The organism is uncultured Maribacter sp. (genome assembly GCF_947500985.1).
In the GTDB taxonomy this organism is placed as follows: Bacteria; Bacteroidota; Bacteroidia; order Flavobacteriales; family Flavobacteriaceae; genus Maribacter.
In genome coordinates this window covers 288357-346027 of sequence record NZ_CANMTX010000001.1, presented here as the reverse complement: position 1 = coordinate 346027, position 57671 = coordinate 288357, and the positions used below count along the sequence as shown (strand labels likewise).

The window sequence follows — 57671 nt, the reverse complement described above, 5'->3', positions numbered from 1 at the left end:
CATGTGTGCCATACGCCTTAGCTAGGTATTTGTCGTTATCGATTAACTGTACTTGATAGTGGTAAACTTCTGTGTTATCTGTGATATAATGATCCTCGGTTTTAGTTGTTAAAAACCCAACAGCCAATTCGTTATTTACTTTGTACTGATACATAGAGTTATAGATGTGCCAGGTGCCACCATTGAATTCATCCCAAGAAAAGATCTTTAGTTTATCATCTTTTGAAGATATGATTCTCATGTGTTCAGCTAGCGAATCATATTTAACATTCAAAAAAGATTCCTTTCTAAGTGTTTTAGCCAATGTGTTTTGAAACCGTATTAAAATGCTATCTTTAGCTTCCCCATAAGTGGCGCCGTAATCATGCCTATTATCCTTAAACTTTTTATAAATGGAAGTCAAATGATTATCTATGGAACCTGCATCAATAGATTGTTGAGAATGTATGGTAGTACTACATCTTATTAATATAATAAAACTGAGTATAAAATATGATTTGTTCATTTTTTGAGAACGGCTAATTGTTCTGCTATATTAAGCAAAAATTAAAACATTGGGTAAACTGTTAGTTAAGACAAGTAACCCTTTTAAGAATATGTTTGTGCAAGAGTTACTTGTTATTATTTAGTATAAACTCAATAATTTTATTAAAACTTTCGAATCTTTGGCAACATGGTTTCGTTCTTTTCTTGGTAGTCTTCCATATTAGAAAGAATTGTATTCAAGAGTACGAGCACATCTTCCATATATGGACCTTTGTTTACCATTACACATTCTGAATTTAGCGCCGTAACCACATCTGTAATTTCTGATCGTGACGGGAGTCCGTTTTTAGCGAGATTCTCTAAAACTTGTGTTGCCCAAATTACAGGTACATGAGCTGATCCGCATATAGATAAAACTTCATGTTGCACTTGTCCGATATCTTGCCAACCAGTTTCGACGGCAAGATCACCACGTGCAATCATTACCCCAACATTTCTTATTTGCATAGCTTCTTGCAGTATTTCCTCAAGATTATCAAAAGCAAATTTTGTTTCTATTTTCAATATGACTCCAAGAGTATTAAATACACCCAGTCTTCTAAATTCTGTTAGCAGCTCGGTCACATCTTTTTTAGAGTTGACAAAAGAGAAATTGACAATATCTGCATGCTTGGCAACAAACTCAAGATCTTCTATGTCTTTAGGGGTGAGTCCGCCAGTTCCCAAATTAGTATTGGGGAAATTCATGCCTTTTTCTGCCTTTAATTTAGCACCCTTTTCTATAGCTCTAGTGATTAGGACTTCAAAATTTTCATTGGATACAGATTGTATAGTACCTTCAATTTTACCATCATCGAACAATACTAAATCGCCTTGGTTCACTTTTTCAAATATTCCGGAAAATTGACAAGGAATATGGGCTTTCTCAATAATCTCTCCTGTCTCATTTACGATAGCAGAACTCCCTAAAATGCTCTCTTTTGTTACAACTAGAACATCATCTTTATGAAGTATTACTGCCTTTTGAATTTCTGGTAAAGTTCCAATTATTCCTTCTTTATTCCATTTCGTATGCTTAATAAGCATTCCACTTTTAAATATAATACGCTTTTTAGACCTTACTATAATTCCGTTTTCAGAAAAACTAACCACCTTAAGCTTTCTAGATTTATTTTTAGCGTTAAATAGGCTAAGCGTATCATCTATAGTAAGTTGCTCTAACAAGTTGCCTTTAATGGGTATGGCATTCGCCGGTATGATATTAGCAGTAGCAGAAATCAATTCAATATCAACTGGTTTTATAACATAACCCTCATCATCTTTCTCGGGTTTAAATTTCACAATTCTGCCCCCTGGTTTAACGTTGCCAGTTCTAATTTTAGGTCCGGCCAAATCCATCGCTATTTTAACTGATGTCTTAAGTTTCTCAGAAGCTTCTTTTATATTTTCTATAATTGCTAGCCAAACCTCAGGTGTATCATGCGCACAATTAATTCTCGCGCAGTTCATACCGTTTTCAATCATTGTGGTTACGAATTCTTTGTCAGACGCAGCATGAGAAGGCATGGTAACCATTATACGTACTCTACGACCCATTGAAGGAGAACCCAAAAGTGCTTCTGTATTAGACTTTAAAAGTGCTTTACTTTTTTTAGTTGATAATTCTACCTTCTTGAAATCTGTTGGTTTACCATCTTTTAAACGGTATAATAGATATAGTACTTTTACCAAACTATCTTCTACATGACCTTGAGCATTCGCAAAACGCGTCATACCTAAATCACCTAATTTTCTTTGACTTACCCTAAAATCTGATTTTCTAAATCTTTTATAATGGACAAGATTTACAGCACTCATTTTATGGAGTGGATGCGTCTTTTTTAAAGTATGAGCTGTTTTTTTTTCCTCTTTTTTAATTTTACGCAATACAGCTTCTACTTCTTTAATGAGGCTATTTATTTTTTTATGATTGATATTCATGGTGCTATTATGAAACGATTGACTTTGTGGGGAAGGTATTGAAGACTACTTTTTTAAAATATGACAACTGTCATTTAAAATTCTATATATTTCAGAATAGACGGATAATCTATTGGATAAAGAAACGCTATTATTCACTTAACTTTCTCAATACAGTTCCGCTTAAGGCATTCACTACAATAGAACTTACCTCTTCCCCTACTTCATTTAAATAAGGTGTGTCTAAATCTACTTGAATGGTGCCGGAATCACTAGCGTTGACGAAAACCAAGGCACGAGAAAATTCTCTTTGGTAGAGTCCGTTTTCTAGTTGCGTATAGTTGCCAGTGGCTTCACCAAAATTCCAATTGTATTCATCCCTCCAAAGTGATGGGTCATTATAAGCATCGGTAATTTCTTGTTCAGAAAAATAAGTATTACCGTTGTTTACTAACCAATAGCTAGCAAAAGCATAAAAAAAACCCTGATTATCGGTAATGGAGGTATGTGGTTGCACTAAGGTAATTTTATCTACCAATTCATTAACTACTACCTCATTGATTTGAGGAATATAACCTTCAGAATAGTCAGAAAGGTAATTTCCATTACCGAAAACAAGCCACCATTCATCTAAGGCACCATCAAGTTGTTGCATATAGTCTTCCCAAATCCCTGGGTGTAATCTTGTATCGGTTATATTGGCTATCCCTATTTTATTATCCGTCTTTAATCTAGAATTTATTGTAGTCAGCATAGACTTATATGCAAATTGAAACTCGGCATCGGTTTCATAATTTTTAGGAAAGACATTTTCGTGGTAGGTATCTAGCGTGTAAATAGCATTGTCCATTAGCACTCCGTCCCAGCCATTGGCAACAAGTTCATCACCAACTTGATCTGCCCAAAATTGTTGATATTCAATATTGCCAATATCCATTTGCCAATGATCGGCATAGCCTGTGTATTCTAATCTATTATCATTTTCATCAACTAAAAACCACTCTGGGTGGTTGGTGTTTGCATATTGATAACCAACACCAGTGGGTATATATTCATCGTCAACCTCATTCTCAACGGCATAACTTCTTGTTGATGTAAGATCTTTATAAACTAACATTTTTAAATCAGGATTTACGGCCTTAAATTTTTGCACGTACTCATGAAATAAGGCATTCATGACAATGATATCTCGTCGCGGTGCTTCGGTTTCTATTGTTGCGTCTGGTATTTCTTCGTGATGCAGATACAACCAAAATAGTTTAGTTTGGTTGACTATTGTATCCGTTAAAATTTCTTCCAATTCTTGTACATCTTCGTCTATATCTAAAGTAGAAGGTTCATTTACATCCAGTTCATTTTCAACATCATTTTTATCACTGCTACATCCATAGGTAAATGTTAAAATTACTATTAAAACTAATCTGAAAACAACTTTTTTCATTCTACATTTTTAAGACCTTAAAGATCGGAAAATAAAACTCAAATTACAGAAAACCATTGTTTTAACAACTATATCCATATTTCTAAACGTACATAACATAACCCCAAAATTAAAACGCTATGCGAAAATTGAAGACTTACCTATGGTTGTTAAGCCTTAGTTGTGCCATAATTGGCTGTACTAATGAAGAAGCTGTTTTACCAGTAAATGACAGTAGTGACGCTGAAACAGAAACAGCAGAAGAAACAGTTGAAGAAGCGGAAGAAACGGAGCCGGCAATTGATGAAAATTTAACATCAGTAGACGTAGCAACAACACTCGTTGCAAACGACCTTGAACCACACCCTATGCAAGATATTACAAAACCAGATTATTTAGAAACTATAGTAGATCCGTCTTTTGGAACTATTATTCGTAGAATTTCAAATGCTGGAACTGGCGGAGTTATTAAACCTATGTATAATACTATACAAGCTTGGAACGCCGATGAAAGTAGAATAATCTTGTATGATCAAACTAATGGAGTACATCAATTGTTAGATGGAATGAGTTATGAATTTATTCGAAATCTTGATGATGTGCGCCCAGATGATTTAGAACAATTATTTTGGGATTTTAACGACCCTGATATTTTATATTTTTTAGACTCCGTAACAGATGAGTTCATTAAGTACTCCGTGTCTTCTGGGAATAAAGAGGTACTGGTGAATCTAAAAGAACTTACTAATTGTACGGGAAGCATTAGTATGGGTAATGATGTACAAATGATGTCTTGGGATTCTGATGTTATTGGATTTCGATGCGATAATAGCGAGACGTACTTCTATAGATTTTCAACTGAAGAACTTGTAACCTTCAATCTAGATGATGTAAACTATACAGCAGCTATGCCAGCACCTAGTGGAAGCTTGTTTTATCATAATGTATCCTCGTATGATGCAGACGGTAATTTTAAAGCAAGACTAAATAAGAGTAAACCAGAACATTCATGTTTAGGTAAAATGGTAGACGGTACCGATACCGATTTTTCTGTTAGTTTTGATGCAGGACCAAATGGTGGATGCCAAGGAAATATCATTGCTTATGATTTAAATACAGGTGATTGTCTACCTGTTATTTCGGAAGGTTTAGGATATGCATATCCAAAAACGGGAACCCATATTTCTGCAGTGGCACATAAAAATCCGGGATGGATTGCTGCATCCATGATTGGTTTTGAAGGAGATGGTCAGGCATTGTTAGATCAAGAACTGGTAATTGCTCGTGTTGAGCCAGGTAATGTTCAAGTATACAGAATATGACATCATAGAGCAGATGAAGACGAATTTGACTATTGGGGAGAACCGCATGCCGTTATTAGTCCCACAGGTACACGAGTACTTTTTGGTTCTGACTGGAGCGGTAGCGAAGACGGTACATCAGTAGAGTCATATGTAGTAGAGCTGCCTTCTTTTAATCCTTAGGTACTGAATACTTAGTGAGATGTTGTCTCGTTCTAGAATAGAAACTAAAAAAGGCGTATTCATTAGAATACGCCTTTTTTAATATCATTTAATTTATTACTTCAACAACGCTAAGATGCCTTGCAATTCAGTAAGGTTTAGATTAGAACTGTTATCAGTATCTAAAACATCAAAATTTTCAGAAACTTCACCAATAGCTTCAGTTGAGCTTATAGCCTCGTCATTGTTAGTATCTAAAAGACTAAATAGACTTGCTACTTGTTGAACTGTAGAGTTTGAGCTTAAAGAACCTAATAATGAAGCTGCATCAGATACCTTAGAGGTATCCACATTTTTTACACTATTACAGCTAGTTACTGTAGCTACTAGAATGAATGTTGCAATTACTTTTTTCATGGTTATGTGTTTTAATTTAAGAGCAAAAGTACTCCTAACGTTTTGTTATTAAAAAGATTATATACAAATAAGCTATATAAACCTATTAACCGCCTTTATTCATAGATGAAAACATGGGGCGATTTTAGAGCGTGTTTTCAAGTATAGCCAAAACCATTTGGGCTGAATTTACGGCAGCTATTTCAACAAATTTATAATAATCTGTATGAGCGTTGGTATTTGCATTATCGCTACAGCTACGTATTACAATATAAGGTAGATCCAACATTGTGCAAATCTGAGCTACTGCCGCTCCTTCCATTTCAGTTGCAAGCGCATTAAAATTAGAGTATAAAGCTTTAGCCTTCATAGCATCGCTTACAAATGTATCACCAGTAGCAATTGTCCCTACATAGAATTTAGGCACTCTACCTTTAAATGCTTTTAGTTGAATAGTATTGGAGACTATTTTACTAGTATTAAGTAATGTGCTATTTACAGAAAGAAATAAAGGATTTTTAGTATTTTTAATAAGATTTCGTGTTGGCCATGTTATAAATTTATCATCCTGTAATTGCCCAAAATCATATTGAACCAAACTATCGGCAATAACAATATCACCTGGTTGTATATCTGGGTGCAATCCGCCTGCGACACCAGTAAAAATTAGCGCATTAAGTTTAAAATGTGTAGTAAGTATTGCAGTACTGTATGCCGCATTTACCTTTCCAATACCAGCCTTTAATAGAACAACTTCCTTATTTTTAAGTTTACCGGTATAGAATATAATTCCGTTTTTCTCTATTTCTTCTTTGTTTTCTAATTGCCCCTTTAGAAGTTCTATTTCCTCGTCCATTGCACCCATAATTGCAATACGTTGGGCTTTTACTCCGCATAAAGCAAATAGCATTAGAAAAATTAGATAGTGTCTTATAGCCATAGGTAAAGAATTGATAATGCATTTATAATTAATAACACTGGGTTTATTTCCGATTTCTTGCCAACAAAGAGCTTGAGAAAGGTATATGTTAGAAAACCAAAAATGATTCCTGTGGTTATGCTGTACGTTAATGGCATTAGTATCATGGTAAAGAAAACCGGAATAGCTTCATCTGCCGTATTCCAATCAATTTTAGTTAACGGTTTCATCATAAAAGAACCTACTAAAACCAATGCAATAGAACTGGCTATACTTGGAACTATGGATAACAATGGAGAGAAGAATAGAAACGGTAAGAAAAGAATGCCAGCAGTAATTGCTGTAAGTCCCGTTTTACCACCTTCTAGAATACCAACAGCAGATTCTATATATGCAGTACCTGAGCTCGTGCCTACCAAACCTGAAAATATGGTGGTAATCGCGTCGACCATTAAAGATTTTTTTAGATTTTTTGGGTTTCCGTCTTCATCTTTATAGCCAGATGCTTCTGATAAACCTACGAATGTAGAAAGACTATCGAATAAATCTGTAAAGGCAAATACAAAGATTACTGGTAAAAATGCATATTTGATAGATCCTAATAAGTCAGCTTTGAATAATAAGCTGAAGTCTGGCATCGAGAAAACTCCTGAGTAATTAACAATAGTAGGGATACCATAATTTACAAGAGAGGCGTCTCCCCACCATCTACCAATTGGCCAGGCAAGGATAGTAGTTAATAGTATACCTATAATCATAGCTCCCGTAACCCTTTTAGCTATTAATATGGCAGTAATGAGTAGTCCTACTAAAAAAGTAAGACACATAGGCTCTTTAAGTGAACCCAGACCAACTAAGGTAGCTTTGTCATCAATAATAAAACCTGCATTTTGGAAACCTATAAAAGAAATAAAAAGTCCAATACCGGCGGCAATAGCAAATCTTAGGGAGTGTGGTATGGCAAGTACAATTTTATCCCTGACTTTAAGAACGCTTAATATTAGAAATAAAATACCTGCCCAGAAAACGGCACCTAAGGCAGCTTGATAACTTAAACCTAAGCCTAATACGGCGGTATAGGTAAAAAAAGCATTTAAACCCATGCCTGGTGCAATAATAAAGGGATTCTTTGCATATAACCCCATCATAATACTACCAAAGGCACAAACAAGAACCGTTGAGGTTACCGCTGCAGAAAAGGGCATACCGGAAGCAGAAAGAATTGATGGATTTACAATAATGATATAAAATGTTGCTAAAAATGAACTAATACCTGCCAGTATTTCAGTTCGTATAAACGTACTTCTATCTTCCATGAAAATTAAAATAGTAAGAAAAGAAGCATTTTACACGTATTGTAGACGGAATCTTAGAACATTTTTCGAATCATCATTTATAACTATATATTTTAGGGATTAAAGCTATTAGTGAGTCGATAATTATTGATTTTAAAACGTACAACAGTCTATTTAACCTATGTCAGCCTTAAACCAAATATCAAGAGATGTTTCTGCTGGTCTATCATTTTGCTGTGATGGTCCACCTTGAGATCCGCCGCGACCACCGCCGCCTTGACCTCCACCAGGACCGCCCTGACCTCCTCTGCCACCACCTCCACCGCCTTGACCACCACCGCCAAAACTGATGTTTGAATCTTTATCTTTAGATTCTTTTTCCCTTTTAGGTGTTACGATGCCAATGGATAGTTTAGAGAAGTTAGCATCGCTAATTTCCTGTTTCGGGATAATTAGTTCGTATTGAAGTTCTTTGCTGTCTTCATCATAATTATAAGTAATGGAAACCCCAAGCTTGTTTAAGTCCAAATGAAACTCTTGTACCAAATCTAGATTGGTAAATTCAGCTTTTTTTGGCATTTCGGAGACCAACTTAACTAAATCAGGTCCTCTTCTTTCATCTTGGTCTAACTTTTCTCTATTCACATTTTCTCTATCGTTTCTATTTGGGCGTTCAGGAGGTGCAATGTTAATTGGATATTGTACCGAGACATTCTTTTTTCGCTTGCCCTTAACATCAAAATACACATAAAAGCCTTTATGTAGCATAGTAAGCATTGTTGCTTGGTCTACTGTACTTAATTGTACGTGAACATTTTCGTCAGCAATAAAACTGCTGTAAGTGATGTTGTCTTCTGTATTTTGCGCCTGGCTTGTTGCTAGTGCTAAGAGCAATACTAGTTGAATATATAATCTCATAATTTAAGTGCTATTTGCTTTAATGGTCTTCAAACCTAAGGCTTATTAAGAAACCATAATTTTAATTTAAGCGAATGGTAGCTATTTTTTAGCGAAAGTACTCTTGTATTCAATAGTACCTAAACGTGGACCCAATTTTGTACCAGTTTAAAAAATGAATGAACACAATTATGAGTACAACAAAAAGAGCCCCTATATTTCTAAAGGAGCTCTTTCTTACCAATCAATTAAACCAAAAAAACTATATTTTTATAGACCTAGAGCCGTTATTGCTTCATCATCTTTGGTAAATGCATATGCTCGCCAAGGTCTACTGTAATTTGTAAATCTCCATAATAAGTCACCATCACTGTTCACTTCCCATATGGCGCCTGTACCTTCTGCAATTAGTGTATTCCCATTACTCATTCGCACACCACTACCTAGTCCGTTACTATATAGATCCGAATCTGTGAACTCCCAAATAAGTTCAGGCTCATTATCTTGACCAGCTATTAATTCATAAGGCGGACTCAATTGATATTCAGCTACTGCAGACTGATTATCATATTTGTTGTTTACGAATAGCAACATTCTATTGTCATCGAATAAGTTTGGATAGTGTACTCTATTTAAGGAGACCTCACCAATATTATCGTACGCTAACGGATTTCCAAAACGGTATACTAAATCTCCACCAAGGTTATAATTACCACCAGCATTAGACGCAGCTTCTTCTGTTGAGGTACTATGATCAATTACCCATACCTCACTGTAAAAGTTAACGGTCATATAAAGCAAATCATTTTCTTCGTCTAATGTAATACCGTTTACATGGGTGATATCACCATCAGATTGGTCGTTATTGTAGTTGATATCAATCAGGTTTGGAACATCTGCCACTACCCCAAAGTTCTCTTTACTTTCATCAAAATCTTGTACGATATGATCTGTAACATGCCATTCCCAAACCACTTCTTGAGTTAAAGGGTTCATTTCTATAATAGCATCCGGATAAATATCAAAATTTCCAGAAAATCCCATTTCGGCAGCATCATCTTGACTAACCTGTTCCCAAATAGGGAAAATGATATTTCCGTTAGAAAGGTAATTTACATCATGGTGCGATATATAGGTGTCGCTAGAATAATCAACATTCCAAGCAATGGTTTGATCTGCGTTGATTTTTCTAAAACTACCACCATAACCACCATAGGTTATTTGTGGATTATCTACCTTAATTGTAGCTAATAAACTACCATCGCTAAGTAGTTCGGCATCATTACCTAGTTGATCTCCATCAAAGTCCCAGTCGTACAATGTATTACCATCGTGGTCAATTAAAAACACACCATCATCTGGCGCAACTGCTAGTATATAGGAATTGGAATCTACGGTACTACTAGCTTCTTCTATTTCATCGCTGTCGGTTGTTGTTGTAGTATCTTCCGAAAGGGTTAAATCGTCGTTATCATCGCTACAAGAGGTTAATAATAGCATTGATACGCAAACTGAGGTAAAACCTACTTTTAAAACTGATTTTCTCATACTTCTTATATTTAAGATTAGGTAATTTTTGGGTATTCTACTTTTGTCCATAGTTAAGCAACACGATAAATATAGAATTACCATTCATACAGTATATCCGCATTCAGTGTAAAAGGAGTATGGTTAAGTAAATGGATGGTTTTACTTGGTAAGCGAATTACGATTTGTTTAAAAAAATCATCTAAACGCCTATTTCATCAGTAATTTGCCTTAATTAATACAGTAAAAAAAACAATATCTTTGAAAGTGAAATCAGCAATTAAAACTCGTTAAAAGCAATGACATCTAAATCTCATATAGTAGTAAACGGACACACGCATGTGCTTTATAAAGAAAATGCATTGTCTAAAGAAGAACTCATTGTCAAAAGTGAGGCCTTTTATAAACATTTAGATGAAAGAAGATCCGTTAGAGAGTATGAAGATACACCTGTACCGAAAGAAGTAATTGAAACTTTAATAAAAACGGCTTCTACGGCCCCGTCAGGTGCACATAAACAACCTTGGACCTTCTGTGTCGTGTCTAACCCTTTACTAAAAACAAAAATCAGAGAGGCTGCCGAAGCAGAAGAAAAGGAAAGTTATGAAAGTAGAATGAGCGACCGTTGGTTAAAGGATCTTGAGCCGATGGGTACAAATATGTATAAGCCCTTTTTAGAAGATGCACCTTGGCTTATTATCGTTTTTAAGAAAGTACATGATTTAGATAATGATGGTAAAAAAGTAAATAATTACTACGTTAATGAATCTGTAGGTATTGCCGCAGGTATGTTAATAACTGCTATACACAATGCGGGATTGGTTACGCTAACACATACTCCGAGTCCGATGAACTTTCTATCAAAGTTATTGGGGCGACCAAGTAATGAACGGGCCTTTTTATTACTACCGGTAGGCTACCCAAAGACACCAACATATGTGCCAGATATTGAAAGAAAACCAATAGAAGCTATTTCAGAGTTCTATGAGTAATACTTTAAGTAATGATACTTTAAATCCTATCTAATAATATTTTAGATAGGATTTTTTATTAGCATATTAGAAGGTAAGGATATTAATTCTAATATTTTAGGTAGATGGTTTAATATTCTGATTTACTCTAAATAAATTCTGTGGGTCATAGCTACTCTTAATTTTAACCAGTCTCTCATAATTGTGTTTGTAACTAGCTTTAACACGCTCTTGACCTTCATTCATCATGAAATTTGAATATGCCCCACCGGCAGAATACGGGTGCAGTGCTTCTTGATAAGCTTTGCACCAATTTGTAATCTCTTCTGCTTTGTTAGGATCAGGCGATACACCAATAAACACTCCTGCATATTTCGAATCTCTATATGCCCACGGCGTATCTTCGGCACCTACTCTACTCGCTGCCCCTGTAATAGGGTACAAATGCATTTGTGATAGAGGTGTAGGTATTTTTGAACCATATTTTAAATGTTCCGCTCTAATTTCAGGCGTTAAGTCATTGAAAAAGTCTGCACGCCAGTACCACTTTAGCCCTGAGGGTAATAATCCGTCAAACATACCTTGTAAGCTTGGGTAAGGCATTTCGCCAACATGGGCAAAAACAGGATTCAAATCTAAAACCGGTTTAAATGTATCTGCAAACTTCTTTGGGTCACCTGTATAGCACCAAACTATGGCACAGAATTTTTTGTTATGCAAATCGGCAGGAAAAGGAGATTCGGGTATTATCATTGTAGCGATGAATCCGTTGAGGTCTTCAGATGCCTCATGAATGAAAGTATCATACCATTCCATTATTTCTTCTACCCTTTCTATTGGCCATAAGGTGGGACCTCCAGTAATCATTTTTATAGGATGTGCTTGAAAGCTAAAAGAAGTAACCACTCCGAAATTACCGCCACCACCTCTTATGGCCCAAAACAAATCTTGATTCTTAGAAGCGTTAACGGTTACAAAAGATCCATTTGCTAGAACCATTTCAGCTTCAATCAGGTTATCTATGGTAAGACCGTACTTACGAGATAAGTAACCAACACCACCGCCAAGGGTTAATCCACCAACACCGGTACTAGAAACCATTCCTGAAGGTATTGCCAATCCAAACTCATGAGTAGCAATGTCAACTTCGCTCCAAATATTGCCACCGCCAACCTTTACTGTGTTATTAATAGTATTTACATCAACAAATTTTATACCTGATAGGTCAATTACTAAGCCATCATTGCAAAGCCCTAGACCTGCACCGTTATGACCACCACCTCTAATTGCTATTAACAAATTATTCTCGCGACCAAAATTAACGGCAGCAACAACATCATCTGTATTTTTACAAAAAACGAATAAACCAGGGCGTTTATCAATCATTGCATTATATATTTTTCGAACATCGTCATAATCAGAATCTGATGGCAAAACAATACTGCCTTTTATTGTTTTTTCAAAAGCTTTTATGGAATCTATTGATATTTCAGCAACTGTTTTTTTCATTTGTAAATATTTAAATGTAAACTTTAATTAAGTGTATTTAATAAACTGATAATAAATTATATTAATAATATATAATAGATGATAATTTATACCTACTATTATAGATGAAGTACTAGTTAATTTATATCTGATGTCAAAGGCGAATGATGCTCATGTACCATCTGCCATTCATTACCTGTATCAACGAATAACAAGGTTATTTGGTCATTTACAACAACTAAGTCATCACCAAATTTTAAGTGAAAATCTGAATGAAAAGTTAGATTAGCGACATCACCATATACTGCTATTTTTAAATCTTGTGCATCAAATTTTATCACTTCGGTAACCGACCCAAAGGTGTTACGTTCATAAGTTTCATTTGCTTCTCCTCCATTTCTTGGTTGTCCATTTTTGAATTCGGTAAACTTAGGACTGTATGCATGAAAAGAAATCAGCTTGTCCATATCACCATCTTTTATGCTTTGGGCAATGGCTCCAAAAGTTTCCATTACTTCTTGTTGTTTCTCAGGAAACTCTTCAACCACTAAGTCTATCGGAATTTCTTTTACGTTATCATCATCTGAACAAGACATAGTAAATGCCCCAAGAATGATGATTATTGTTATTGTAGTTTTCATAAAATCATTTTTAATATTTATACTGATTAGTATAATACACTTCTGTAGTGTTTATATTTGCCTATAAAATGGGAGATTTTATTTACAACTTAGTTTAACGGAGCGTGATGTTCGTGCACCATTTTCCAACCGTTTATTGTCTTTACAAACAATAATGTTATTTGGTCATTTACGACAACTACCTCTTCGCCAAATTTTAATTCAAAATCTGAGTGAAAGGTTAAATTCGCCACGTCACCATATACGGCAATCTTTAAATCTTGGGCATCGAATTTTACAACTTCGGTTACAGCACCGAAAACAGTGCGTTCATGTTCTTCATTTGCAGCATCACCATTTCTTGGTTGACCATTTTTAAATTCTGTAAACTTAGGTCCGTACGCATGATAAGATATGAGCTTGTCCATATCACCATCTTTAATACTTTGTGCAATAGCACCAAACGTTTCTAGTACTTCTTGCTTTGCTTCTGGAAATTCTTCGTTGATTAAATCGATTTTTGCATCATGCGATTTAGTTTCTGCCGAAAATCCTGTTAGTAAAACTCCAGAAATCATCAATACAATTAGTGTCAATTTTGTCTTCATAATTAAAATATTTATTTGGTTCTCAACAAAAGTAGAATGGATTAACATGAAGGGATGCTACATTTAGACCAAATAAAAGTAATTTTAGACCAGAAAAAATTTGTATTTAACTAATTGATTAACAGGTGTTTATTTTTAGTACGTAAAATTTGATGGTTGAATACCATATCTTATTAAGAAGCATTTAGAAAAATAAGCAGGACTATTAAACCCTGTTTGATATGCAATCTCTGAAATGTTGGCATCTTGCTTTCTTAACAATGTTAAAGCTTTATCTAAACGATAATCTCTTAAAAAGGTGTTAGGAGATTGTCCGACTAAATTCATCATCGTTCTATATAGTTTTGATTTGCTGTATCCTAAACGCTCTTCAAAATCATTTACCGTGGTAGAAGAATGTGACCAAATTTTCTCTGTAATAGTCATTAAGGACATTAGAAATTCTTCATCTTTAGTTCCAACAACAATTATCGAGTCGCTTTGAATAGGTTTATTTTGATTTTCGCTTTCATAGAGGTTATTAACAGCTGTTGTTATCGAAAAATTACCTTTAGATATATCACTCAAAAAATCTGATGTCTTGATAGTGTCTTCGAAGATTTCGTCTTTATTGGTTACCGGTATGCCAGCACTCATGCCAATTTTAAACTCAAGATCAGGGGTGACAATAGTATTGTGGCTTTGAATAATTTCTGTGGAGCAATGAATACCGTCACTAACTGAGGCAAAGGACACTAGAAACGAATTTGATTCATGACGAACCAAACCACCATTATATTTGGTTATTAATGTTTTTATGGCGGTAGTATACCCTCTAATTGCTGCTTGAAGTGTGGTAATATCTTTAGTTCGTAAGCTTTTGTTTTTGATTTTAAGAATCATTAAAGTTCTAAATGCGGGGTCGTTTACGATGTTAAGACTATCGTCTTTAGATTTTTCGGGATCTTCAATCCGACCAAGAAATGATTCTACAATGGTGTCGTTAACTTCAATTATTCGAGTTGGTACGGCACCATGCGCATTTTCATGTAGTTTGATAAGAGCTTCTTTACTTGGAGCTTCAATTAAACAAAAAGCAGTTTTTCTAATCTCATCACACCAATATGTGAGTCCGCGGCAACCATATTCATGTTCAATATCTAAATCGGCCTTGTGCATCTCTGCAACATGCGCAGCAGTTACACCGTCTGGTAGTTCATGTAAATCTAGAAATAGTGGCATCCTTTTTATTTTGGGTGACCATACATAGTTCAATTAACAAGAACGGTATGTAACATTCTGGCTATTTGGTATGTAAATATTCTATTTAAGGGGGAGAATTTGAAATTACGTAATATTCTATGAAGTTAAAGCAATGGAAACCAGAAAAGTAAAATTTTATTTATTTTCATATTCTAACAATAATCATCATGTTTCCCTCCTTTTAATATAAACTTATCTAGAAAGTTCTAATAGTTAAAACGGGTTTCTTATTTCTTCATCATACCTTCTAAAGCGTCAGGGGTTCTTGGTAAATCACTACTTAAAACTTCACAACCATCTTCAGTAATAAGAATCATATCTTCAGTAAATACTGAAATGTTTTCATCATGATTATAGTACCAAGGCTCTACAGTAAAAACCATACCTGGTTTTAGGGCTGCAGAGGATAGGTTTGGATCTCCGGTCGAAAGCCCTAAATGATGACCAAAAAACAAGCCAACTTGCATATATTTTTTTGCATCATCAGGAATAATACTATTAGTTAGTGTCTGTACATCTTTAAATGTGATTCCGGGTTTAAGAAATTTAATTATCTCATCTGCTATTTTGGTTTCCATGACAAGAATCTCTTTCTGTCTATCGGTAAATTTACCAGATACGGGAAAGGTTCTACCAATATCACTAACATACTGCTCATATTCACAACCGACATCAAAAATAACTAAGTCTCCATTTTCCATAACTCTATTTCTACGGTTATAGTGCGTTGCTAATATTCTCCAAGGCCAATGAGAATTTGGTCCTGATTTAATTATGGAACCAAAAGCTAGTCGTTGAGAACCGTTAATTTTAAAGTCACCTTCTAAAATACCTTCCAGGTACCGCTCATCTACACCAGGTTTAATCATTTTAGCAGATTGCTTAATACCTTCTACCGTTATATTAGCAGCCTTGCGAATAATTTCAATTTCAACTTCAGATTTAATCATACGTACATTGGCAACTGCATCGTACATATTTTCATGTTTCAATTTGGGATGTTTTTTAATCAAGGCCTGTAACAGAACTTGAACAGGAGAATGAGTAGCTATGTAGGCATCAGATGCATACGTAATGTCACCTTGCCGTCCACTATTAATTAAAATGGTGCTTTCCTTTTTACTTTCAGCATCCATCAGAAGGGTAAAGTCGTCAATAGATGCAAGAGTTACTCCGGTTTTTTCTGTAATATTCTTATCATTGAATAAAGGTCTACCTGGAAAATCATTTATACGAGAGCCATTTTCAAATCGTAAATCTCGTTCTGGGGTGTATATAGTTACTGATTTCTTAGAGAAAAGGCTGTACGTAAAATACGTAACAAGTCTCAAAATGAAATGTTGAAAGCATATTTGTAGACCAAAACTATTTATATATTAAAAAAGCCGACTTATTTAGTCGGCTTTTTTTATACTGTAAGGTGTAGTTAACAATAACTATTACTAGTGATTGCTATAATTATTTTTTCTTTTTCGGTTCCTCTGATTTAATATGTAAACTAGCATTTTGAGCTAGGTAATTCGCTAATATTTTCTCCACTAATTCTTCTTTAGTCAAGTGATGAAAAATGGTTCTTACCTTAGTTTTGAATTCTTCAGATACCTCGCGGTTAGGCTTGGTTTTAAAGATTTTTTTAGCCCAAAGCAATGTGTTGTTCTCTTCTATACTCTGTGCATCTGCCTTTTGGTATTTTGAAAAAGAAATACCTAATTCTTTTTCAAAATCAAATACTTCTGCAACTTCTTCTTTTTGTAGAATGGTTAATGAAAGTCCCTTCGCCCCTGCTCTGGCGGTTCTTCCGCTACGGTGAACATAGGCATCGTATGTATCAGGTAAATGATAATTAACTACGTAACCCAATTCTTTAACATCTAAGCCACGAGAAGCTAAATCCGTCGCTACAAGAATATTGATATGCCCATCTCTAAACTGACCCATTATACGATCACGAATTCCTTGAGATAAACTACCGTGCAAGGCACCCGAGGAAAATTTATTTATAGCTAAGTTTTTCGCCAGCTTATTGACTGCCGCTTTCGTTTTACAGAAAATGATACCGCGCTGACCTTCTTTTGTATTCAAAAAATGCATGAGCACATCTAACTTTTCAATAGGCTCTACCACCATATATTTATGATCGATACCTTGATGACCAAGTGTAGACATATCTGCTTCAACATGTACTACATGTTTAGACATGTAATTTTGAACCAACTGTTTAATTGCGCCAAACATGGTAGCAGTGAATAATAAAGTACGGCGAGATTTTGGAATGCCTTCAATTATAGTATCTAAATCTTCTTTTAGGGCAGTTACCATTTCATCGGCTTCGTCTAAAATTAAGTACTTTAATTTTTTAATGTCTATAGCCTCGCGTTTTACCAAATCAACTAAACGACCAGGCGTAGCTACTACAATATGAGTATCCTCTTTTAAGCGTTCTATTTGAGGTTTTATAGGTATACCACCGCATACTGAAGCAATAGATATCGCCGGACTATGTTTGGCATATGAAATTAGGTTGGCGTGTATTTGTTGTGCCAATTCTCTTGTTGGCGCTAAAATAACAGCTTGTACTGCTGTATTTTCTGTATTGATTAATTGAAGTAATGGTAAGCCAAACGCAGCTGTTTTTCCAGTTCCTGTTTTTGCTAATGCAACAAGGTCATCTTTTTTATTTAGGACAACAGGAATACATTTTTTCTGTATATCTGTAGGTACAGAAATTTGTAATTCCTTTAAACTCTGTTGAATTTCAATATTGATTCCTAAATCCGAAAATTGGCTTGACATAAAATAATTTTCGGCAAAGATAGGTACAGTTATTCAGGGAGTAACAACAATCTGTTTATAAGTGATGTAGATTCTAGATAATGATCCATTTAATCTACCCAACCCCACGGAGCTTCTGGTTCTTCAATCGGCTTAGTAATATCCATTACAACTTTAAAGACACGATCGGTTCCTAATCTTCTTAAATTATAAGTAAAAGTAGAATCGTTAACGGTAATCCACCAGACATTTGTAGCGGCACCGGGTATCATTCTTTGAGTGTCAACATCCGCAGGGAAAAACTGAATATCTTCTTTACCAGCATTGCTTGCGGTACCACCGTAAAAATTAACATCATCTTCTGTACCATCCTCGTGGCGATGATCATGTTTTAAACTGATGATATCTTGGTTCTTTGTTAAAACCCATGTTCTAGATTTATCGTCACCAACATAAAACGGGATCTTAATTTCGTTATCGCTACATGCTCTAACATGCATAACAAGTTTTTTGCCGCCAAAACTTTCATCTTCTTCAGGTAATGCTAAACTACCTTCGTATGCCTTACTGCAATGAGATTTTAAGTTGTTCCAAAATACTTCAGAAGGGCTAGTTTCTTGAGCTATAAGTGGTACTGCAAATAAAAAAGTAATGATGTAAAGATGTTGTTTTAGTGTCATGGTGCAGGGTTATCTAGTTTTTCAAAAATAGGTAAAAGGATTTATAAACTATACAACGATCGCAAAGCTGAGTATTCAACAAAATATGTTAGTTAAAACTAGGAAATTCAAAGTAGGAAGTTTATTCAGTAGCTTCCCAACTCCTCCACCTATCCATGCCATCTTGGTACCATTTATCGCCTTTAATAAAAGATAAATCGTTATTTCGCTCTACTTTAAATTCTATGGGTTGATTATAAAGATGCCCGTTTTTCCAGGCATTAAAACAATTGATCAACGTTTCAATTTCTTCATCTTTGGTTAGGTCCATATCCAATGTGTATAAATCTTGAACTAAAGGAATTATTGATGTTTCGGTTTGCTCATCATAATGAATTAAGGGTGATAAGCGAATAATTTGCTCGTTAAGTAATTTGTCCGTAGCTACCTGTAAAAACATCATAGCAATATAGTTGGCCGTATCTGGTGGCTGGTATAAAATTGTTTTTGCTTGGTGTAATACCGTTTCTTTAAAGAAGTTGAATTGCGGTTTCCATTTAGAGAAAGCAAATTTCTTTCTTCTAAAAATTAGTGCAATCTGTTTCCAATCCCAAAAGTTTTTTTTCGCTTCAGACGACATTAATGAATTACTTGTGCCTAGAGATATAATCTGAACCGTTTTTAAGTCTACACCTAGTTTATACGCTTCTATGATTCCGGCTAAAATAGGGTTATTGAATCCGCCTAGGGCACCATCCCATAACTCATAATATATGTCACTTTGCTTAGCTTTAAAACGTGCCGGGAAGTCAAAATATTGAACAGGAGCGTTTGATGATCCATTTATAGCTTGGGTAAGCCTAACAGAGTCATAAGAATCAGGATTTGTTGAGAACGATTTAAAGAATTTAGCACGATTATTTAAGGCGTCATATGTAGCAACTACTATTTTGAGGGATGCTTTACCAATCAGTTTAGGAATTTCATCCATCTGAATTTCATCAATCTGAGGAAATAGATTTTCAAAAGCTTCCTTTTTTTTAGTTGCACTATATTTTGGTCCAAATCCCGCATTAAAAAGTCCTAAATAGTCAACAGGAAAATAACGATCTTTAAAAGAGTTCTTATGAAAAATAAGCTCTCGGTTTTTCTTTTCTTTAAAAAGGGAAATAGCTTTGTCAATGGTATAATTTTCAGCTAAAGCAGCGAGAACGATACTACCACCCGAATTGGCAATTACAAGATCAAATTTCTTTAAAATATCGTGACCCGTTAAATTGCCGTATCTATCTTTTAAGGTTAACAATTGAATAATAGCCCAACTACCGCCACCGTCTAGAGATAGAATTTTATACATTTTTAATAATAATTTAGGAAATTAAGTTAAGGGATTCAATTTGAAATTGAAAAGGACGCGGGAACTACCTGTATTGTACTTTTTAAAGTTAGAGAAATAAGAAATAAGTTGTTTGTAGAATGTTCTTAGAAATTATAAGGATATTATGTTTTTTTATATTCCCTTCACGCTATTTAAATTAAAGTTCTGTTAATAAAAAAGAATGAACGTTCATTTTCTGTAACTTTGTACCTAGAAATAATAGTTATGGCAGCATTACAGAAAAGCATAGACAAAAGAAACGCATTAATTAATGCCACTATAGAGTTGGTGAACAATGATGGGTTTCATGCCACACCAATGAGTAAGATTGCAAAAATGGCCTGTGTATCTCCTGCTACTATATATCTATATTTTGAAAACAAACAAGATTTGGTCAATAAAACCTATATAGAGGTTAAGGCTAATTATACTGCTTATGCATTTGCCACATATGATGAAACTATGCCGGTTGAAAAAGGTTTTAAAGTGATTTGGAAACGAATAGCTGAGTTTAAATTGAAAGAAAGTGCCGACGCCATGTTTCTTGCGCAATGTGATAATACCCCAATGATAGATGAAGCTAGCAGGCAAGAAGGTATAAAGCACTTGCAACCCCTACTGGATTTATGGGCACGTGGTAAAAAAGAAGGTGTTATAAAACCAGTGTCAGATTATATGTTATATGCCTATTCAATTAATCCGCTTTCATTTTTAATGATTACTCAAAACCGAGGTTCTGTAAAATTGGATAAGGAGCATTTAGACCAGGCTTACGAAGCTGCATGGAGCAGCATTAAAACGTGTAAGTAGAATGAAAAAGACAGCCATCATATTAGGAGCTTCGGGTTTAACGGGAGGATTATTGTTGAAGAAATTACTTATTGACGATAGGTACGATACTATAAAATTATTTTCTAGATCAAGAATTGAGGGTTTGTCAAGTAAAGCACAGCAGTTTATAGGAAATCTTTTAGACTTAGAACAGTTTAGAAAAGAATTTACAGCAGACGAAGTGTATTGTTGTATAGGTACAACTGCAAAGAAAACTCCAGATAAAAAACGTTACAAAGACATTGATTACGGTATACCTGTTGCTGCGGCAAAATTGGCGAAAGAAAATGGAATCCCTACCTACTTAGTAGTATCTGCAATGGGCGCAAACAAAAAAAGTAACGTGTTCTATAATAGAACAAAGGGAGAAATGGAGCAAGATGTTGTAAATCAAGGCATACCCCATACATCAATTTTAAGACCGTCATTAATTGGAGGAGAAAGAGATGAACAACGAACACTTGAAAAAATAGGACTAATAGTATTTAAAGCCATTCAGCCGTTATTTATTGGTCCGTTGAGAAAATATAGAATTATCAATGCAGAAAGCATTGCTCAGGCAATGTTGAATTTAGCAAATACAACAAGTAATACCGATGTTATCATAACATCAAATGATATAGAACAATTAGCAAAACGCAACTTAAATTAGAAAGATTAAAATGGAATTATTAGATAAATTAAATTGGAGATACGCCGCTAAGGCTATGAACGGTGAAAAAGTAGCCGAAGATAAAGTAGAACGTATTTTAGAAGCAGCGCGCTTGGCCCCAACTTCAAGCGGGTTACAGCCTTTTGAAATTATAGTGGTAAAAAACCAAGATATTAAGGAACAGATAAGACCTGTAGCTTGGAACCAATCTATGATTACAGATTGTTCTCACCTACTTGTCTTTGCAGCTTGGGACACATATACCGAAGATAGAATCAATTACATGTTCGATTTAACCAATGAAATAAGAGGATTTAAGAACGAAGGATGGGAAAACTATCGTAAGATGTTGCTAGATTCTTATCCGCAGAAAGATGAAGAAGAAAACTTTAACCATGCTGCAAAGCAAGCATATATTGCCTTTTCACAATCCATTGCAGCAGCAGCTTTTGAAGAGGTAGATGCTACCCCTATCGAAGGTTTTGATCCTGCTGCGGTAGACAAAATTTTAGGCTTACGCGAAAAAGGGTTGCGTAGTGCAGTGCTATTACCACTAGGGTACAGAAATGAAAGTGAAGATTGGTTGGTGAATCTTGCAAAGGTTAGAAAACCAATGAAGGACTTGGTAACGGTTATAGAGTAACCGTTTTTCAAGGTTTAATTAAAGATTATAAATTAAAAGAAGAGAGAAAATGAACAATTTTGAATTTAAGAATCCGACCAAAATTATTTTTGGAAAGGATACCATAGCGAAATTAGAAAGTGAAATTCCTGCAGATGCTAAAGTATTAATGCTTTACGGAGGCGGCAGTATCAAGAAAAACGGTATTTACGAACAAGTTACCAAAGCATTTTCTAAGGTAGATGTTACAGAGTTTGGTGGTATACCTGCGAACCCTGAATATGCGGTTCTAATGGAAGCGTTACAGGTAATAAAAGATAAAAACATTACTTATTTATTAGCAGTTGGTGGTGGTTCTGTAATAGACGGAACAAAATTTTTATCTGCAGCAGCGGTATATGATGGAGATACCCCATGGGATATACTTGCCAAAAATGTGAGAACCAAAAAAGGAATGCCTTTTGGGACCGTATTGACCTTGCCGGCAACAGGTTCTGAAATGAATTCAGGTGCTGTAATTACAAGAGCGGAAACCAAAGAGAAATTAGCCATGGGAGGACCAGGATTGTTTCCTGAGTTTTCAATTTTAGACCCACAGGTTATTAGTTCAATTCCTGAACGTCAATTAGCAAACGGAATTACAGATGCTTTCACACATGTATTGGAGCAATACATGACCTACCCAATAGGTGCATCTTTACAAGATAGATTTGCAGAAAGTATTTTGCAGACATTAGTAGAAGTTGCTCCTAAAGTATTAAAAGATTCTACCGATTATACACCAGCAGCAGATTTTATGTGGAGCTGTACAATGGCATTGAACGGATTAATTCAAAAAGGAGTGCCTGGTGATTGGGCTGTGCATATGATGGGTCATGAGTTAACCGCATTATTCGGTATTGACCACGCACGTACCTTAGCGGTAATTGCGCCAAGTCACTACAAATATAATTTTGAAGCTAAAAAAGAAAAATTGGCACAGTACGGTGAACGTGTTTGGAATATAACGGAGGGTAGTATCGATGACAAGGCATATGCTGCAATAGAAAAGACCGAGGAATTCTTTCATAAATTAGGTATCGATACCAAGTTATCTGATTACACTAAAGAGTATGAAGGCACTGCTGAAGAAATTTCTAAACGATTTACAGATCGTGGTTGGAAATTAGGTGAACGTCAGGCTTTAATGCCAGAAGATGCACAGAAGATTGTGAAAATGGCTTATTAGGTTAAGCAAAGTTTTTTATAAAAAGGGCTGTCTAATTTAGACAGCCCTTTTTTATTTCTGGTTGTGCCAATTACAAATCACATATGAATGTCTTATCTAGAAGGCAGAATAGTCAAAAACCAATATCTTCGCGCGCATTATGTGGATGTACCTCGGACTTTTAGCAGCGCTTTTTTTAGGATTACATAATTTATGTAAAAAACATGCAGTACAAGGCAATGATGCCTTTTCTGTTTTGCTGGGTACTTTAATAACAGGTTTTTTATTGTTTTTACCCTTGTTTTTGGCTTCTAAATACTATCCTGTAGAATTACAGGCAATAGATTTATTTGTATCTGATATTTCATTGAAGACACATGGGTTTATCTTGATTAAATCTATGATTATGGCATCGTCATGGGTATTGGCATATCAAGCTTTGAAACACTTGCCAATTACTATTGTAACACCAATACGTTCTGCAGGTCCATTTTTCACGTTTATTGGAGCGATTCTAATTTATCAAGAACGCCCTAATTTTTGGCAGTGGATTGGATTTTTCCTAATTATTTTTTCCGTATTTCTATATTCTAAAATCGGAAAAAAAGAAGGCATAAACTTCAAGAACAATAAATGGATATATGCCATTATAGGAGCTACCTTTTTAGGAGCTTCAAGTGGTTTGTACGATAAGTTTTTAATACAAAGTTTAAATCTTAATCCCCCTACCCTACAATTTTGGTTTTGTACTTATACTATGCTGATTATAGGTGTGGTAGTAGTAATTACACGAGCGACCAATCCGAACTTAAAAGGTACTTTTAAATGGCGATGGACGATACCTATGGTGGGTTTATTATTGCAAACGGCAGACTATTTCTATTTTAAAGCATTACAAGATCCAGATGCATTGATTATGTTACTATCTGCTATCAAGCGAAGTCAAATATTGATAGCTGTAGTCGTTGGCGGTTTTATCTTTAAGGAACAAAATAAGCGTAAAAAATTAGTACCGTTAGCAGGTATTATGCTTGGTGTCTTTCTTATTCTTTATTCATAAGAAATTGTATTGCTTTCTTGTTATAAGAAAATAGAGTGTTAAAATGGGATTAGCCCGTTGGTAGGCTGTATCTTTGCAAGATTATATATTCTTAATAAACGTAGAATTTTATAAAACATGCTATGTCTTTTAAAAAACTGAACCCATACATACTTGAAACTTTAGAAGAATTTTCTATAGAAGAGCCAACAGCATTTCAGAAGAAAAGTATTCCAATTATTAAAAGTGGTACAAACGTATATTGTACGGCACCAAAAGGCAGCGGTAAATCAACGACCTTGATTTTGACGACTCTACAAAAATTAAAATGTAAGGCAGAAGGTAATGCACCTAGAGCTGTTGTAGTAGTTCAGAATAAAGAAAAAGTACTGGAGCTTTACGAAGAGTTTTTAAGGTATACCAAATACTGTTCGTTACGTGTATATGCAAGTTATAAAGAGCTACACATAGACATTCAAAAATCAGAAATATTTGAAGGCATAGATATACTTATTACAACACCTACTACCCTACACAAGTTGTTTTTATTGAATGGGGTAAGTACGTCTCAATTGAAGATCTGTAGTATTGATGATGGTGATTTTTTAATTCAGAAATCGGACTATACAGCAATGATTACGGTTGCACAAAGTATTATGAAATGTCAATATGTGATATACTCAGAAAAAATGCATCCTAAATTAGAACGTTTTGAAGATTATTTTATGGAACGTGCCAGTCATGTAAAGCTATAATATAAGTTTTTATTGCTTAGAATAACCTTGTTTAAGCAGCACATCTATAGTACTATTATAGCCAATATCAAAAATGACATCTATAGATCTCATATCAAAAGTTGCATATTCACAAAGCTCTTCGGGAGAAACTACAAACTCGCATTCTGAAAATTTTGCTATGGATTCTGATGCTGATTTTATTTTATACGCTCTTTCCAATACATTGTACGAATGTTTTAAATCTTTTATTTTAATAGATTTTAGCGCGTTTACATAGCTGCCTATTATTTTATCGCAGTGTGGTTGTAAAGGCTCAATAGGGAAATTGTTCAATACACCACCATCTACGTAGAAAGACCCATTAATATTAATGGGCGAGAAAACACCAGGAAAAGTTGCAGATGCAAGTACTGGTTTTATCAATTCTCCAGTATCAAAAATCTTTAGTTCCCCTTTAACGATATCCGTAGCTGTTATAAAAAGCTCCTTAGGAAGTGATTCAAATTTATCGGTAGGGAAAAACTTTTTAAACTCATCGTAAAACTTCTCGGTATCTATAAAACCGGGTTTTTTACGTGCGAATCTATTGGCGTGAAAGATAGGGATTACTTTAAAAAATTCTAAAATATCTTCCCATTTTACACCACCGGCATATAAGGCACCAACAATAGCACCTGCACTAGTACCCGAAATATGAGTAGGATAAATACCGTATTCCTCTAAGGCTTTAATAACACCAATATGCGCTACTCCTCTAATGCCTCCTCCTGAAAGTACTAATCCGGTATTTATCATAATTAATGTTCTTATTACGCTTTAAAATAATCATTTTTGGGCAACAATGTCAAATTTTATCAATCCTCCATTAATTTCCGCTTTTTCTAAAAAACCATCTTTATAGTGATAAATATTCTCATTTTTTTTAGCATTTATCTTTTTATATGAATGATTGCCTAATGGTATAATGGTATTAAAACTTCCATCTTGCTCAGAATAGCACCGTTCTATGTTTACTGGCTCCACAAAATATAGTAATATGGTAGCGTATTTGATATCTTCTTCTACCACTAACTCATTTTTATTATTTTTTGAAATTTGGTAATAATCTATTTCCCATTTGGTAAGAATGTCGGCATAGGGTTTATCATTAACATCTATAAGTACGTTAGCCCTCTTTAACTTATTATTTTCATAGATAACATTGTACAAATAATTTACATCTATTTCTTTGATGACCCTAGTGTTTATGGTAGTTACACTTTGGTAATGAATTTTAGAATCTTTAATGGTTTTTGAAGCTTTTAAACTACCTATTACATTGTCTTTGTGTACAATATCAAATAAAAGAGTATTTTTTATAGACTTTACATCTTTTGAAATAGAACCAATTGGTCCTAAAAAATAAATGTACAAACTATTATGAATTGATTTATTGATGACATCTTTACGTGTAATGGGGTTCTAAATTGTAATTTAGTTACTTAGGTAAAAGTAAGTAATTCGGTTTTTTATAAACCTAAGCAATATCATGTTTTATAGATTGAAATAAAAAAAGGGCTTACGAATATATTCGTAAGCCCTTTTTTTATAAAACTTATATTTAATTACTCCATATCAATAATACCAACAACTTCATAAGCTCTAGAACCATTTACTTGTATTTTTTCATACAGTATATTAGAGTACTCATAGTATGTAAATCCATCAATAGTAACTTTTTCATACCCATCAGGTAATTCGCTAACCACCGTACCAATTTCAGGATCTACAACTTCGTATCCAGAATTTGCTTCAACATAGAAGGTACCACCAACATTAAAATACAAATGGTTATTGAAACGAACTCTTGCATAATTTGGAGGTAAGCTATTTATTCTAAACCCAATCTTAGGTGCGATGGCAATATATCTACCACGAGATGCTGTATAGTATTTATTATTAGAGTAGTAATAACTTTGACCATTATGTTTTACAACGGTTTTGTTAGGCACTGTTCTAACTGCTACTACCTTCTTTTTAGGTGTTTTATACTGAACCTTCTTACTTGAAACTCTGCCAGGAGTTTTAGTAACAGTCGTTGTTTTTGTTGCTGTTTTTTTACGTGTTTGTGCTGTACTTGGTAAAGCAAATGCTATTAGAAATAAACCTAATATTACGTATGTTTTAGTGTTTGTTTTCATCGTTTTATATTTAAAGGTTAAACTTTTATTTTACGTTCAATACTTTGACATGTAAATGTCCCTGAGGTTTAATCTATAACCTTATAATTAAATTAGAAATAGACGAATTGGCATATTCTATCTATGAATTTGGATATTCTATAGAAGTTTAAAATAGACCTTTAAGGAGTTGAACTGTATATTAGTCCATTGATGAAGAAGTATTATTTTGCTGGTTTTCTAGTACTTGTCTTATAGATTCGCTATCCCAATGATTATCGTATTCTACAATACCTCTTTTAAAATCTTCTTCTAACAATCGTTGTTGTTCCTCTAATTCTTTACGAGCTTTAAAAATATAGTTTTCTTCCCCCTTTGGTTCAGCGGCTAATCTTCTTAAACTTGATTCATCATATTTAATGAAATTTTGCACCTGTTGAGTCAATGTATATTTTCTAAAACCAAGTTTGCTTAATACATCTTTAGCTAATGAAAGTGACGTATCTAAAGATTCTCGATAAATATTCTCCATACCCATATTCAATAATTCGTAGGCATCATATCTATTTTGCGCTCTAATCATGAGTTCAACATGGGGGTATTTTTCTTTCACCATTTTTGTAATTTCTTTGGTAACACTAGGGTTGTCAATAGCACATATTAATATTTTAGCCTGTGCAATACCTGCAGATTCTAATAGATCTATACGTGTAGCATCACCATAATATACCTCAAACCCCATTTTACGAAGAAAGTCAACTCGATTAGAATCTTGGTCCAAAATTGTAGGCTCAATACCGTGAGATCTTAAAAAACGACCAACCGTGCTACCAAAATGTCCGAAGCCTACAAGAATAACATTTTGCGATTTTGCAATGTGGTCCATTGGTCTCTTTATAGATTCTTTAGTACCTATTTTTGGAAGAATTAATCGTTCGTTGACAATACTAATAATTGGAGTAATAGACATACTCAAGGCAGTAATCACCAATAAAATATCCATCTGTTCTTGTTCTAGAATATTCAATTCAAATGCAAACGAAAGTAGTACGAAGGCAAATTCACCAATTTGTGCCAAACCGAAGGTCAATAATAGTTTTTGGTCAAGCTTCATTTTAAATACCATTCCGGTAAAGAACAGAACCAATGCTTTGATGAGTATTACAGCAATTAAAATTCCACCAATGGTCAACGGCATTTTTGCAATCACCACAAAGTTTATAGAAGCTCCAACAGCAATAAAAAAGAGACCTAGTAGCAAATTTTTAAAGGGTTCTAAGGTGCTTTCTAGTTCATGTTTATATTCACTGTTAGATAGCACTACCCCACCTAAGAAAGCTCCTAAGGCAGGTGAGAGTCCTACATATTCCATTAAAAACGAAATGCTGAAGACAATTAAAAGAGCAGATGCTATCAATAGTTCCCGAACACCGGTTTGTGCTACTTTTCTTAACATCGGAACTATTAAGTACTGCCCTGCACCTATTATTAATGCCACTGATAAAATAATAGCAAGCGTCTGGTAACCCATAGGTAATCCATCTAAAAGATTGCTACCTGCTTCATGATTTTCAGTAGTAGATGCGACATCTGTATTTGATAGTAGCGGAATGGCACCTAACATAAAAATGACAATGATATCTTGAAACAATAGTATTGAAAAAGCGGAATTTCCAAAGGTGGTTTCCAGTAATCCCTTTTCTTTAATGGTCTGCATGGCTATTGCGGTAGATGATAGGGCTATTGCCATAGAAATGACAAGTGAAACTTTCCAATCAAATTCTAATAGCATAAAAAAAATGTACGCTAATATCATGGTACCCCCAACTTGTAATCCACCCATACCAGCAATGGTTTTACGCATATTCCAGAAATTCTTCGGCTCAATTTCAAATCCGATTAAGAATAGCATTACCACAACTCCGAATTCAGCAAAATGAAGAATATCTTCCCCTTCTTTACCAATGAATCCTAATACGTAGGGTCCAATAATTACCCCTGCCATTAGGTAGCCGATAACAGAACTAAGTCCTAATTTTTTCGCAATAGAAACACAAATGATTGCGCCTAACAGGAAAACAATTGCATCAAAAAGTATACTGCCGGTCATAGTGGTTGGTTTATTTGTAATGCTACTATGTAGACATTACTTAGGTATTTAAAATACTAATTTATGATTGTAGTTCGTCTATAAATGAACTGTATTGCGCTCCATAAACCTCTAGTTCATCATCTGTTAATTTATAAGATCCCATTACGGTAAAAGGTTTGTGATAGTTCATTAAACACAAATTAGCAGTTTGCTCAAAAGGTCTTAAAAATTCTGTTATCGTATAGCTATTTGTTCCTTGGGTGCAGTATAGTTCTTTACTGCCGCCAGTGGTAATAGTATTTAAGCAAATTTTAGAGGATAATGATTTTCCATTTGGTCCGTATGCCCAATTGAATTCCAATACCATATCTATCCATTGTTTTAATAGTGGAGGACAGCTGTACCAATACATTGGGTGATGCCATATAATAACATCATGTTCTTTTAACAATTTCTTCTCGAAAGGCACATCTATATGAAAATCTGGATACTCTTCATATAAATCATGAAAAGTAACGCCCTCTTTATTTTTAACATGATTTACTAAAACCATATTTGCTCTAGATTTTTCGTACTTAGGATGAGCAAATAAAATTAGGACTTTCTTCATGTTCCGTTAAATTAAGGAAAATAAATATTTATGGTACTTACTTAGTAACCAGGTCAAAAGAAATTTTTATTCCTTCTATAATCATACCTGTTCCAATAATAGCTATAATCAAACCCATAATTTTACCAATTACCGAAATAACATTGTAGCCTACAAGCTTCACAATTAAGTTACTTAATCTAAAGGTAAAATAAGTTAGTAAACTCATGAAAGCAAAAATCGCAATTACTATAGTTATATGAACAGGTTGAGCGCTTGATACAAAGTTCATAGCTGTAACAATTGTACCAGGACCAGCTAAAATAGGAATCGCCAATGGTGAAACAGCAATGTTTTCATCAATATTAACGTGTTTAATATTCTTAACACTAGACTGTTTTGATTGCAGCATGTCAAAACCGATATAGAATATTAAGATACCACCTGTAATTTTAAAGGCAGGAATGCTAATATTAAATAATTCGAATATATATTTTCCTAAAAGGACAAATACTAAAACAATGATAAAGGCAATAATATTTGCTCTTTTATTGATATCAGCTTTGGTTTTTTCATCTGCCCCTTGGGTTAAAGATAGAAAAACGGTCATGTTAGATATTGGGTTTGTAATGGCAAAGAAGCCAGTAAAAACAGCAATAGAAAACGTAATTAAATCATCCATTATTTTAAGCGAAATTTAATCTTGCAAGAACTTCATTTCTTGTTAAAAAAACAAAGTTATTTTGAATCTTTTGGGAATAATTTGAATATAAAAAAATGCTGAGACTAATAAAAATTAATCTCAGCTATTCAATTAATGATATGCATTTTAATGACCTATTGAAAATCCGATGCTTTTAACGGGTATTTTTTTTGGTGTATTTTAAATAGTAATTTAAATAGTATTAGAATCTATAGTTTTATCTGTTCAAATAAACCGAATAAAATTGCTGTCGTTTACTGAAACAGTTGTGATTACACACTGCCGAAACAAAAGGTGAGTTTTTGTTTGAAAAAGAGGCTTAATAAAAAGTAGTCTTAGTTTCTGGTAATACCAAAACCTTTAGTTTTATGTCTATTTTAAAGGAGTTATAATACCATCGCGATCTTTATTTAATTTCATTTTAACCAAGACTTCATGTAGGGTTTCAGCCGCTAGACCGTGTAATACCAATCTGTAAGCAACACTATAGGTTGTAGCAGGCACCATAGGGTGTTTATTGTTCACCAAACCTAAATGCCCAGGAGTGTTTATAATTTGAGAGGTGTAAATGGCTATGGTCTCATCTAATTGTAATGAATTTGATGCTCTAATAAAGTCGTTAGATGTTAGAAACAATTGATAATACGGGGTAAACAATTCAATAGCAGACCTAAGATCAAGAAAGTTCGTCCATTTATTCGGAAACTGAATATGGTCAAATTGATCTTCAGAAATCATATCCAAATTAATTTTTTTTGGCGGTTCAATTTTGATTCCTTTTTGTTTCAATTGATTGTTCAAATGAATTACAAAATTGTACAAATTTAAATCATGCTTTAAAAACAGGTCGTCTTTTACATCTTCAAAATCTTTAGGTTTTAACGGGTTTCCTACTATCTCTGCTTCGGGAATATTTCCTGCAATAAATTGTAATATTTCGGTTCCGATATGAAAATGTCTAAAAATAAGCAAATTGGCATCTGGACTTATAAAGGTTTTTAGACCCCAAGCTAAAATACGATGCAATATTTTAGATGAATTTATAAGGTTTGGTAAGAAGAACTTGAAAATATGAATAAAGAACATCGAAATCTTAGACCCAATATGTACAATAGGTAGCACGTATTTTGCCGATTTAGAAGCATTGTCCCTCATAAGTGCCAACTTTGTGGATTGATTAATAGGAATGCTTTCATCTAAAAACAATGCCAACCAAGGGTTAGGGTCCCTTTCGTCATGTTTTGAAAAATCCATGTTTTCGTCTATCATATCTTAATAATTACCTAATTCATTTAACTGCATAGTATATAATTTAGCTGTAATCTTCGCAGTCTTTACTATTTTCTCAGCTACGATCATATTCATTTCTGGATGATTCAATGCTTCTTCTAAATTATGAAAATGGTTTTCATCTGCTACACCATGATAGGTGAAAAAGGAAACCTGTTCGTCCTTCAAATTTAATTGATCTTTTATCATCTTACCCCAATAACCTGCCAAACGCTTGCCTATACCTTCAATAATAAACATAGATCCCAGTAAATCAATAGGGTTTGGTTTGCTAGCCTGTTGAAACATAAATGATGTTAGAGAAACCGTGCCAATATTTTTTTCTCCATTTTGAATTACCTCCAAATCTTCTCCTAATGCCACATAATTTCGTTCTAACATTTGGTAATCTTTATGCTCGGCAGCAGTATGTTTGATAAAAGCAGAACGTAGCTCAAAAAGTTCAATATCAATATTTGAGGCAGCCCTAGAAATCCATTGAGAACCATCAATTACTTGCTGTCGTAAATCAGTAAGTAGAAGTTTATAATCAGACAAACTGAGTGTACCATCTTGTATTTTTGCTAGAACGGGCACTTTAAGCAATGCGCTTTCAAAATCAATCCATACTTGAGTTAAATTCCTAATTAGCCATTCTGAAGTTTCGGTATTATTAATAACTAATTCGGGAGATTCTATTTTTCTTAAGGGATATCGTTTTGTTGTTGTATCGCTGTTACCAACTACGGTTAGTTGCATAAATGAGGTGATAAATCTACCACTTTCGGGTACCATGCAAAGTATTTTGTTTCCTGGTTTTAATGATCCTGAATGCATTAGTTCGTCGAGCATAATAAAAATAGAAGCCGAGCCCGTGTTCCCTTTCGAAGTAAGGTTGCTGAACCATTTATTATCGGCTATTTCGCCACCACCTTTTAACATCAATTCTTTGATAGGGTCTTTGAACATTTCTGAAGAATAATGGCAACATAACCAATCGATTTCACTCGTATTGATTTTACCTTGGTCGATGAGATCAAAGTAGTGAGCAACGCCAGTTTTTATTACCTTATCTAATAATCTAGTGTCTTGCTGTAAATTGATTGCACCGGCTTTAGAGGCTTCCTCATAACTGGGGTAATCTAACCATGTTCTTTCCTCTTCATTTTTGTTGTCAGTTTTACCTGTATACATACAAACAGGAAATTCATTGGCATGAGACTTTAGGTCGATCCAATCTATTTTTAAGGAAATACCATTTTCATTTTTCTTGTTTTGAAGAACAAAAGCCCCTGCGCCATCAGAAAGCATCCACCTTAAAAATTCGGCATTAAATGGTAGGTCTTTTACTCCTTGGGCTTCAAACCGCGAAGCTTTAAATAGTCGGCTTGCCAATTCACTACCCACACAAACCGCATTTTCTTTTTCATCGCATTTAATTTGTGCATATGCATTTTTCAATGCCATAATACCACTAGCACACACACTTTGAAAATTAGCAACTTCACATCTGTTAAAATCTAGTCCAGCATGTACCATACTGGCAAAACCAGGTATTGGTAAATCTGCTTGTGTTGTTCCCGTACATAACAACTCAACATCGGTAGTTCTTAAGCTACTTTTTTGAATGGCATTATTAACGGCACCAACTGCTAATTGCGCGTTAGAGTGGGTGCTTCTTTGATCTTTATCGATTGCATAGTATCTTGTTTTAATACCATTTTGATTTAAAACCCGATTTTTTGCACGGCTATCTTTACCATGTATACGACCTAGGTAATCTTCCATTTCATCATTAGAAATGGCTTTATTGGGTAAAAAAGAACCTGTACTTGTTATAAATACGTCACTCATATATTAACGGTTATGTCTTGAAAATAATTTGTCTAAAAGATGTAATGCAAATCCGTAATTTCTACGTCCTTTGCTATGGTGTTCATTGTGGTGGGTGCCAAAAAGTTTCCAGTTTCGACCTTTTCCATCCCCAAATCTATAGTTACAATGTCCTGCAAAATTTAATAGAATACTTACCAATGGATACAAAAATATAGCTACAATAGAAAATGGTACAGATGGAGCAATTATTAACGGAACAGTACTAAGAAGAAGAGCTTCTACCCAGTGAAAACTAAATACAGAATATACATTAGGCACGGTAGACTTGTGATGTATTTTATGCACATGTCTCATCATAAATTTTTGATGCATCAATCGGTGTACGATATAAAAGTGGACCTCGTTACAAATGGTAAGAATTACCAATCCTATCAATACATTTGACCATGTATTGGACAATAGTTCAATGACCCCTTTTCGAATTAAAAAAATGATAGGGATAATTGAAAATCCAAAAATTAGTATTGATTTTATGGAGTGTTTTATTTCAAAGGCTATCTGCTTTTTAGAAACTTCGATAGCTATAACCTTATTTAGCATTTTCTTACGCTCTAATAGCTTGCAACTATATAAAAATAGAGTGCCTACTCCAAAGTATAAGGTTATAAAATAACCGAATGTAAGACCATATAGCGCTATATAAGAATAATTAAGAACAATGTCTTTTATAAGATGGTTCAAGTCAATAATTTGCTTTGTATGTCACGAATATAAGCTCTTAAAATACAGTAAAAGAATTATATGTAAACTACGTTCATCTTATTAACGTAATTCATTAGGTAGTTTATTGTCTTAAAAAAATATATGTTTTTTCTTATCTGAATATTACCAAATTAAATAATATATGCTCATAATAAACCCCAGACTATAGTAGTATAAGTTGTGGTTCAAAATTGATTCTCTATATTTATTTCTCTACTTCAAAAAGTATAAACTGATTAAGTTGTGGACCATAAAGGCTAAAATTATTATCGGCTACCACTATTAAAGAGCGATTACCGTTTGCAAAGTCAGGTCCAAATGTGATTCCTTCAATATTATCTACAATACCGTTCGTCAAGTCTTTTCTAATATCCTCAAAATTGAATAAAAGCTTCTTTGTTACTTTGGTATAGCTCTCACCTTTTAAACTATTAATACTACTTACATCGGTTGCTTTGCTTGCATTTACATCGTAAATTTTAACGGTATTACCTCCGTCAGCGTATCCCATAGAATAAGAGCGTTCTAAAACAAAAAATCTATTTGTATCGTATTCTAGAATCTCAACAATCCCATTAAGTACAAAAGTGGATCCATCAGCTGCAGGACGGGTAACTTTATCCAATTCATACACTATTTCCTTTTCTGAATGCCCCGTTTTTTTATTAATATATACTATTCTTACAGGTGAATCTGTTTCTTCTAAAGTTGGTTCAACTCCGTCTTCTTTCAATGGTAATTCCATCGCAACCCAATACCCTTTTTTATTATGACTTAAAGCTATTCCTTCAAAAACACCGTTATGGCGAGGTCCTAAATCTGGATTGTCATTAGGTAAGTAGCGATTTGCTAAATCTATTTCTTTTACAAAATTTCCGACTGAATCTGAAATGTGTACGAAAGGTATCAGACCTTCTTTAATATTCCCTTCACTTGTCCAAATCAAAGCACCATTATCACATCTTATAGATTCGGGATCAACAATTCCCTTAGATAAATTATTTCCATTTTCGTCTTTAAAATGAGTTACTGCTGTAACCTGAATAGTATTAAATCCTTTTAAATCATATGAAACGATTGCCTTATAAAACCTTGGAGAATCACTATCATCACTTATAGCATACCAGTCGCCATTTGCATAATCTATGCCTGATAACCCTCCTACTCTTGTGTTTGCAAATGTTGTTTCATCAGGTAAAATATATTCATCAACAAAACATAATTTGAGACTGGTTTCAATCTTATTAGTGTTTTTTTTATTGCCACAAGAAATCACCAATAATACTGTAAATACCAATAACGTTCTAGCTACTTTACTCATTTGATTAATCTATAGTTGCCCATATTAACAGCGGTAAAATTACTCTTAAATCACTGTTCGTGTTTAAGTTCTGAACGTTTCAATACTTTTATATTACCAAACAAGAATTTTTTTATTCCATTACTATAAAAGTAATCGGAGTTGTATCTTGAAGTGAGTTAACATCTTCAGTTGGAAATTTTCTTTATATCCTATAACTTTCATATTAGATGAAAGTTATATTACAGTAAAAAGCTCGTTTTCTGGTAGTCTAGATTTAGGTGTTTTTTCTGTAGAATTGAAATCAGATTCAGCTCTATAACCTAAAGAAACGGCTACTAATGAAGTAAACCCTTTTTCTCTTAATCCGAATTCTTCATCTAATACTTTCATATCAATACCTTCCATTGGGGTAGCATCTATACCTAGACTAGCAACACCTAGTAGAAAACTTCCTATATTAAGATATACTTGTTTTTCCATCCAATGTTGAAGATCTTTTAAATCGTATTTATGAATACCTGCAAATGCTTTAACTGCACCTAAGAAGCCGTTTTTGATATCTTCATTTGGAAATCTTCCGTCTTTGTCTTCGGTATTAGCAATGTGCTTGTAGTAATCTTCGTCTGCATCAATTTTTGAACAAAACAAAACAACAGCAGAAGCGCTGGTCACTTTTAGTTCGTTAAAACTAAAAAAACCTTGAGTTCCTTTTGCTATACGTGCTTTACCTTCTGTAGTTTCGGCAACTATAAAATGCCAAGGCTGAAGGTTTACGCTTGACGGACTCATTCTCAATAAGTTTTTGACTTCAGCCATATCATTATCAGATATTTTCTTGCTTGTGTCATATTCCTTAGTTGTATATCTCCATTCTAATGTTTCTTGTAAATTCATCTTTTTATATTTTTAATACCGTTGATTCTTATTTTAAAACAAAGATATATACACAAAACACTAAAGTAAGAGTACAAAAAAAGGAGATTAAGGTAAAAAGAAAGGTTTTTAAGAGGGTAAATCTTAAAAAATTGCCAAAATGAACCAAATATTGATAGAAATAACTGTTTAGTATACCTTATTTTAGAATTAAACCTCTACTGATACAAACCTAGTTAGTAAGTTCTGTCATCTTGTATGCGCTAACATTTTCTAATTTATCTTTAGAAACCAACCTGTATGCTGCAATATGGTCACTTTGCGAGTGCTTGGCCAAATAATCTTGATTTACCCATTTTTCGTGAAACAAGAACAAATTCGGGTTATCGTTGTCTTGATGTAAGTCGTAAGCAATACAACCTTCTTCCCCTCTAGTGGGACCGACAAGTTTTAACAATTCAGCTTTTATTTCTTCTCTAAATTCTTCTTTTACTAAAATATGAACGACTAAGGTTAGATAAGATTTTTTCATAAGATGTTTCAAATTGGTTATAACGTTTGAAAGTCAAATGTAAAGATTGATGCCGAATAAATTAACCTATCCACCTAAAGGTTAGGTTAATTCTTGGGGCTATTGGTTTTTTTGTTTTTGGTATTTTATGTTTCCAGTTTTCTTGTGTAGCTCCTTGCATCAATAATAGACTGCCATTTGCTAAAGGTATATCTACACGTTTTAAATCTGTTCGTGAAACATGTTTAAGCTGAAAAGGTCGAGTTGCCCCAAATGTAACCGAAGCAATTACGGTATGATGTCGTTGAGCTCCCTTATAATCTTGATGCCAATCTACACTATCTTTTCCGTCACGGTAATAATTCAGCAAACAGCGTGTAAATTTATATCTACTTCCTGCTCTATTTGTTGCTTTATAATAAGTAAATCATCATTCCAAACATGAATTTTACTTTTGGTATTTGTGTATTGAATGTCTTTGCTAATATCACCATACCAAGCCGTCAACCTTGGGTAGTCCACAAGTTTGCCGTGTATGGTAATTTGATCTTGCTGCCAAGGTGTATTTTGAAGTAAACTTTTATACAACTTATTGCTTTCTTCAATGCTAAAGAAATTCTCAAACAAAGTAACATCAGCACCTGGTAAATCAAATTCTATTTTACGGACTTCTTCTGTAGAAAATAAATCTGTTTGATTAAATATATCCATTTACGATACACTAATTATTTGATATTTTTCTAAAACAAAGTTACTAGCTTTCAAGAGTTTTTTACGGTAGAAAAGTTGGAATTAATGGTATAAATAAAGGTTAACTAGGTTTCAATAAAACTCAAATTCCAATTTTTGGCATAAATTTGCCTTATTTTCTCTAAAATGTCATTCATATGCAAGTATTAGAAGTGTATAAACCTTTTGAAATACAAGAAATTGAATTAACCGATTGGAAACAACGACCAGTTAAGAACAATTTTTTCGAGTTTGTATTGATAAACGATGGCGAAGGCACACAATGCATAAACTATAACGATTATGCTTATAGCAAAAATAGTATGTTTTTGTTACCACCCTTAAAATGTCATTCGTTTACTATAGAAAAACCTACCAAATTTATATTTCTAAAGTTTACCGATTCGTTTTTTAAAAGTGCTAATAGAATAAGTATTGATAGAAACGAGTGGTTTAAAGAAGCTTCGTATATTTTATCTAATTATAACCAATTACCTGGTGATGTTATTAAAAATGAAATAGACCGTAATTATTTACAAAGCCTTATCGGCATGATTCTTCAAGAATCTAGAAATTACGGTGAAAGGTCTGTAAATCTAGTTACCAGTTTAATGACCAGCATCTTAGAGATTTTAATTCGCAATATTAAAAAAGGTAGCTACTTTGAAATACCAAAAAATAATTCTGATGACAGAATTACTAAAATGCTTACTTATATCAATGAGAATATTAGTAAAACAGAATTATTGAAAGTCGAGAATTTAGCAAATGTTTTTCAGATGTCACCAACATATGTAAGCGAGTTTTTTAAGAAACAAGTAAATATGTCGTTGCGTGAATATATTATAAAAGGGAAGCTTAAATTAGTAGAAATACGATTGTTGAACTCTGATTTTAGACTAAACGAAATTGCCGATGAATTGGGCTTTACAGATGTTAGTCATCTTTCTAAAACTTTTAAGCGGTATACAGGATCGTCTATTCGCGATTTTAAAAATAAAGGAGAATACATGTTATTAAAAAGAGCAATTTGTACATCGAACGTAAGTGCTTAAGCAAGTTTTTTTATTAAACTTCGTCATTAATACGCTATTCAGTTTTGTTGCTAGGGCATATACTTGATTTCTAACCTATATATTGGAAGGATTATCCAATCCTCGGTTTTTAACTCATAAACGGTAAATTATAATTCGTTTCCTTTTCCGTCAATTGTTATTTTAATTTAGTCAAAAGACCTAATTCATTACGTGAAAATTAGTCTTAAATCAAAAAAACGCACAAATAAATTAGAAGATAAAGTAATTATTATAACTAGTGCATCTAGCGAAATAGGTAGATTAATAGCATTCAAGCTACCAGACTAGCCGAGAAACATTTTGATACGGGAATGGTTTTTATTAATTCTTTCGGATTAGCTGAACCTTCAATGCCATTTGGCGGAGTAAAAGACTCCGGTTATGGACGTGAACATGGCGGTTTCGGGATGAAAGAGTTCGTAAATGTAAAGTCCATCTTTATTATGGATGATAAATAAAAACACTTAAAAAAGGGCAGTCATTTGACTGCCCTTTTTATATAATATAGTTGTCTTTTTATAAACCTTTGTTAAAAAATGAATGTTCATTCTTTTTTGTAATATCTTTGAACTGTCTAAGAAATATAGATTATAAATTTGCTATAAGTTATATAGAAGCTAACTAGAAATAGTACTTATTATCACATATTTCTATAGACAATAATTTAGTATAGAATCTAAATAGTAACTTATGAATAAGTCCATTAATTAAAAAAAACGTCCAGTAGGTACTCCTACTCTTTCTGACTTTGAATTTGTTGAAACTGATGTAAATCGTAGTATTACTGATGGTCAACTATTGTTAGAAGCCAAATATATTTCTGTTGACCCATATTTAAGAGGTCGTATGGGTGATGCTAAGTCGTATGTACCACCATTTAATTTAGATGAGCCCATAAGCTCTGGTATGGTTGCTGAAGTTATCGAATCTAACAACGACAAATTTAAGAAAGGTGATTTTGTATCAGGATTATTACAATGGAAAGAAAAGCAGGTTTCAACAGGTGAAGGTTTGCAGAAAATAGATAAAAGTAAGGCTCCACTTAGTGCATATTTAGGTATCGTTGGTATGACGGGATTAACAGCTTTTTTAGGTCTTCACGAAATTGGGAAGCCTAAAAAAGGTGAGACTTTAGTAGTATCTGGTGCTGCGGGTGCCGTTGGTAGTGTTGTTGGTCAGATCGGTAAAATTCTTGGCTTAAATGTTATTGGTATTGCAGGTACGGATGAAAAAGTTGAGATGCTAAAATCAGAATTTGGTTTTGACCATGGCATCAACTACAAAACCACTAAAGATATGCAAGCTGCCATAAAAGAAGCAGCCCCTAAAGGCGTAGATATTTATTTTGATAATGTTGGCGGACCAATATCTGATGCTGTTCTCTTCAATATCAATCAATTTGCAAGAATTGTTATCTGTGGTGCTATTTCAGTTTATAACAAAACAGAAATTCCGATGGCAGTAGCTGTGCAACCATTTTTGGTGAAGAATAGTGCATTAATGCAAGGCTTTATAGTTTCTAATTACGCAGACAAATTCCCAGTAGCTATGAAGCAATTATCTACTTGGTTGGGAGAAGGTAAATTAACATATAAGGAAACCGTCGTTGACGGCTTTGAGCATACGCCACAAGCATTCTTAGATATGATGGATGGTAAGAACAAAGGAAAAATGATAGTAAAGGTCTAGAAAAAAGACTCTCTATAAATCAATAATTTAAAAAAAATAAGATGAAAATATTATTCGTATTAACCTCTCATGATCAATTGGGAGACACAGGAAAGAAAACAGGATTTTGGATAGAAGAGTTTGCAGCTCCGTATTACGCACTTTTAGACAAAGGTGCTGAGATTACAGTATCTACACCAAAAGGTGGTCAAGCACCAATTGATCCAAGTAGTGATTCTGAAGACGCTCAGACAAAAGATACAAAGCGTTATAAGGATGATAAAGATGCGCAAAGCGTTATAAACAATACCAAGAAATTAGTAGAGGTAAATGCATCTGATTTTGATGCGGTATTCTACCCAGGTGGTCACGGACCGTTATGGGATTTAGCGAATGATGCTACCTCAATTAAATTGATTGAAACATTCAATGAGCAAGCAAAACCAGTTGCATTTGTATGTCATGCGCCTGCAGCATTAAAAGGTGTTAAAGGAACAGATGGTCATCCATTAGTTAAAGGTAAGAAAGTAACTGGCTTTACCAATACAGAAGAAGCGGCAGTGCAATTAACAGATGTTGTTCCTTTCTTAGTTGAAGACATGCTACAAGAAAATGGCGGAATCTATTCTAAAAAAGAAGATTGGGCAGCATACGCAATTCAAGATGGTAATTTAATTACAGGTCAAAACCCTGCATCATCTGAATTGGTTGCAGAGAAGTTATTGGCAGCTTTGAAATAGAATTCAGAATATTAAATGAAAAAGCCCGTAAAATTAATTTACGGGCTTTTTTGTATTTACTACTTAATCAATCTATCAACTCTCTTCTAATAATGCATTTACATCGGTAATCAATTGCGCAACAGATGCTCTATTTAATCCGTTATAGATACCACGTATGTGCTTGTTTTTATCTATGAGCAAGAAGTTTTCGGTATGTAGAAAGTCATTAATATCCTTAGGAATACCTAAATCATTTTCTACAAAATATTCGTTTCTACCTAAGTTATAAATTTCAGTTTTGTCACCAGTAACCAAGTGCCATTTAGCATCTATAACTCCATTCTTTTCAGCATATGTTTTAAGGACAGAAACTGAATCTATTGAAGGGGTAACGGAATGTGAAAGAATAGCTACTTCAGAATTATCTAAAAAAGCTTCTTGCACCTTCGTCATATTATTGGTCATCTTCAAACAAATACCTGGGCAACTCGTAAAAAAGAAGTCCGTAATGTAAATTTGATTCTCAAATGATTTTTGAGTCAATGTATCTCCTAACTGATCAACCAATTTAAAATCAGGAATTTTGTGAAATTGTTTTTCTTCTTCAGTATTCGGAGTTATCCAATGTGGTGTAAATGATTCATCATTATAATAAGGCAAGTGCTCTACCCTACTGGTCTCTTTAACCTGTATGTCCTCTTTTTTTACTGTTTGTTTACAAGCAGCAAAAAGAAGTATAACAACTATAGAAAGTACTGTCTTGTTCATAATAATTCGTTTTCTGATCTAATTACAACTTCATCTTCTAATTGATAGCAAGAATTGGCTCTTCGTAACCCAAAAATACGTCCGTTTTTGGCTTCGTAATTTACATACAAGGTTCCGTTTTTTAACCACGCTTTTTGTAATCCCTCTTCTCTACCGTTAACCAATTGACGTTCTTTTGCCAATTGACCATCTGCGTACCATTTCTTTTCTACTCCGTTCATGTTTCCATTAACATAGTTAGCTTCTTGAGCTAATTGCCCATTCTCCCACCAACTTTTATACGAACCTTCTAGACGATTATTTATATAATGAAATTCAACTCGTAATACACCGGTATCTGACCATCTTTGTACAACGCCTTCTCTTTTACCTTTTACAAAACCCACCTTTTCAGCCAAATTGCCATTTTCATGTAAGGCTATTGAATAACCATCATAAGGTGAGTTTTTGTAATACCAAGTTCCTTCCAATTGATTTAGCTTTAATTCTTCTTTAAATTTAGTTTCTTGCTTAATCACTATTGGTTCATTAACCAAAGCTTTAGGCTCAGTTGTATTTTTACAACCGACTTGAAAAATTAGTATAAAACAAATAATATGGAATTGAACTATTCTCATTCTTAATATCCTTGGTAAGGACCTGCAAATGCAAGGTATGATCCTGTTGTTGAATAAATTTCATTTATAATATGGTAATGATATTCTTCTTCACCATCAGTATACTGAGTAGTAGAAGTGTGTCCGCCAGAAGCATCTAGATCTGAAGGATAATCACCTGTAGAATTACACTTACGACCATAAAGAAAAACACCATCTAATAAAACACCTACTAAATTTTCATCATCATCAGTAAATGCTTTAGGCTCTAAATGATAATGATATACTCCAGGACCAATATGAGCACCTGTCCAGTCTAAACTTCCTGCAGCTTGGTCTAAAGTACCGCCACCTTCTTGATCGTTAAAAATAGAAGATCCACTAACGGCTATACCAATGGTATTCAATTCAGTCTCGATAGTACTACCTGTTAAATTAGGGGTTGCATCTACACGAATAGTTGTCGCATTATTATTGCTAGACATAATACTAGGTGTGGTGGCAACATCTGATTCTTCTAAATAAAGCTCATTACCTTCGCCCCAATAAACCGTTTCGTGATTAGGTAAACCAGTAGTTTCAATAACAACCTCAGACCCATCTAAATAAACAGTTACAGCATCTGAATTAAATGCAGCATATGCAGCATGTAATTCTGTTACGACTTCTTCAGAATCATCGTCATCATTACTAGCAATGTCTTCTGTAATATCATCATCAACACTATCACTACTACATGCAATTAAGGTGATGAACGATAATGCCAAAACAAATGACACTTGGGGAATTTTTTTTAGACTATTTTTTTTCATAATATTTAATTTGAGCTAAATTTCAGCGATTTAACACTACAATACTACTAACTTAGTGCATACCAGATTTTGGAAATCAGTTAATAACGGTAAGCTTTAAGTGATTAGAGAGTTTTTATAGGTGAATAGTTTTTTATCTACCTCCATTTTCACCTTGAGGACCTAATTCTCCACCAATTTGAGTTACTGTGCCATCAATGGTAAAGAAATCACCTGAATCTGTACCTCCGCTATATGTGCCAGATGTGTATAGACCGTTAACTTCAGTACCATTACTTACACTACCTCCTGTATAGATTGTATATGTTTTACCAGTTTCTAGTTTTGAATTAGAATAAATGATGGTATTTACGCGGTAAGGAACTTCATATGTTAGGGCTTCAGTACCATCTTCTGATTGAATGTTCAATAATGTATTGGCACTTATACCGTCAAAAATTACAGTATTTTGAGTACTTGCGCTTTCTGTTGGGAAAGAAGTGTTCAATGCCAAACCTAAAATAGTACCACCTGTAACCTTAAACAGATTGTCATCTGTGTCAAAACTTCCATCAGGTTCGTCTGTTCTAACGGATATGGCAATCGTAGTACCACCAGTAATAGTAATACCGGCATTACTATCTATGGCATCGTTAAGTGTGCTTTTTACAAAAGTATTTCCACCATTTATATATAAGGTTCCAATGGCGTTAAGTCCGTCATCATAGGCATCAATATTTATGTTGCCATCATTTATGGTCATAATACCTTTGGCTTCCATTCCTTCTCCTTCAGAAGTTGTGATGGTAAACTCACCACCATTTATAGTTAAATTAGGAGTGATTGAATCATCTGGTTCATCTTCATCATCAATATCGTAAGAAGCAACGATTCCATCATCTATAGCATTTATATTGAACGTACCGGAATTAATAATAATATAGCCTTCTCCACAATCCATACCATCACTGCTTGCATTTATATTGATTGTACCTCCATCGATTATTATATAATCATTAGTGTGCATTCCATCCGATGCTGCTTCTGATACCGTAATTGTACCGCTAATAACTCTAATGTAATCATCACTTGCTATACCATGTTTGTAGTTTCCTGCAACATTAAGAGCACCAGATCCGCTAAATACCAATTGCCCTTCGCTAAAAAATGCTGCTTTTGCATCTTCATCATCTGGTATAACGCTATAACTAGAGGCATCGATTAGATTATTTGTACCCTCCAATAGCACAAAAATGGTTTTTGATGATTGAATGTTTATGGCAGGACCATCATTATTTGTAATACTTAAATCGGTAAGTGATAATTTAAATTTCTTATCGCTATACATTTTCAACATTCCATCTGTTGTGGTCCCTGAAACTTCATAGGCTACTTCTGAAATAGTGGAACTAACCGTAACATCTGCCCCATCTTGTGTAATTACCACATCATCGGGTACAGGATTTGTAATAGTAACCGATGTTTCTGAAAATACAATTTGAACAGTGTTTTCAAAGGTGGCATTTTCCACTAAATCATCTTCATCGGCACCCGTATTATCAGTATCTCCTTCAGCCGTCCCTGTTGAATTAGTGCTCGTAATTACAACGTCATCAGTGGTTGTTGTAGTTTCATTTTCGTTATCATCACTACTGCAAGAAGTGAAAACGGCTAATGCTATAGCTAAAATTCCTGCTTTATTAAATGTTTTGTACTTCATGATTCTTATATTTTAAATTAAGTTCAGAGATTTTATTTAAGTTCTAATAAAGTTGAAATTTTAACCTTTCGTTTCTACTATTTCTAAATTGCCGGTAATATTAAACTTGAATAAAATATAATTCTACAATAAACTAAATGGTTTTAACGACTTGTTTTTAACACTTTACAATACAAGTATAAAGTTAAGTTTTGAAGGATATTTTGAGAATCAGTAAATCACAGAAAGTATTAAGTGAATGGTGAATTTTAATAAGTACTTTTTATTTAGAAGAGATAGAATTAGGTCTCAAAAGGAAAGTTTTTAAATAAAATTAGCCATTAAATCGTACTAAGATTTAATGGCTAGATTTTGAGTTGTCTTATTTTATATTTGTATAAACTACATTAATATAAACCCCTTACTTATTAGGCTAAGGAGATAGATGTATAATTATGTTTTTGTTATCCTATTGAACATTAAAATTATTATTAGCAGCAACACCCTTTAAACATTTTGGAACGTTAGGTGCATCTGTATTACTAGCCACATAATGGTACACTCCGTCTGGATAATCTGTAGTTACCGATGTTCTACCACCACAATCATCTAAGTCATCTGGTTCTGTGTTATAAGCATAAATAGGAAAACCATCTTTAGCAAAACCTATTAGTTTGGTATCTACTACCTGTTCTATTAAAGTACATTCTACGTCTGTAATATCATTAGCTGCTAATACTTGATTCATGGTCTCTGCTACAAAGTGCCAATGGTAATAACCAGCAGGGTCATTATGTCCTCCGCAAGGATCAAGAGAAGGTATGTTTCCGGCAATTTCTCTACCTGGGTTGGTTACCGAAGGCGGGTTGCCATTTATGGGAACACCATCTACAGAAACGCCCACTAACTCAATAGTATCGATATCATTATTGGAAGAAGCCAATTTTGGAGTAGCAGGTATTAAAAATGATAACTGAAGATTATTATCAGGAGCAGCTTGTAAGCAGTATGATAAATCAGAATCAACCATACCTGAGTTAAAATCATCAGTGTTGATATTGCCATTATCGTCAACAATATCATACCCATCTGCCTCCATGGCATTAAATAAATCAGCCTTTAAAACTTGGAATCCGGGGTTAGTGTTACCATCATAAATACCCAAACCACCAATATCATCTATAGTTTCTGGGCAATAAGGACCATCCTCTATAGGATTGCTTGAAAATACCAGCTCATAACAATCGCCAGTAGTACCATCTTCAAGCGTACAATCTACTTTGGTATAAGATATTAATGAGGTTGAATTAAAAAAAGACTCTTGAATTGTAGCGTCGGCTACCTCTTCGGTCTCCACATCAGTTTCTATATCGGTAGTATCATCACTACTACAAGCTAGTAAACCAACAAGTAGAATGCCAAACAAAAACAACAACGACATTATGGTTTTTAAAGCACCTTTTTTCATAAGAATATATTTTAAAGAATTGAATAAATATTAAACTGTTTTTAAGTAATTGATTTACTTGAGGGCAAAAATTTTCTTCCAAAAACAACTACTGGTATTACAGCGATAAACCATAAATAATTTGCATTGAATTTTTGATTATCGGTAATCATTAGATTATTCTTAAAGACTTTTGAAGTGGTATAATCGTTACTATCAGACAACACCACCTTACTGGTTTCACCATTTAACAATAATGAAAAGATGGTTTGATGATGGTCATTTTCTTTAAAAGCATCGATTTTTAAATCAATTATATTAAAAGACTCGGGTACTACCGAAGTAATAAACTTTAAATCGGTCTGATGATTTCCAAGTTTAATTCCCCCATTTAAAATATTGACATCTTTATTATTAACGGCTAACTGAAAATGATCTTTAATGTATGCTACCGCAAGTTTTTTATATTCTTCATTAGAAATTTTCGAAATATCTTTATTTGGAAAAGATGTTATTAACGCTTGGTCTAAACCAGCTTGACTAAGACTAATGTTCAGAATACCAAAGTCCCCTTCTACTTCCAAATAATACATGGCGGATAATGGATTGTGCGCTTCCGCTATCTTAAAAGTCAATAAAAATAATGCGGTTATTAACAGTATTTTTTTCATGGTTTCTATAATTACTTGTGAAGTATTCGGTAACAGCTACATTTTATAATATTCTAAATAAAATGGTATTTAAACTTCATCATTAGTTAGAATAATCTTTTGTACTAAAAAGCTAAAACCTAATAAGCTCATTACAATTAAGATGACATATGAGGAATCCATACCTGCATTTTGTTGACTCGCTTCCACGAACTTATTTCCATTAACTTTTAGATTTAAAGTATGGTCATTATCATTATTTAAAATGAATTGATCTTTACTGAAGCCATCTTTAAAAATGAACAATGCACTTTGACTTCTACCAATATCTTTAAATGCTGCATTTCTTACGCGTATAGATTGTAAATCTGAGGGAATACCAAATACTTCAAACATTACTTTTGTCTCATGACCTAGTTTTACAATTCCTTGACCTAGGGTGATTTTTGAACCATCATTAAAACTAATATCCAAATTGTTTTTAATGTGCTCCAATACCATTTGTTGAAACTCCTCGGGGGTTTTATACGGAGTTTCTGCAAAATGTGTTCGTACTTCTTGCTGAAAAGCGGTTAATGAAGAACTGATCTGTAGCACCCAGGTGTTATTTTCCTTCTCAACTAACATAGTTGTAGAGGCATCTGGGTTGTGGGCATAACCTAGCAATGAAAATAGCCCGGTTATATAAATTAAGATATACTTTTTCATAATAATATTTTTAGTTTACGTAAGCACCTTTTAATCCATCAATAAAGTTGTTATTACCAGCTGCATCTACATGGTAATGGTAACCTCTAGTATCATCAGAATGTCCTCGTAGTTCATCCAAATCGGTAGCATCGACACCGCTGCTATCAGCCAATTCATAAATTCCAAATCCATCCAAAGCATAACCAATTAAGGCAGCATGCCCGTCATCTTGAGCTACTTTAGTACTAAAGCCCGTTGCTGCGTGGTAATGATACCCTTGGTTAACGTTAATGTGACCACCAGCATCATCAAAAGGAGCTAATGTATATGCACCTAAAATATTATCAACAGGTGCTGGAGCAGAAAATTCAATTCCGTTCAATGCTACTCCACGTGTTGATGGAGCTGTTGTTGTTCCTGGACCTCCAGGACCACCACCTGTGGTAGTAAATAGTACAGGAGTATCTTGTGAAACCGGAGTAATAGGAATAGTCCATGTTTGCGTTAAATCTGTGATATAGGAAGGTAGACATTCTACACAGAAATTTTCATATTCATCACCAACATTAGGGTTAGCGGCATTTTCACAATCCTCTTGGGTATCGGTAATATAAATATCACCGTTGGCATCGTACATCAACCAATTTGGATCATTATAGAATGTTGCCATATTTTCAACGAAAGCACCATCTACATCATATACTTCTCCACCTTCTAGCCAAATACCACCTGCTGTAGCATCATCTTCAATATTACCAGGGCACCATGGTCCCATTTCATGATCTCCAGGTAGACTGGTCGTAACTATTTGATAACAATCTGTTTCAGTACCGTCTGATAATGTACAGGGCACAGTAGTAATAGTTACAGAGCCATCTGTAGTATAGAAATAAGAAGCGTCAACACTTACTGTATTTGTATCTTCATCTGTGGTGTCATCGTCAGTGCCATCGGTAACTGTATCATCTTCATCTTCAATTACCGAATCATCTGTTGTAGAAGAGTCATCATCACTACAACTTACAAAGGTAATAGCGGTAAAGGCAAAAATGAAGTAAGCCAAAATTGAGTATTTATTTTTCTGTATCATAATTTTAGGTATTTAATTGTTATTATTTTAAAGTGATTAAGGTCTGTTCAACTCTTGATTCAACTTTGTGGCAATTGTTTCTGTTTTCTGTCTTAAATTTTTTGCAATAGTCAATTGTCCTTTAGTTTGCAATAGTCTATCTATAATACTGTTTTGATACTCTCTATTTACCAGTAATTCGGTATAGTTAGATTGATTGCCATATACTTTCATTCTATTATAGTTATAACTATTTTGAGGCAGAATTTCAATTAATGAAATATGCTTTTCTATAATTGGTTTTAACCTATTGGATATAATATTTTCAATTCTATCTTGTTGATTGTCAAAACTATCCAATTCATTAGGGTAAGCAGCAATCAATTGTTTAAGCGAGTCACTATTAATAAATTCAAATTTATTAGTAACATTTATCGAGTTGATTGCTTCATCTCGCACTATAGTTCTATCATAGTTTAAATTCACAATTAAAGCTTTAGCGTCTTGAGATAATTCATTGGTAGGCATGCCTAAATAATTAATAGTATTCTGAAGCTTTTGTATACTATTTGTATATTTTACAATGGCACTATCTAGAACAATTAAATTAGTATCAAGTTCTTGACTTAAACTTTTATATATTTTTAGTTCAACAATTCTATTTTTTTTAATCTCATTAAGGCTGTTTATTTTCCAAGCAATTAAAAGCCCAACAACAATTAACAACACTTCACCAAGAGCATAAATAAAATAACTTTTGAATTTATCTAAGCCTATTAGTTTTCTCCTAACTTTTCTGAATAATACCATTAAATGTATACTTGTTAGTTGTTTAGAGAATTAATGTTTTAAATTAAAGCTTCACAATTTCTCATGAAGCTTTGGGCTAACTTCAACAAACATTATTCAATCAAAAACCTTAATTTTTAGGTCTTCCTTTTGGTTTAGGAGCCTTTTCTAATTCTTCTTCAGTAAGAAAACCATCTTCATCAGTATCAATTTTATCGAAATCATCTTTTAAAGGTCCTTTTACCTCGTCTTTAGAAAGTTGACCATCTTCATCTTTATCCATTTGCTTTAAAAGCTCAGTAAATGTTGGGGGCTCTTTTCTTTCGCCTTTAGACTGTGCGTTAACTGCTACTGTTCCAAATGCAACTAACATGGCAAATAATAATCCTGTTTTTAATGTAATACGTTTCATATGTTTTAATTTTATAGTTAATATTCGAGAACAAAGATGTAAGAAACTTTAATGTAATATGAGCGTATTAAGTGCTTGACGTTTACTTTTAAGTGAATGCCATATTATAAGCAGCGAACTCTTTAATATCACCTATTTATAGCCTTGTATACGGGGTTTGTTTGAATTTTTATTCCTTTTATTTGCATCATGAACAGACATAAGAATTTTATATTTCATGTAGCCTTATGGTTACTGATTTGGTCAACTGCTTGGATTTTTAGTGGCAGTGATATTCAATTTGCAGCTGAAAATGGATTGGCACTCGTGTTTCAAATTTTAGTGATTGCCATATTAATCTACTATACAGTTCCACAATTATTACTTAAGAAAAAGTATATAGCCTTTACTATAGTCTCTATAATTACAGTTTTTGTAGTCACCTTAATTTTGACCAATGTTGTTCCGGATCAGATACTAGGACCAGAAAATACGATAAGGCAGATGCCTGGACCTAGATTTGGACAGGGTCCTGGAGCTGGCGGACCAGGGTCAGGACCTAGATTTGAAGATGGACCACCATTAGAAATTAACCGTAGACCACCTTCTCGGTTTTTTATCAATTTGCTGCTGATTGCAATAGCCTATGTGATTGCTACACTTGTTGAAATATTTCTTCTTGCTCAGCGTAAAGAAGAGGAAATAGTAATCAATAAAAATGAAGCTTTACAGACAGAGTTAAAGCTACTAAAATCACAGATCAATCCGCATTTTTTATTCAATGCTTTGAACAACATATATGCGTTGTCTGCCATAGATTCTGGAAGAACACAAAAGAGTATTAGTTACTTGTCAGACATGCTTAGGTATGTTTTATACGAGTGTGAGCAAGAAATTGTACCGCTTTATAAAGAGATAGATTACATTGAAAATTATATTAAATTGTTTTGTCTTAAGAGTAGCAAAACATACCCTATAACTACTACATATTCTATAAAAAATCAGAATATTCAAATTGTGCCCATGTTATTGATTCCTTTTTTGGAAAATGCCTTAAAGCATAGTAATATTGAAAAAGTAACAGGCACCTTTATTAATCTTAAAATTAATGCTACCGAAAGTAGTATTGATTTTGAACTAGAAAATAGTAAACCTGAATTTAAGATAGTAAAGGATGATGTTGGTGGTATTGGAATAGAAAATGTAAAGAAACGTTTGACAATTCTATATCCAAACCGACATGAATTGGTTATCAATGAAACCACAGAGGCTTTTAAAGTGAATTTAAAACTGCAGTTGAATGAATAGTATAAATTGTATAGTCGTAGATGACGAGGAATTGGCACGAGCCCTACTAATAACTTATATAGAAAAGTTAGATTTTTTGAATTTGGTAGGTGAGGCTGAAAATCCGTTAGAGGCTTTACAATTAATGAAAGAACATGATGTAGATGTTTTGTTCTTGGATATTCAAATGCCAGAGATAAAGGGTACGGATTTTGCTAAAATGGTAGATTCTAACACTAAGATAATTTTCACCACAGCTTACTCTCAATACGCTTTAGAAGGATATGAATTAAATGCAGTAGATTATCTATTAAAACCTATTACGTTTGAACGCTTTGTTACTGCCGTAAATAAGGTGAAAACCAATAAAGCAGTAGAAAAGTCTGAATCATTTACTATTAAATCTGGTTATGATTTACACAAGGTGAAATTTGAAGATATTCAGTATATCGTAAGCGATAGTGAGTATGTTACATTTCATATGGCTGATAAGAAAATTATTAGCAATCAACGTTTAAAAGCCTTAGAACAAGAGTTACCGAGTTCTATGTTCATGAGAGTGCACAGGTCATATATTATTAATAAGAACAGTGTAACAGGTTTAAAAGGTAGAGATTTACTGCTTTCAGATGTTATTATACCCGTAAGTGATTCATACTATGATCTAGTAAAAAATGAATTGTTTTAATTAGTAATCCTTTTCATTTTTATATTATCTAATGGTTCAGAATTTCTAAAATTCTTGAAAAAATTCTAAGTATCTAATTTTGAGGAGACTATACTCATCACCTTTAAATTGTGAATATCTATTGCGTTTTTTGGCTTTTCAAACTATGACTAAGAAGTATATTTAGCACCCCAAAATAAAAGGAAATTATGAGTGCAACTTGGTACGAGTGTAAAATAAAATATAGAAAGCTAGACGAAGCTTCAGGAATGTTAAAGGTAAAAACAGAACCTTTTTTGGTTGATGCCATTTCTTATACCGAAGCCGAAAGTAGAATTACTGAAGAGATGTCAGTTTACTTAAGCGATACGGAAGAAATTAAAATCACCAATATTAAGGTCGCTAATTTTGCCGAGATTCATCCATTCGAAAATTCAGATAGATGGTTCAAATCTAAAGTTTCTTTAATTGCTTTTGACGAAGAAAGTGGTAAGGAACGTAAAACGAACATGTATTTACTAATACAGGCGAATGATGTAAAGGAAGCTTATGACAATACTATAAGTGTAATGAAAGATACTATGGGTGAATACTCTGTACCATCAATAGCGGAATCTCCAATTATGGATGTTTTTCCATATTTTTCTGGTGAAGAAGATGATATGGAACGAGTAGAAAAATTCAATGTGTTAAAAGATTCAGTTCCGGTTGATAATTCAATGGATGAAGCATTAGAATTAAGTGATGTAATGTCAAGCGAAGAATAAGCGCAGTTATATATATAGCATAAAAAAAGAGGACCCAACGGGTCCTCTTTTTTATTCATATCAATTTAGAATTTACTGTATTAAAGACTGCATTTATCAAGTGTACGATATCTCCATAATTTTGAACACACGCTCAACATTACCTAATTGTAATGTTGCAGTATCGCCAACATGTTTAGATATTAAAACTCTAGCTATTGGTGATAAAAACGAAATTTTACCTTTCGCTATGTTTGCTTCATCAACCCCTACTATTTGAAATTGTTGCGGTGTTTCAGTAGTATCAATTACTACTAGAACCGTTGCACCAAAACGAACTTCATTCTGAGGTTGTTCGCTTAAGTCTACGATTTTGGCGCTTGAAATTCGCTCATTCAGTAATTGTAATTTAGCATTGATTAAATTACTCGCAATACGTCTTTCTTTCTCGTTGTCGTGTTGTAAAGATTCCTTTTCAACTGATAAGGCATTTCTTTCTTCTAACAAATTATTATACCCAATTTTGGTAACGTAATTAACCGCTCCTTTGGGTAAATCTGCCCTAGGTGGCACCATCGGTATTTCCTCTTGATCTTCTTCTTTGACAAACCCTCTGCTCATTACTTTTTAATTTCAAATGAATTTAAAGCTTATCTAAATGAGACATTAATGAGATTAAATATATAATTACCTCAAATAATCAAATTTTAGAAAGATAATATGGCACTTTTTAAATATAAATCGTCTAAAGTAGCTATAGAATCAGATAGTAATATTCTAGCAATAACATCAATTTTGAACCTTAAGAATTCAATGAATTATTATTGATGTATTCTAAAAACCGAGGTTTGTATTGCTCTGAAACCGTAATGCGTTGTTTGTTGATAATGATTTGACTACGCTCAACAACTTCAACATATTTAAGAGCTACAATGAATGATCGGTGTACACGCATAAAATGTGTTCCCGGTAATTCCTCCTCCAAACTCTTAAGGCTCATTAATGTTAAAATAGCTTTGGGGTTGTCTTTCAGCCAAATTTTAATATAGTCTTTCAATCCTTCAAAATATAATACGTCTGAAAGTTTAATTCTCAGTTGTTTGTATTCTGACTTTACGAAAAGAAACTCCTTTTCTTGAGGTATTTCTTTACTTTGAATCGCAGTGTTACCCCTAACTAAAGAAAACCATTCTAAAGCTTTATTTGAAGCTGTTAAGAATTCGACATAATCAAAAGGTTTAAGTAGATAATCTAAAGCCTCAACCTTAAAACCTTCAAGTGCATATTGATCAAAAGCAGTAGTGAATATTACCTTAGTGTTTTTCGGAAGCATTTTAGAAAATTCGATTCCAGTTAAATCTGGCATCTGAATGTCAAGAAAAAGAAGGTCAACTTGTTCTGAATTTAAAAACTGCATAGCTTCAATTGCGCTATTACATTTTTTAATCAACTTTAAATAAGGGGTCTTTTCTACATAACTCTCTACAAGATTAACAGCCATAGGCTCATCGTCAACAATCATACAGGTTATTTGAATAGCTTCCATATTAGTATTTAAGATTTCTTAATGAACAATAATTTCTAAATTTTAAACGTAAATAATGCTGTTATTTTCGTGTATTTAATCAGTGATTTTGCTATCAGATAGTTTAATCTACAGTATACCTAACAAGCACCTCATTATCCAAAATTACATTAGTAGACCATATAAATTGGGCATCGGTAGAAGTATTATCGAAAATATCTGTAAAGTTGGTGTATGAGGGTTTGTTGTCTACACCAATAACATTATTTGCATATACAGATGCATTAGGCCATTGACTATCATCGAAACTTGTTGATTGCCAATCTGATGGAGTTTTCCAGTGTAAGGCAAAGTAAGAGGTTCCATCATCTGAATCTTCGGTACTGCAATTATCACTTAATCTCAAAGCACCTTTTTCAGAAACACATGATAAATCTTTTATTGGTGCGGTGTAATAAGTCTGTGCTTTCCAATTTGAACTTGTAGTGGCAATAATTTCATTGTTGGCATTTTTGAAAACGCCAACCATACCACCATCTCCAGGGTGAAATGCTTTTCCCCTATTACTTTCTGATCCTAGCCCACTATTCTCTTCCCAGTCGACTAGCTTCATGGCGATAGTAAAAGGGGTTTTTACCTTAAACCTGACAATGTTAGAATTAAATTGCGTAAAAGGCACATTGTCTTTACCAACAGGAATACCGTTAATGTACATTTCAAAATAATTGTCAGCAAATATATACGCTGTAATTACTTCGCCATCTGCATCAACTTCAACAATATCTGTACCATCTAATGCTGCTAAGGCTTCATCTGCGGAAGCGTATTCAACTTTTGTACAAGGGTTGAACAAATCTGAAGCAAAAGGGAAATTATCATCGGTAAAATTAACTAATGCAGGTACAGTCCAACTACTACCATCTGTTGCTGTAGATGTTCCAATAGGTGCTTTTCTACCTCTATCACAATCGTATATGTTTTCAGTTTCAACTGTTGCCAGTCCTTGAGAAACTGAGGCTGTACCTTTATATATATTAATTTCTGACTTTGGTTTTACATCTGTTTGTGCAGTTTTATTACTATTCTTACAACCAATTATTGTAAAAGAAATAAGAGCAAGTATTACTAGCGAAGTTTGTTTCATTTTTTTCTAGGTTTGTACGTTTCTATAGTTGATGTTCCATCAGGATTTAAGAATTCGTAGGTGTAAACATTATCATTTTCCCATCCATAATTTATAATATAGTCTTTAGAATCTAAGCGATAAGTTAAAGAGTACGCGTTAGTACCTGTAGATTCAAAATTTATAATTTCAGCTCCGCGTAAAGGTCTTAAAGCAGGTCGTAATTCTTGAGTTCTAGGTTGGGGATAAACCTGGTTTTCAGGAGCTTCCGTTTTTGGGTCTAGCACTACCTCTCCTCGCATACCTGCAATAAAATATGGATATTCATCAATAGTGTGGTATTCATAAGACCCATCTGAGTTTAATATACCTAAATATTCATCGAGAGACTCTGTTGTTTTTCCATAAACCGGGAACCCATCAACAGCATAGGCCACTGGGTTACCTGCGCCTACTTGATCTTGTAAATGCAATGGTGGTAAATGATAATGGTAATCATCTGCACGACCGCAATGTCCGCCCCAATTGTCTAATTCTCCAATAGCATTAGCATCTTCAACTCTATTGTTTAATGGGTTAAAAATTGGAATACCATTAACAGCAACCGCAATTGCACCTTTTAAAAGGTTCGTTTTAGTAGAAAGTGGATGTTCCGCCATTTTTGGATGCGTAGGTATAGCCCAACTATTGTCACCGGTATAATTTTGTTTGATAGGCACTTGTTGCTGCCAGTTTGTAATACCAACCATCATGTCATGATCTGGTAATCCATTTGATGAAACATACAGGTAGTTCTCATCTGAATGCGTTGTGACACCGTCGAATTTTTTAAAAAAAGTTTGCATTAGCGAAACATCATTTGCTGGTACTTGCACAGTATTTGTTTTAGTATTACCAGTATTTTTACATGATACTATTAAAATGACACTCAAACCAAGAACTCCGTGAGTTAAGTATATTACTTTTTTTTGTTTTATCAATTTGAAAACAGAAAAGGACAAAAGGAAAATACCTAAACCAATAAGTGCCCAATGAAAACTTGATAATGATTGTGAATCAACCTCAATAGCTGCGCTGCTATTTAAAGAATGAATGAATTCATTCTTTGTTTTAATAAACTTTTGATCAGCTTCTGTAAAATCTGTAATTTGAAACTTTTGAATAGTATGATTGCCATCCATAAGCCAAATTTCATCATTTTCATATGAAATAAAATCAGCCTTGATAATTATATCAGTGGTTGTCATTTCCCATTGTTTTAAAGGATCTCCATGACCACCTTCATGTGCAAAAAGGTGAATATTTACTAGAAGTAAAATTATAAATAGTAAGTTACTTTTCATATGTATATAGTTACAACAAGTTTATAATAATGAAAATTTCATTTTATACAGAACACTACCTAAGTCTCTATCTGTAAATTAACTCTGTAAACACCAGCTTTAAGCTCTTTTTTAAAAGAATGTTTATTTGGATATAATAATTGGAGCCGTTTTTCTAAGTTCGGTAAGCCAATGCCACTACCACTTTTGTCACTATCTTGTTTTGGAAAATTATGATTTTCAATTGTGAAATCCACCTTATTTCCTTTAATGGCCATGTCAATTGAAATCATACTTTTTGTACTGGCAGAAACACCGTGTTTAAAAGCATTCTCTATTAAAGATATAAATAATAAAGGCGAAATTTTAATTTGTGAATCACTTACCGGAAAACTAGATTCTACTTCAGTTTTATCTGTTAATCTTAATTTCATTAACTCGATATACTTTCGCATAAATTCGATTTCCTTTGAAAGTGTCACCAATTCTGTATTCGTTTCATAAAGCAAATACCGCATTAGTTTACCTAAACTATGTATGGTAGATTTAGCCTTATCCGGCGAAATATCAACTAATGAATATATGTTATTTAAAGAGTTGAAAAAGAAATGCGGTTGAAGTTGATATCTAA

General features: G+C 33.7%; 58 protein-coding genes and 2 pseudogenes (2 of these 60 cut by a window edge). 15 read left to right on the top strand and 45 right to left on the bottom strand.

Annotated elements, in window-relative coordinates; translation table 11 throughout:
* The 3 genes from Q0871_RS01545 to Q0871_RS01535 all read right to left on the bottom strand — a co-directional run.
* Positions 1 to 505 carry the 5' portion of a hypothetical protein gene (locus tag Q0871_RS01545; protein WP_299317202.1) on the bottom strand. 290 nt of this gene lie to the left of the window's left edge, so only the first 505 of its 795 coding nucleotides appear in the window; the start codon lies at positions 503 to 505; its stop codon lies beyond the left edge, outside the window.
* A gap of 143 nt (positions 506 to 648) precedes the next feature.
* Positions 649 to 2466: a pyruvate kinase gene (locus Q0871_RS01540; RefSeq protein WP_299317201.1), complete on the bottom strand. Its 1818-nt coding sequence runs from the start codon at positions 2464 to 2466 to the stop codon at positions 649 to 651.
* A gap of 130 nt (positions 2467 to 2596) precedes the next feature.
* Positions 2597 to 3886 carry a putative glycoside hydrolase gene (locus Q0871_RS01535; protein WP_299317200.1) on the bottom strand — a complete coding sequence of 430 codons (1290 nt, stop codon included), beginning with the start codon at positions 3884 to 3886 and terminating at the stop codon, positions 2597 to 2599.
* A gap of 119 nt (positions 3887 to 4005) precedes the next feature.
* Between Q0871_RS01535 and Q0871_RS01530 the strand changes: the two genes are divergently transcribed.
* Positions 4006 to 5187: a hypothetical protein gene (locus Q0871_RS01530; protein WP_299317199.1), complete on the top strand. Its 1182-nt coding sequence runs from the start codon at positions 4006 to 4008 to the stop codon at positions 5185 to 5187.
* A 258-nt stretch (positions 5188 to 5445) separates the two neighbouring features.
* Here Q0871_RS01530 and Q0871_RS01525 read toward each other — a convergent pair whose 3' ends face one another.
* The 5 genes from Q0871_RS01525 to Q0871_RS01505 all read right to left on the bottom strand — a co-directional run bounded on the left by Q0871_RS01525 (position 5446) and on the right by Q0871_RS01505 (position 10383).
* Positions 5446 to 5745, bottom strand: a complete 300-nt coding sequence (locus Q0871_RS01525) for a hypothetical protein (protein WP_299317198.1) — start codon at positions 5743 to 5745, stop codon at positions 5446 to 5448.
* A gap of 124 nt (positions 5746 to 5869) precedes the next feature.
* Positions 5870 to 6664 carry a 5'-methylthioadenosine/adenosylhomocysteine nucleosidase gene (locus tag Q0871_RS01520; RefSeq protein ID WP_299317197.1) on the bottom strand — a complete coding sequence of 265 codons (795 nt, stop codon included), beginning with the start codon at positions 6662 to 6664 and terminating at the stop codon, positions 5870 to 5872.
* Positions 6655 to 7959, bottom strand: coding sequence for an NCS2 family permease (locus tag Q0871_RS01515; protein ID WP_299317196.1), 1305 nt, complete (start codon positions 7957 to 7959; stop codon positions 6655 to 6657). The genes Q0871_RS01520 and Q0871_RS01515 overlap by 10 nt, the downstream gene beginning before the upstream one ends.
* 153 nt (positions 7960 to 8112) lie before the next feature.
* Positions 8113 to 8856: a hypothetical protein gene (locus Q0871_RS01510; RefSeq protein ID WP_299317195.1), complete on the bottom strand. Its 744-nt coding sequence runs from the start codon at positions 8854 to 8856 to the stop codon at positions 8113 to 8115.
* A gap of 249 nt (positions 8857 to 9105) precedes the next feature.
* The gene (locus Q0871_RS01505) at positions 9106 to 10383 is read right to left on the bottom strand and encodes an arylsulfotransferase family protein (RefSeq protein ID WP_299317194.1); all 1278 of its coding nucleotides are present in this window, start codon (positions 10381 to 10383) and stop codon (positions 9106 to 9108) included.
* 278 nt (positions 10384 to 10661) lie between these two features.
* Between Q0871_RS01505 and Q0871_RS01500 the strand changes: the two genes are divergently transcribed.
* Positions 10662 to 11354, top strand: coding sequence for a nitroreductase family protein (locus tag Q0871_RS01500; RefSeq protein WP_299317193.1), 693 nt, complete (start codon positions 10662 to 10664; stop codon positions 11352 to 11354).
* A 96-nt stretch (positions 11355 to 11450) separates the two neighbouring features.
* Here Q0871_RS01500 and Q0871_RS01495 read toward each other — a convergent pair whose 3' ends face one another.
* From Q0871_RS01495 to Q0871_RS01460, 8 genes are all read right to left on the bottom strand, one after another.
* The gene (locus Q0871_RS01495) at positions 11451 to 12842 is read right to left on the bottom strand and encodes an FAD-binding oxidoreductase (RefSeq protein WP_299317192.1); all 1392 of its coding nucleotides are present in this window, start codon (positions 12840 to 12842) and stop codon (positions 11451 to 11453) included.
* Between the two features lie 116 nt (positions 12843 to 12958).
* The gene (locus Q0871_RS01490) at positions 12959 to 13462 is read right to left on the bottom strand and encodes a nuclear transport factor 2 family protein (RefSeq protein WP_299317191.1); all 504 of its coding nucleotides are present in this window, start codon (positions 13460 to 13462) and stop codon (positions 12959 to 12961) included.
* A gap of 89 nt (positions 13463 to 13551) precedes the next feature.
* Positions 13552 to 14049 carry a nuclear transport factor 2 family protein gene (locus Q0871_RS01485; protein WP_299317190.1) on the bottom strand — a complete coding sequence of 166 codons (498 nt, stop codon included), beginning with the start codon at positions 14047 to 14049 and terminating at the stop codon, positions 13552 to 13554.
* A 135-nt stretch (positions 14050 to 14184) separates the two neighbouring features.
* The gene (locus tag Q0871_RS01480) at positions 14185 to 15270 is read right to left on the bottom strand and encodes a nickel-binding protein (RefSeq protein ID WP_299317189.1); all 1086 of its coding nucleotides are present in this window, start codon (positions 15268 to 15270) and stop codon (positions 14185 to 14187) included.
* Between the two features lie 248 nt (positions 15271 to 15518).
* On the bottom strand, positions 15519 to 16622 hold the full coding sequence (locus Q0871_RS01475; protein ID WP_299317188.1) for a Xaa-Pro peptidase family protein: 1104 nt from the start codon (positions 16620 to 16622) through the stop codon (positions 15519 to 15521).
* 127 nt (positions 16623 to 16749) lie between these two features.
* The gene (locus Q0871_RS01470) at positions 16750 to 18084 is read right to left on the bottom strand and encodes a DEAD/DEAH box helicase (RefSeq protein WP_299317187.1); all 1335 of its coding nucleotides are present in this window, start codon (positions 18082 to 18084) and stop codon (positions 16750 to 16752) included.
* Between the two features lie 89 nt (positions 18085 to 18173).
* Positions 18174 to 18743, bottom strand: a complete 570-nt coding sequence (locus Q0871_RS01465) for a hypothetical protein (protein WP_299317186.1) — start codon at positions 18741 to 18743, stop codon at positions 18174 to 18176.
* 121 nt (positions 18744 to 18864) lie between these two features.
* Positions 18865 to 20079 (bottom strand): patatin-like phospholipase family protein, encoded by a 1215-nt coding sequence (locus Q0871_RS01460; protein ID WP_299317185.1) that lies wholly within the window; start codon positions 20077 to 20079, stop codon positions 18865 to 18867.
* A 246-nt stretch (positions 20080 to 20325) separates the two neighbouring features.
* Between Q0871_RS01460 and Q0871_RS01455 the strand changes: the two genes are divergently transcribed.
* The 6 genes from Q0871_RS01455 (at position 20326) to Q0871_RS01430 (ending at position 25206) form a co-directional block, all read left to right on the top strand.
* Complete coding sequence (locus Q0871_RS01455; protein ID WP_299317184.1) at positions 20326 to 20910, top strand: TetR/AcrR family transcriptional regulator; 585 nt, start codon at positions 20326 to 20328, stop codon at positions 20908 to 20910.
* 1 nt (position 20911) lies between these two features.
* On the top strand, positions 20912 to 21583 hold the full coding sequence (locus tag Q0871_RS01450; protein WP_299317183.1) for an NAD(P)H-binding protein: 672 nt from the start codon (positions 20912 to 20914) through the stop codon (positions 21581 to 21583).
* Between the two features lie 10 nt (positions 21584 to 21593).
* A complete protein-coding gene (locus Q0871_RS01445; RefSeq protein WP_299317182.1) occupies positions 21594 to 22226 on the top strand; it encodes an NAD(P)H-dependent oxidoreductase in 633 nt (210 codons plus the stop codon).
* A gap of 49 nt (positions 22227 to 22275) precedes the next feature.
* Positions 22276 to 23433 carry an iron-containing alcohol dehydrogenase gene (locus Q0871_RS01440; RefSeq protein WP_299317181.1) on the top strand — a complete coding sequence of 386 codons (1158 nt, stop codon included), beginning with the start codon at positions 22276 to 22278 and terminating at the stop codon, positions 23431 to 23433.
* 139 nt (positions 23434 to 23572) lie between these two features.
* Positions 23573 to 24472, top strand: coding sequence for a DMT family transporter (locus Q0871_RS01435; RefSeq protein WP_299317180.1), 900 nt, complete (start codon positions 23573 to 23575; stop codon positions 24470 to 24472).
* A 122-nt stretch (positions 24473 to 24594) separates the two neighbouring features.
* Positions 24595 to 25206 carry a DEAD/DEAH box helicase gene (locus tag Q0871_RS01430; protein ID WP_299317179.1) on the top strand — a complete coding sequence of 204 codons (612 nt, stop codon included), beginning with the start codon at positions 24595 to 24597 and terminating at the stop codon, positions 25204 to 25206.
* A gap of 9 nt (positions 25207 to 25215) precedes the next feature.
* Here the strand turns inward: Q0871_RS01430 and Q0871_RS01425 are convergent, their stop codons facing one another.
* From Q0871_RS01425 to Q0871_RS01360, 14 genes are all read right to left on the bottom strand, one after another.
* A complete protein-coding gene (locus Q0871_RS01425) occupies positions 25216 to 25983 on the bottom strand; it encodes a patatin-like phospholipase family protein (protein WP_299317178.1) in 768 nt (255 codons plus the stop codon).
* 30 nt (positions 25984 to 26013) lie between these two features.
* On the bottom strand, positions 26014 to 26601 hold the full coding sequence (locus Q0871_RS01420) for a DUF6134 family protein (protein WP_299317177.1): 588 nt from the start codon (positions 26599 to 26601) through the stop codon (positions 26014 to 26016).
* A gap of 191 nt (positions 26602 to 26792) precedes the next feature.
* The gene (locus Q0871_RS01415; protein ID WP_299317176.1) at positions 26793 to 27368 is read right to left on the bottom strand and encodes a DUF6515 family protein; all 576 of its coding nucleotides are present in this window, start codon (positions 27366 to 27368) and stop codon (positions 26793 to 26795) included.
* Between the two features lie 181 nt (positions 27369 to 27549).
* Entirely contained in the window at positions 27550 to 29457 is a 1908-nt protein-coding gene (locus Q0871_RS01410; protein WP_299317175.1) for a monovalent cation:proton antiporter-2 (CPA2) family protein, read from the bottom strand.
* A gap of 61 nt (positions 29458 to 29518) precedes the next feature.
* Complete coding sequence (locus tag Q0871_RS01405; RefSeq protein ID WP_299317174.1) at positions 29519 to 30049, bottom strand: NAD(P)H-dependent oxidoreductase; 531 nt, start codon at positions 30047 to 30049, stop codon at positions 29519 to 29521.
* Between the two features lie 37 nt (positions 30050 to 30086).
* Positions 30087 to 30710 carry a MarC family protein gene (locus tag Q0871_RS01400; protein ID WP_299317173.1) on the bottom strand — a complete coding sequence of 208 codons (624 nt, stop codon included), beginning with the start codon at positions 30708 to 30710 and terminating at the stop codon, positions 30087 to 30089.
* Positions 30711 to 31103: 393 nt separating this feature from the next.
* Positions 31104 to 32000, bottom strand: coding sequence for a hypothetical protein (locus tag Q0871_RS01395; RefSeq protein ID WP_299317172.1), 897 nt, complete (start codon positions 31998 to 32000; stop codon positions 31104 to 31106).
* 3 nt (positions 32001 to 32003) lie between these two features.
* Positions 32004 to 33854 carry a 3-oxoacyl-[acyl-carrier-protein] synthase III C-terminal domain-containing protein gene (locus Q0871_RS01390; RefSeq protein WP_299317171.1) on the bottom strand — a complete coding sequence of 617 codons (1851 nt, stop codon included), beginning with the start codon at positions 33852 to 33854 and terminating at the stop codon, positions 32004 to 32006.
* A gap of 3 nt (positions 33855 to 33857) precedes the next feature.
* Positions 33858 to 34577: a sterol desaturase family protein gene (locus Q0871_RS01385; protein WP_299317170.1), complete on the bottom strand. Its 720-nt coding sequence runs from the start codon at positions 34575 to 34577 to the stop codon at positions 33858 to 33860.
* Positions 34578 to 34803: 226 nt separating this feature from the next.
* Positions 34804 to 35919 carry an esterase-like activity of phytase family protein gene (locus Q0871_RS01380; RefSeq protein ID WP_299317169.1) on the bottom strand — a complete coding sequence of 372 codons (1116 nt, stop codon included), beginning with the start codon at positions 35917 to 35919 and terminating at the stop codon, positions 34804 to 34806.
* Between the two features lie 216 nt (positions 35920 to 36135).
* Complete coding sequence (nfsB, locus tag Q0871_RS01375) at positions 36136 to 36795, bottom strand: oxygen-insensitive NAD(P)H nitroreductase (protein ID WP_299317168.1); 660 nt, start codon at positions 36793 to 36795, stop codon at positions 36136 to 36138.
* 211 nt (positions 36796 to 37006) lie between these two features.
* Positions 37007 to 37306 (bottom strand): putative quinol monooxygenase, encoded by a 300-nt coding sequence (locus Q0871_RS01370; RefSeq protein ID WP_299317167.1) that lies wholly within the window; start codon positions 37304 to 37306, stop codon positions 37007 to 37009.
* A 61-nt stretch (positions 37307 to 37367) separates the two neighbouring features.
* Complete coding sequence (locus tag Q0871_RS01365) at positions 37368 to 37655, bottom strand: alpha-ketoglutarate-dependent dioxygenase AlkB (protein WP_299317166.1); 288 nt, start codon at positions 37653 to 37655, stop codon at positions 37368 to 37370.
* Positions 37649 to 37996: a hypothetical protein gene (locus Q0871_RS01360; RefSeq protein WP_299317165.1), complete on the bottom strand. Its 348-nt coding sequence runs from the start codon at positions 37994 to 37996 to the stop codon at positions 37649 to 37651. Before Q0871_RS01360 ends, Q0871_RS01365 begins: the two co-directional genes overlap by 7 nt.
* Positions 37997 to 38172: 176 nt before the next feature.
* Here Q0871_RS01360 and Q0871_RS01355 point away from each other — a divergent pair, with 176 nt between their 5' ends.
* The 4 genes and pseudogenes from Q0871_RS01355 (at position 38173) to Q0871_RS01340 (ending at position 41498) form a co-directional block, all read left to right on the top strand.
* Positions 38173 to 39069 carry an AraC family transcriptional regulator gene (locus Q0871_RS01355; RefSeq protein ID WP_299317164.1) on the top strand — a complete coding sequence of 299 codons (897 nt, stop codon included), beginning with the start codon at positions 38173 to 38175 and terminating at the stop codon, positions 39067 to 39069.
* A gap of 305 nt (positions 39070 to 39374) precedes the next feature.
* Positions 39375 to 39548 (top strand): annotated as a pseudogene (locus Q0871_RS01350) (aldehyde dehydrogenase family protein); the annotation flags it as partial.
* A 232-nt stretch (positions 39549 to 39780) separates the two neighbouring features.
* Positions 39781 to 40779 (top strand): annotated as a pseudogene (locus Q0871_RS01345) (NADP-dependent oxidoreductase).
* A gap of 41 nt (positions 40780 to 40820) precedes the next feature.
* Positions 40821 to 41498: a type 1 glutamine amidotransferase domain-containing protein gene (locus tag Q0871_RS01340; RefSeq protein ID WP_299317163.1), complete on the top strand. Its 678-nt coding sequence runs from the start codon at positions 40821 to 40823 to the stop codon at positions 41496 to 41498.
* A 75-nt stretch (positions 41499 to 41573) separates the two neighbouring features.
* Here the strand turns inward: Q0871_RS01340 and Q0871_RS01335 are convergent, their stop codons facing one another.
* The 10 genes from Q0871_RS01335 to Q0871_RS01290 form a co-directional block, all read right to left on the bottom strand.
* Positions 41574 to 42248 carry an SCO family protein gene (locus tag Q0871_RS01335; protein WP_299317162.1) on the bottom strand — a complete coding sequence of 225 codons (675 nt, stop codon included), beginning with the start codon at positions 42246 to 42248 and terminating at the stop codon, positions 41574 to 41576.
* Entirely contained in the window at positions 42245 to 42865 is a 621-nt protein-coding gene (locus Q0871_RS01330) for a toxin-antitoxin system YwqK family antitoxin (protein ID WP_299317161.1), read from the bottom strand. The genes Q0871_RS01335 and Q0871_RS01330 overlap by 4 nt, the downstream gene beginning before the upstream one ends.
* Positions 42866 to 42867: 2 nt before the next feature.
* Complete coding sequence (locus tag Q0871_RS01325; protein ID WP_299317160.1) at positions 42868 to 43656, bottom strand: YHYH protein; 789 nt, start codon at positions 43654 to 43656, stop codon at positions 42868 to 42870.
* A gap of 133 nt (positions 43657 to 43789) precedes the next feature.
* Complete coding sequence (locus Q0871_RS01320; RefSeq protein WP_299317159.1) at positions 43790 to 45355, bottom strand: carbohydrate-binding domain-containing protein; 1566 nt, start codon at positions 45353 to 45355, stop codon at positions 43790 to 43792.
* A 448-nt stretch (positions 45356 to 45803) separates the two neighbouring features.
* Positions 45804 to 46802: a YHYH protein gene (locus Q0871_RS01315; protein ID WP_299317158.1), complete on the bottom strand. Its 999-nt coding sequence runs from the start codon at positions 46800 to 46802 to the stop codon at positions 45804 to 45806.
* A gap of 41 nt (positions 46803 to 46843) precedes the next feature.
* Entirely contained in the window at positions 46844 to 47452 is a 609-nt protein-coding gene (locus Q0871_RS01310; protein ID WP_299317157.1) for a hypothetical protein, read from the bottom strand.
* A 69-nt stretch (positions 47453 to 47521) separates the two neighbouring features.
* The gene (locus tag Q0871_RS01305) at positions 47522 to 48139 is read right to left on the bottom strand and encodes a hypothetical protein (RefSeq protein ID WP_299317156.1); all 618 of its coding nucleotides are present in this window, start codon (positions 48137 to 48139) and stop codon (positions 47522 to 47524) included.
* A gap of 10 nt (positions 48140 to 48149) precedes the next feature.
* A complete protein-coding gene (locus Q0871_RS01300; RefSeq protein ID WP_299317155.1) occupies positions 48150 to 49211 on the bottom strand; it encodes a YHYH protein in 1062 nt (353 codons plus the stop codon).
* Positions 49212 to 49247: 36 nt separating this feature from the next.
* Positions 49248 to 50000, bottom strand: a complete 753-nt coding sequence (locus Q0871_RS01295; RefSeq protein WP_299317154.1) for a hypothetical protein — start codon at positions 49998 to 50000, stop codon at positions 49248 to 49250.
* Positions 50001 to 50109: 109 nt separating this feature from the next.
* Positions 50110 to 50391, bottom strand: a complete 282-nt coding sequence (locus tag Q0871_RS01290) for an EF-hand domain-containing protein (protein ID WP_299317153.1) — start codon at positions 50389 to 50391, stop codon at positions 50110 to 50112.
* A gap of 189 nt (positions 50392 to 50580) precedes the next feature.
* Here Q0871_RS01290 and Q0871_RS01285 point away from each other — a divergent pair, with 189 nt between their 5' ends.
* The 3 genes from Q0871_RS01285 (at position 50581) to Q0871_RS01275 (ending at position 53091) form a co-directional block, all read left to right on the top strand.
* Entirely contained in the window at positions 50581 to 51678 is a 1098-nt protein-coding gene (locus Q0871_RS01285) for a sensor histidine kinase (RefSeq protein ID WP_299317152.1), read from the top strand.
* Positions 51671 to 52345 (top strand): LytTR family DNA-binding domain-containing protein, encoded by a 675-nt coding sequence (locus tag Q0871_RS01280; protein ID WP_299317151.1) that lies wholly within the window; start codon positions 51671 to 51673, stop codon positions 52343 to 52345. The genes Q0871_RS01285 and Q0871_RS01280 overlap by 8 nt, the downstream gene beginning before the upstream one ends.
* Positions 52346 to 52533: 188 nt before the next feature.
* Complete coding sequence (locus tag Q0871_RS01275) at positions 52534 to 53091, top strand: DUF4494 domain-containing protein (RefSeq protein ID WP_299317150.1); 558 nt, start codon at positions 52534 to 52536, stop codon at positions 53089 to 53091.
* Positions 53092 to 53187: 96 nt separating this feature from the next.
* On the opposite strand, the gene Q0871_RS01270 is transcribed toward Q0871_RS01275, so the two are convergent.
* The 5 genes from Q0871_RS01270 to Q0871_RS01250 form a co-directional block, all read right to left on the bottom strand.
* The gene (locus tag Q0871_RS01270) at positions 53188 to 53691 is read right to left on the bottom strand and encodes a GreA/GreB family elongation factor (RefSeq protein WP_299317149.1); all 504 of its coding nucleotides are present in this window, start codon (positions 53689 to 53691) and stop codon (positions 53188 to 53190) included.
* 181 nt (positions 53692 to 53872) lie between these two features.
* The gene (locus tag Q0871_RS01265) at positions 53873 to 54616 is read right to left on the bottom strand and encodes a LytTR family DNA-binding domain-containing protein (RefSeq protein ID WP_299317148.1); all 744 of its coding nucleotides are present in this window, start codon (positions 54614 to 54616) and stop codon (positions 53873 to 53875) included.
* Positions 54617 to 54719: 103 nt separating this feature from the next.
* The gene (locus tag Q0871_RS01260; RefSeq protein ID WP_299317147.1) at positions 54720 to 55739 is read right to left on the bottom strand and encodes a hypothetical protein; all 1020 of its coding nucleotides are present in this window, start codon (positions 55737 to 55739) and stop codon (positions 54720 to 54722) included.
* Positions 55736 to 57061 (bottom strand): YHYH protein, encoded by a 1326-nt coding sequence (locus Q0871_RS01255; RefSeq protein WP_299317146.1) that lies wholly within the window; start codon positions 57059 to 57061, stop codon positions 55736 to 55738. Before Q0871_RS01255 ends, Q0871_RS01260 begins: the two co-directional genes overlap by 4 nt.
* A 59-nt stretch (positions 57062 to 57120) precedes the next feature.
* Positions 57121 to 57671, bottom strand: the 3' portion of a protein-coding gene (locus Q0871_RS01250) for a sensor histidine kinase (RefSeq protein ID WP_299317145.1). It continues 484 nt past the right edge of the window; 551 of the gene's 1035 nt are visible here — the last part of the coding sequence; its start codon lies off the right edge, out of view; the stop codon is at positions 57121 to 57123.

Bases quoted from the DNA above. Each gene is read 5' to 3' on its own strand.
- Q0871_RS01490 (WP_299317191.1), bottom strand. From the start codon at position 13,462: ATGAAAACTACAATAACAATAATCATCATTCTTGGGGCATTTACTATG.
- Q0871_RS01310 (WP_299317157.1), bottom strand. From the start codon at position 47,452: ATGAAAAAAATACTGTTAATAACCGCATTATTTTTATTGACTTTTAAG.
- Q0871_RS01470 (WP_299317187.1), bottom strand. From the start codon at position 18,084: ATGTCAAGCCAATTTTCGGATTTAGGAATCAATATTGAAATTCAACAG.
- Q0871_RS01290 (WP_299317153.1), bottom strand. From the start codon at position 50,391: ATGAAACGTATTACATTAAAAACAGGATTATTATTTGCCATGTTAGTT.
- Q0871_RS01280 (WP_299317151.1), top strand. From the start codon at position 51,671: ATGAATAGTATAAATTGTATAGTCGTAGATGACGAGGAATTGGCACGA.
- Q0871_RS01425 (WP_299317178.1), bottom strand. From the start codon at position 25,983: ATGATAAATACCGGATTAGTACTTTCAGGAGGAGGCATTAGAGGAGTA.
- Q0871_RS01535 (WP_299317200.1), bottom strand. From the start codon at position 3,886: ATGAAAAAAGTTGTTTTCAGATTAGTTTTAATAGTAATTTTAACATTT.
- Q0871_RS01360 (WP_299317165.1), bottom strand. From the start codon at position 37,996: ATGGATATATTTAATCAAACAGATTTATTTTCTACAGAAGAAGTCCGT.
- Q0871_RS01540 (WP_299317201.1), bottom strand. From the start codon at position 2,466: ATGAATATCAATCATAAAAAAATAAATAGCCTCATTAAAGAAGTAGAA.
- Q0871_RS01520 (WP_299317197.1), bottom strand. From the start codon at position 6,664: ATGGCTATAAGACACTATCTAATTTTTCTAATGCTATTTGCTTTATGC.
- nfsB (WP_299317168.1), bottom strand. From the start codon at position 36,795: ATGAATTTACAAGAAACATTAGAATGGAGATATACAACTAAGGAATAT.
- Q0871_RS01335 (WP_299317162.1), bottom strand. From the start codon at position 42,248: ATGAACAAGACAGTACTTTCTATAGTTGTTATACTTCTTTTTGCTGCT.
- Q0871_RS01460 (WP_299317185.1), bottom strand. From the start codon at position 20,079: ATGTATAAAATTCTATCTCTAGACGGTGGCGGTAGTTGGGCTATTATT.
- Q0871_RS01510 (WP_299317195.1), bottom strand. From the start codon at position 8,856: ATGAGATTATATATTCAACTAGTATTGCTCTTAGCACTAGCAACAAGC.
- Q0871_RS01525 (WP_299317198.1), bottom strand. From the start codon at position 5,745: ATGAAAAAAGTAATTGCAACATTCATTCTAGTAGCTACAGTAACTAGC.
- Q0871_RS01260 (WP_299317147.1), bottom strand. From the start codon at position 55,739: ATGAAACAAACTTCGCTAGTAATACTTGCTCTTATTTCTTTTACAATA.
- Q0871_RS01325 (WP_299317160.1), bottom strand. From the start codon at position 43,656: ATGAAAAAAAATAGTCTAAAAAAAATTCCCCAAGTGTCATTTGTTTTG.
- Q0871_RS01495 (WP_299317192.1), bottom strand. From the start codon at position 12,842: ATGAAAAAAACAGTTGCTGAAATATCAATAGATTCCATAAAAGCTTTT.
- Q0871_RS01440 (WP_299317181.1), top strand. From the start codon at position 22,276: ATGAACAATTTTGAATTTAAGAATCCGACCAAAATTATTTTTGGAAAG.
- Q0871_RS01480 (WP_299317189.1), bottom strand. From the start codon at position 15,270: ATGCCACTATTTCTAGATTTACATGAACTACCAGACGGTGTAACTGCT.
- Q0871_RS01340 (WP_299317163.1), top strand. From the start codon at position 40,821: ATGAAAATATTATTCGTATTAACCTCTCATGATCAATTGGGAGACACA.
- Q0871_RS01295 (WP_299317154.1), bottom strand. From the start codon at position 50,000: ATGGTATTATTCAGAAAAGTTAGGAGAAAACTAATAGGCTTAGATAAA.
- Q0871_RS01530 (WP_299317199.1), top strand. From the start codon at position 4,006: ATGCGAAAATTGAAGACTTACCTATGGTTGTTAAGCCTTAGTTGTGCC.
- Q0871_RS01435 (WP_299317180.1), top strand. From the start codon at position 23,573: ATGTGGATGTACCTCGGACTTTTAGCAGCGCTTTTTTTAGGATTACAT.
- Q0871_RS01410 (WP_299317175.1), bottom strand. From the start codon at position 29,457: ATGACCGGCAGTATACTTTTTGATGCAATTGTTTTCCTGTTAGGCGCA.
- Q0871_RS01450 (WP_299317183.1), top strand. From the start codon at position 20,912: ATGAAAAAGACAGCCATCATATTAGGAGCTTCGGGTTTAACGGGAGGA.
- Q0871_RS01500 (WP_299317193.1), top strand. From the start codon at position 10,662: ATGACATCTAAATCTCATATAGTAGTAAACGGACACACGCATGTGCTT.
- Q0871_RS01380 (WP_299317169.1), bottom strand. From the start codon at position 35,919: ATGAGTAAAGTAGCTAGAACGTTATTGGTATTTACAGTATTATTGGTG.
- Q0871_RS01370 (WP_299317167.1), bottom strand. From the start codon at position 37,306: ATGAAAAAATCTTATCTAACCTTAGTCGTTCATATTTTAGTAAAAGAA.
- Q0871_RS01405 (WP_299317174.1), bottom strand. From the start codon at position 30,049: ATGAAGAAAGTCCTAATTTTATTTGCTCATCCTAAGTACGAAAAATCT.
- Q0871_RS01330 (WP_299317161.1), bottom strand. From the start codon at position 42,865: ATGAGAATAGTTCAATTCCATATTATTTGTTTTATACTAATTTTTCAA.
- Q0871_RS01315 (WP_299317158.1), bottom strand. From the start codon at position 46,802: ATGAAAAAAGGTGCTTTAAAAACCATAATGTCGTTGTTGTTTTTGTTT.
- Q0871_RS01485 (WP_299317190.1), bottom strand. From the start codon at position 14,049: ATGAAGACAAAATTGACACTAATTGTATTGATGATTTCTGGAGTTTTA.
- Q0871_RS01395 (WP_299317172.1), bottom strand. From the start codon at position 32,000: ATGATAGACGAAAACATGGATTTTTCAAAACATGACGAAAGGGACCCT.
- Q0871_RS01320 (WP_299317159.1), bottom strand. From the start codon at position 45,355: ATGAAGTACAAAACATTTAATAAAGCAGGAATTTTAGCTATAGCATTA.
- Q0871_RS01305 (WP_299317156.1), bottom strand. From the start codon at position 48,139: ATGAAAAAGTATATCTTAATTTATATAACCGGGCTATTTTCATTGCTA.
- Q0871_RS01255 (WP_299317146.1), bottom strand. From the start codon at position 57,061: ATGAAAAGTAACTTACTATTTATAATTTTACTTCTAGTAAATATTCAC.
- Q0871_RS01265 (WP_299317148.1), bottom strand. From the start codon at position 54,616: ATGGAAGCTATTCAAATAACCTGTATGATTGTTGACGATGAGCCTATG.
- Q0871_RS01275 (WP_299317150.1), top strand. From the start codon at position 52,534: ATGAGTGCAACTTGGTACGAGTGTAAAATAAAATATAGAAAGCTAGAC.
- Q0871_RS01285 (WP_299317152.1), top strand. From the start codon at position 50,581: ATGAACAGACATAAGAATTTTATATTTCATGTAGCCTTATGGTTACTG.
- Q0871_RS01415 (WP_299317176.1), bottom strand. From the start codon at position 27,368: ATGAAAACAAACACTAAAACATACGTAATATTAGGTTTATTTCTAATA.
- Q0871_RS01430 (WP_299317179.1), top strand. From the start codon at position 24,595: ATGTCTTTTAAAAAACTGAACCCATACATACTTGAAACTTTAGAAGAA.
- Q0871_RS01465 (WP_299317186.1), bottom strand. From the start codon at position 18,743: ATGACACTAAAACAACATCTTTACATCATTACTTTTTTATTTGCAGTA.
- Q0871_RS01445 (WP_299317182.1), top strand. From the start codon at position 21,594: ATGGAATTATTAGATAAATTAAATTGGAGATACGCCGCTAAGGCTATG.
- Q0871_RS01455 (WP_299317184.1), top strand. From the start codon at position 20,326: ATGGCAGCATTACAGAAAAGCATAGACAAAAGAAACGCATTAATTAAT.
- Q0871_RS01400 (WP_299317173.1), bottom strand. From the start codon at position 30,710: ATGGATGATTTAATTACGTTTTCTATTGCTGTTTTTACTGGCTTCTTT.
- Q0871_RS01300 (WP_299317155.1), bottom strand. From the start codon at position 49,211: ATGATACAGAAAAATAAATACTCAATTTTGGCTTACTTCATTTTTGCC.
- Q0871_RS01505 (WP_299317194.1), bottom strand. From the start codon at position 10,383: ATGAGAAAATCAGTTTTAAAAGTAGGTTTTACCTCAGTTTGCGTATCA.
- Q0871_RS01270 (WP_299317149.1), bottom strand. From the start codon at position 53,691: ATGAGCAGAGGGTTTGTCAAAGAAGAAGATCAAGAGGAAATACCGATG.
- Q0871_RS01355 (WP_299317164.1), top strand. From the start codon at position 38,173: ATGCAAGTATTAGAAGTGTATAAACCTTTTGAAATACAAGAAATTGAA.
- Q0871_RS01390 (WP_299317171.1), bottom strand. From the start codon at position 33,854: ATGAGTGACGTATTTATAACAAGTACAGGTTCTTTTTTACCCAATAAA.
- Q0871_RS01515 (WP_299317196.1), bottom strand. From the start codon at position 7,959: ATGGAAGATAGAAGTACGTTTATACGAACTGAAATACTGGCAGGTATT.